Annotated in this window: 49 protein-coding genes and 2 pseudogenes; 33 read left to right on the forward strand and 18 right to left on the reverse strand. The window is 72.1% G+C overall.

What is annotated here, in order from left to right:
* Positions 1 to 149: 149 nt before the first annotated feature.
* Positions 150 to 770 carry a TetR/AcrR family transcriptional regulator gene (locus QRN89_RS20160; protein WP_290353789.1) on the forward strand — a complete coding sequence of 207 codons (621 nt, stop codon included), beginning with the start codon at positions 150 to 152 and terminating at the stop codon, positions 768 to 770.
* On the opposite strand, the gene QRN89_RS20165 is transcribed toward QRN89_RS20160, so the two are convergent.
* Positions 733 to 1809 (reverse strand): MaoC/PaaZ C-terminal domain-containing protein, encoded by a 1077-nt coding sequence (locus QRN89_RS20165; protein WP_290350805.1) that lies wholly within the window; start codon positions 1807 to 1809, stop codon positions 733 to 735. The genes QRN89_RS20160 and QRN89_RS20165 overlap by 38 nt on opposite strands.
* A gap of 26 nt (positions 1810 to 1835) precedes the next feature.
* On the reverse strand, positions 1836 to 3155 hold the full coding sequence (locus tag QRN89_RS20170) for a 3-oxoacyl-ACP reductase (protein WP_290350806.1): 1320 nt from the start codon (positions 3153 to 3155) through the stop codon (positions 1836 to 1838).
* A gap of 104 nt (positions 3156 to 3259) precedes the next feature.
* Here QRN89_RS20170 and QRN89_RS20175 point away from each other — a divergent pair.
* Positions 3260 to 4486, forward strand: a pseudogene (locus QRN89_RS20175) (acetyl-CoA C-acyltransferase).
* Positions 4487 to 4746: 260 nt separating this feature from the next.
* Here the strand turns inward: QRN89_RS20175 and QRN89_RS20180 are convergent.
* Entirely contained in the window at positions 4747 to 5145 is a 399-nt protein-coding gene (locus tag QRN89_RS20180) for a DnaJ family domain-containing protein (RefSeq protein ID WP_290350807.1), read from the reverse strand.
* Positions 5146 to 5202: 57 nt separating this feature from the next.
* On the opposite strand from QRN89_RS20180, the gene QRN89_RS20185 reads away from it, so the two are divergent.
* Positions 5203 to 5685 carry a GNAT family N-acetyltransferase gene (locus QRN89_RS20185; protein ID WP_290350808.1) on the forward strand — a complete coding sequence of 161 codons (483 nt, stop codon included), beginning with the start codon at positions 5203 to 5205 and terminating at the stop codon, positions 5683 to 5685.
* Between the two features lie 230 nt (positions 5686 to 5915).
* On the opposite strand, the gene QRN89_RS20190 is transcribed toward QRN89_RS20185, so the two are convergent.
* Positions 5916 to 6119 (reverse strand): cold-shock protein, encoded by a 204-nt coding sequence (locus QRN89_RS20190; protein WP_017948713.1) that lies wholly within the window; start codon positions 6117 to 6119, stop codon positions 5916 to 5918.
* A 270-nt stretch (positions 6120 to 6389) separates the two neighbouring features.
* Between QRN89_RS20190 and QRN89_RS20195 the strand changes: the two genes are divergently transcribed.
* Entirely contained in the window at positions 6390 to 7295 is a 906-nt protein-coding gene (locus tag QRN89_RS20195; protein WP_384068293.1) for a menaquinone biosynthetic enzyme MqnA/MqnD family protein, read from the forward strand.
* A gap of 129 nt (positions 7296 to 7424) precedes the next feature.
* Here the strand turns inward: QRN89_RS20195 and QRN89_RS20200 are convergent, their stop codons facing one another.
* The gene (locus QRN89_RS20200) at positions 7425 to 8468 is read right to left on the reverse strand and encodes an alpha/beta hydrolase (RefSeq protein ID WP_290350809.1); all 1044 of its coding nucleotides are present in this window, start codon (positions 8466 to 8468) and stop codon (positions 7425 to 7427) included.
* A gap of 205 nt (positions 8469 to 8673) precedes the next feature.
* Between QRN89_RS20200 and QRN89_RS20205 the strand changes: the two genes are divergently transcribed.
* The 6 genes from QRN89_RS20205 to QRN89_RS20230 all read left to right on the forward strand — a co-directional run bounded on the left by QRN89_RS20205 (position 8674) and on the right by QRN89_RS20230 (position 15227).
* Positions 8674 to 10314, forward strand: coding sequence for a serine/threonine-protein kinase (locus tag QRN89_RS20205; protein ID WP_290350810.1), 1641 nt, complete (start codon positions 8674 to 8676; stop codon positions 10312 to 10314).
* A gap of 149 nt (positions 10315 to 10463) precedes the next feature.
* Positions 10464 to 11663 carry a cyclic dehypoxanthinyl futalosine synthase gene (gene mqnC / locus QRN89_RS20210; RefSeq protein ID WP_290350811.1) on the forward strand — a complete coding sequence of 400 codons (1200 nt, stop codon included), beginning with the start codon at positions 10464 to 10466 and terminating at the stop codon, positions 11661 to 11663.
* 7 nt (positions 11664 to 11670) lie between these two features.
* On the forward strand, positions 11671 to 12324 hold the full coding sequence (locus QRN89_RS20215; RefSeq protein WP_290350812.1) for an imidazolonepropionase-like domain-containing protein: 654 nt from the start codon (positions 11671 to 11673) through the stop codon (positions 12322 to 12324).
* 238 nt (positions 12325 to 12562) lie between these two features.
* The gene (locus QRN89_RS20220; RefSeq protein ID WP_290350813.1) at positions 12563 to 13258 is read left to right on the forward strand and encodes a demethylmenaquinone methyltransferase; all 696 of its coding nucleotides are present in this window, start codon (positions 12563 to 12565) and stop codon (positions 13256 to 13258) included.
* Between the two features lie 21 nt (positions 13259 to 13279).
* The gene (locus QRN89_RS20225; RefSeq protein WP_290350814.1) at positions 13280 to 14191 is read left to right on the forward strand and encodes a glutaminase; all 912 of its coding nucleotides are present in this window, start codon (positions 13280 to 13282) and stop codon (positions 14189 to 14191) included.
* Positions 14192 to 14312: 121 nt separating this feature from the next.
* Positions 14313 to 15227 (forward strand): zinc ribbon domain-containing protein, encoded by a 915-nt coding sequence (locus tag QRN89_RS20230; RefSeq protein ID WP_290350815.1) that lies wholly within the window; start codon positions 14313 to 14315, stop codon positions 15225 to 15227.
* Here QRN89_RS20230 and QRN89_RS20235 read toward each other — a convergent pair.
* A complete protein-coding gene (locus QRN89_RS20235) occupies positions 15217 to 15729 on the reverse strand; it encodes a GNAT family N-acetyltransferase (RefSeq protein WP_290350816.1) in 513 nt (170 codons plus the stop codon). The genes QRN89_RS20230 and QRN89_RS20235 overlap by 11 nt on opposite strands.
* 99 nt (positions 15730 to 15828) lie before the next feature.
* Between QRN89_RS20235 and QRN89_RS20240 the strand changes: the two genes are divergently transcribed.
* The gene (locus QRN89_RS20240; protein ID WP_290350817.1) at positions 15829 to 17118 is read left to right on the forward strand and encodes a geranylgeranyl reductase family protein; all 1290 of its coding nucleotides are present in this window, start codon (positions 15829 to 15831) and stop codon (positions 17116 to 17118) included.
* 228 nt (positions 17119 to 17346) lie between these two features.
* On the opposite strand, the gene QRN89_RS20245 is transcribed toward QRN89_RS20240, so the two are convergent.
* A complete protein-coding gene (locus tag QRN89_RS20245; RefSeq protein ID WP_290350818.1) occupies positions 17347 to 18144 on the reverse strand; it encodes a C40 family peptidase in 798 nt (265 codons plus the stop codon).
* Positions 18145 to 18837: 693 nt separating this feature from the next.
* Here QRN89_RS20245 and QRN89_RS20250 point away from each other — a divergent pair.
* From QRN89_RS20250 to QRN89_RS20325, 16 genes are all read left to right on the forward strand, one after another.
* The gene (locus QRN89_RS20250) at positions 18838 to 19197 is read left to right on the forward strand and encodes an NADH-quinone oxidoreductase subunit A (RefSeq protein ID WP_093661633.1); all 360 of its coding nucleotides are present in this window, start codon (positions 18838 to 18840) and stop codon (positions 19195 to 19197) included.
* Positions 19198 to 19211: 14 nt separating this feature from the next.
* The gene (locus tag QRN89_RS20255) at positions 19212 to 19766 is read left to right on the forward strand and encodes a NuoB/complex I 20 kDa subunit family protein (RefSeq protein WP_290350819.1); all 555 of its coding nucleotides are present in this window, start codon (positions 19212 to 19214) and stop codon (positions 19764 to 19766) included.
* Between the two features lie 91 nt (positions 19767 to 19857).
* Complete coding sequence (locus QRN89_RS20260; protein WP_290350820.1) at positions 19858 to 20586, forward strand: NADH-quinone oxidoreductase subunit C; 729 nt, start codon at positions 19858 to 19860, stop codon at positions 20584 to 20586.
* Positions 20583 to 21905, forward strand: a complete 1323-nt coding sequence (locus QRN89_RS20265; RefSeq protein WP_290350821.1) for an NADH-quinone oxidoreductase subunit D — start codon at positions 20583 to 20585, stop codon at positions 21903 to 21905. Before QRN89_RS20260 ends, QRN89_RS20265 begins: the two co-directional genes overlap by 4 nt.
* A 17-nt stretch (positions 21906 to 21922) precedes the next feature.
* Positions 21923 to 22729 carry an NADH-quinone oxidoreductase subunit NuoE gene (nuoE, locus tag QRN89_RS20270; protein WP_290353791.1) on the forward strand — a complete coding sequence of 269 codons (807 nt, stop codon included), beginning with the start codon at positions 21923 to 21925 and terminating at the stop codon, positions 22727 to 22729.
* Positions 22729 to 24093 (forward strand): NADH-quinone oxidoreductase subunit NuoF, encoded by a 1365-nt coding sequence (gene nuoF, locus QRN89_RS20275; RefSeq protein ID WP_290350822.1) that lies wholly within the window; start codon positions 22729 to 22731, stop codon positions 24091 to 24093. The genes nuoE and nuoF overlap by 1 nt, the downstream gene beginning before the upstream one ends.
* Entirely contained in the window at positions 24090 to 26618 is a 2529-nt protein-coding gene (locus QRN89_RS20280) for an NADH-quinone oxidoreductase subunit G (RefSeq protein WP_290350823.1), read from the forward strand. The genes nuoF and QRN89_RS20280 overlap by 4 nt, the downstream gene beginning before the upstream one ends.
* The gene (gene nuoH, locus QRN89_RS20285; RefSeq protein WP_290350824.1) at positions 26615 to 28024 is read left to right on the forward strand and encodes an NADH-quinone oxidoreductase subunit NuoH; all 1410 of its coding nucleotides are present in this window, start codon (positions 26615 to 26617) and stop codon (positions 28022 to 28024) included. Before QRN89_RS20280 ends, nuoH begins: the two co-directional genes overlap by 4 nt.
* Positions 28017 to 28658 (forward strand): NADH-quinone oxidoreductase subunit NuoI, encoded by a 642-nt coding sequence (gene nuoI / locus QRN89_RS20290; RefSeq protein WP_290350825.1) that lies wholly within the window; start codon positions 28017 to 28019, stop codon positions 28656 to 28658. The genes nuoH and nuoI overlap by 8 nt, the downstream gene beginning before the upstream one ends.
* Positions 28655 to 29503: an NADH-quinone oxidoreductase subunit J gene (locus QRN89_RS20295; RefSeq protein WP_290350826.1), complete on the forward strand. Its 849-nt coding sequence runs from the start codon at positions 28655 to 28657 to the stop codon at positions 29501 to 29503. The genes nuoI and QRN89_RS20295 overlap by 4 nt, the downstream gene beginning before the upstream one ends.
* Complete coding sequence (gene nuoK / locus QRN89_RS20300; RefSeq protein WP_093661653.1) at positions 29500 to 29799, forward strand: NADH-quinone oxidoreductase subunit NuoK; 300 nt, start codon at positions 29500 to 29502, stop codon at positions 29797 to 29799. The genes QRN89_RS20295 and nuoK overlap by 4 nt, the downstream gene beginning before the upstream one ends.
* Before the next feature lie 14 nt (positions 29800 to 29813).
* Complete coding sequence (gene nuoL / locus QRN89_RS20305; protein ID WP_290350827.1) at positions 29814 to 31718, forward strand: NADH-quinone oxidoreductase subunit L; 1905 nt, start codon at positions 29814 to 29816, stop codon at positions 31716 to 31718.
* 5 nt (positions 31719 to 31723) lie between these two features.
* Entirely contained in the window at positions 31724 to 33322 is a 1599-nt protein-coding gene (locus tag QRN89_RS20310; RefSeq protein ID WP_290350828.1) for an NADH-quinone oxidoreductase subunit M, read from the forward strand.
* Positions 33319 to 34968, forward strand: coding sequence for an NADH-quinone oxidoreductase subunit NuoN (gene nuoN, locus QRN89_RS20315; RefSeq protein ID WP_290350829.1), 1650 nt, complete (start codon positions 33319 to 33321; stop codon positions 34966 to 34968). The genes QRN89_RS20310 and nuoN overlap by 4 nt, the downstream gene beginning before the upstream one ends.
* Positions 34969 to 35129: 161 nt before the next feature.
* The gene (locus QRN89_RS20320; RefSeq protein WP_290350830.1) at positions 35130 to 35279 is read left to right on the forward strand and encodes a hypothetical protein; all 150 of its coding nucleotides are present in this window, start codon (positions 35130 to 35132) and stop codon (positions 35277 to 35279) included.
* 895 nt (positions 35280 to 36174) lie between these two features.
* Entirely contained in the window at positions 36175 to 36537 is a 363-nt protein-coding gene (locus QRN89_RS20325; protein WP_290350831.1) for a hypothetical protein, read from the forward strand.
* Between the two features lie 221 nt (positions 36538 to 36758).
* Here the strand turns inward: QRN89_RS20325 and fahA are convergent, their stop codons facing one another.
* On the reverse strand, positions 36759 to 37985 hold the full coding sequence (gene fahA, locus QRN89_RS20330; protein ID WP_290350832.1) for a fumarylacetoacetase: 1227 nt from the start codon (positions 37983 to 37985) through the stop codon (positions 36759 to 36761).
* 232 nt (positions 37986 to 38217) lie between these two features.
* The gene (locus tag QRN89_RS20335) at positions 38218 to 40287 is read right to left on the reverse strand and encodes a CocE/NonD family hydrolase (RefSeq protein ID WP_290350833.1); all 2070 of its coding nucleotides are present in this window, start codon (positions 40285 to 40287) and stop codon (positions 38218 to 38220) included.
* 275 nt (positions 40288 to 40562) lie between these two features.
* On the opposite strand from QRN89_RS20335, the gene QRN89_RS20340 reads away from it, so the two are divergent.
* The 4 genes from QRN89_RS20340 (at position 40563) to QRN89_RS20355 (ending at position 45081) form a co-directional block, all read left to right on the forward strand.
* Positions 40563 to 41573, forward strand: coding sequence for a polyprenyl synthetase family protein (locus QRN89_RS20340; protein ID WP_290350834.1), 1011 nt, complete (start codon positions 40563 to 40565; stop codon positions 41571 to 41573).
* 229 nt (positions 41574 to 41802) lie between these two features.
* A complete protein-coding gene (locus tag QRN89_RS20345; RefSeq protein ID WP_290350835.1) occupies positions 41803 to 43056 on the forward strand; it encodes a LolA family protein in 1254 nt (417 codons plus the stop codon).
* An 89-nt stretch (positions 43057 to 43145) separates the two neighbouring features.
* Positions 43146 to 44087 (forward strand): ABC transporter ATP-binding protein, encoded by a 942-nt coding sequence (locus QRN89_RS20350; protein ID WP_290350836.1) that lies wholly within the window; start codon positions 43146 to 43148, stop codon positions 44085 to 44087.
* A complete protein-coding gene (locus QRN89_RS20355; protein ID WP_290350837.1) occupies positions 44074 to 45081 on the forward strand; it encodes an ABC transporter permease in 1008 nt (335 codons plus the stop codon). The genes QRN89_RS20350 and QRN89_RS20355 overlap by 14 nt, the downstream gene beginning before the upstream one ends.
* Before the next feature lie 103 nt (positions 45082 to 45184).
* On the opposite strand, the gene QRN89_RS20360 is transcribed toward QRN89_RS20355, so the two are convergent.
* Positions 45185 to 46540: a M28 family metallopeptidase gene (locus QRN89_RS20360; protein WP_290350838.1), complete on the reverse strand. Its 1356-nt coding sequence runs from the start codon at positions 46538 to 46540 to the stop codon at positions 45185 to 45187.
* A 326-nt stretch (positions 46541 to 46866) separates the two neighbouring features.
* On the opposite strand from QRN89_RS20360, the gene QRN89_RS20365 reads away from it, so the two are divergent.
* Positions 46867 to 47037 carry a hypothetical protein gene (locus QRN89_RS20365; protein WP_290350839.1) on the forward strand — a complete coding sequence of 57 codons (171 nt, stop codon included), beginning with the start codon at positions 46867 to 46869 and terminating at the stop codon, positions 47035 to 47037.
* Between the two features lie 308 nt (positions 47038 to 47345).
* Here the strand turns inward: QRN89_RS20365 and QRN89_RS20370 are convergent.
* The 3 genes and pseudogenes from QRN89_RS20370 to QRN89_RS20380 form a co-directional block, all read right to left on the reverse strand.
* Positions 47346 to 47697: pseudogene (locus tag QRN89_RS20370) on the reverse strand (VOC family protein); the annotation flags it as partial.
* 142 nt (positions 47698 to 47839) lie between these two features.
* Positions 47840 to 48844: an EamA family transporter RarD gene (rarD, locus tag QRN89_RS20375; RefSeq protein WP_290350840.1), complete on the reverse strand. Its 1005-nt coding sequence runs from the start codon at positions 48842 to 48844 to the stop codon at positions 47840 to 47842.
* A gap of 100 nt (positions 48845 to 48944) precedes the next feature.
* Positions 48945 to 49808, reverse strand: coding sequence for an NAD(P)H-binding protein (locus QRN89_RS20380; RefSeq protein ID WP_290350841.1), 864 nt, complete (start codon positions 49806 to 49808; stop codon positions 48945 to 48947).
* Positions 49809 to 49898: 90 nt separating this feature from the next.
* Here QRN89_RS20380 and QRN89_RS20385 point away from each other — a divergent pair, with 90 nt between their 5' ends.
* Positions 49899 to 50297 carry a winged helix-turn-helix transcriptional regulator gene (locus tag QRN89_RS20385; protein ID WP_290350842.1) on the forward strand — a complete coding sequence of 133 codons (399 nt, stop codon included), beginning with the start codon at positions 49899 to 49901 and terminating at the stop codon, positions 50295 to 50297.
* Between the two features lie 39 nt (positions 50298 to 50336).
* On the opposite strand, the gene QRN89_RS20390 is transcribed toward QRN89_RS20385, so the two are convergent.
* From QRN89_RS20390 to QRN89_RS20410, 5 genes are all read right to left on the reverse strand, one after another.
* Entirely contained in the window at positions 50337 to 51398 is a 1062-nt protein-coding gene (locus QRN89_RS20390; RefSeq protein ID WP_290350843.1) for a 2-oxoacid:ferredoxin oxidoreductase subunit beta, read from the reverse strand.
* A complete protein-coding gene (locus QRN89_RS20395) occupies positions 51391 to 53337 on the reverse strand; it encodes a 2-oxoacid:acceptor oxidoreductase subunit alpha (protein ID WP_290350844.1) in 1947 nt (648 codons plus the stop codon). The genes QRN89_RS20390 and QRN89_RS20395 overlap by 8 nt, the downstream gene beginning before the upstream one ends.
* Before the next feature lie 224 nt (positions 53338 to 53561).
* Entirely contained in the window at positions 53562 to 54209 is a 648-nt protein-coding gene (locus QRN89_RS20400; RefSeq protein ID WP_290353792.1) for a response regulator transcription factor, read from the reverse strand.
* A gap of 682 nt (positions 54210 to 54891) precedes the next feature.
* Positions 54892 to 56199 carry a sensor histidine kinase gene (locus tag QRN89_RS20405; RefSeq protein WP_290350845.1) on the reverse strand — a complete coding sequence of 436 codons (1308 nt, stop codon included), beginning with the start codon at positions 56197 to 56199 and terminating at the stop codon, positions 54892 to 54894.
* Between the two features lie 193 nt (positions 56200 to 56392).
* Complete coding sequence (locus QRN89_RS20410) at positions 56393 to 57640, reverse strand: sensor histidine kinase (RefSeq protein ID WP_290350846.1); 1248 nt, start codon at positions 57638 to 57640, stop codon at positions 56393 to 56395.
* Positions 57641 to 57671: the final 31 nt, after the last annotated feature.

Genomic DNA, 57671 nt, shown 5'->3' on the forward strand with positions numbered 1-57671 from the left:
GCAGCCCACCCGAGGACCGGTCCGCGGAACCGTGCGGACCGGTCCTCGGCGTTTCCGCCCCGCGGCGGGCCTTAGGCTTACCGAACAGTAGATCGGTGGCCAGGGCCGGGAGGACGTCTGACGTGGAAGGTGCCGGTAGGACCAAGCGGATGCCGCGTGCCGTGCGGGAGCAGCAGATGCTCGACGCCGCAGTGCAGACGTTCGGGCAACGGGGGTACCGCGCTGCGTCGATGGACGAGATCGCGGAGCTCGCCGGCGTGTCCAAGCCGCTGGTCTACCTCTACCTGAACTCCAAGGAGGACCTCTTCACCGCCTGCATCCGGCGGGAGTCCGCGGCGCTGGTCGCGGCCGTGCGGGCGGCGGTGGACCCGGGGCTGCCGGCGGACCGTCAGCTGTGGGAGGGCCTCACCGCGTTCTTCGGGCACACGACGGAGCACCCGGACGCGTGGGCCGTGCTGCACCGGCAGGCCCGTACGCACGGGGAGCCGTTCGCCGCCGAGGTGTCCGTGATGCGGAACGAGATCGTGGCGTTCGTGACGGGGCTGATCGGGGTGGCGGCGCGCGAGTCCCTCGGGGACGGCGAACTCGCCGACAAGGACGTGGCGGGTCTCGCCCAGGCGCTCGTCGGCGCGGCGGAGTCGCTGGCCGGATGGGCCAACGACACACCGGGCGTCTCCGCGCGGGAGGCGGCCGCGACGCTCATGAACTTCGCGTGGGAGGGCCTGGGGAACCTCATGAAGGGCGAGCGCTGGTCACCGTCCTCCCGGTGAGGTGCACCCGGCCTTCGCCGTCGGCGCCGCGCAGCTCGAAGACCCCGTCGGCCCGGTCCGTGCGGACGCCGGCGTAGACGACGGTGCCGGGAAGCAGCACGGGCGCCTTGAACACCGCTTCCGCACGGCGGAGTTCCCGGGGGTCCCGCTCGGCCAGGCAGCGGGCGAAGGTCCACATGCCGTGGGCGATCGCGCGGGGGAAGCCGAAGGCGCGTGCGGTCGCCGCGTACAGGTGGATGGGGTTGCGGTCCCCGGACGCGGCGCCGTAGCGGCGTCCGAGGTCGGCATCGAGCCGCCATCGCGCGCGCTCCTCCGGCGCCGGGGTCCGTTCCGCGGGGCCGTCGTCCTCCCGAACGGCCCGCGGAGGACCGTCGCCCGCTGGGCTGTCGGCCGGAGGGCCGTCGTCGGGCGGCGGTGTGCCCGCCGCGGGGCCGTCGTCGGGTGCGGGCCCGGCGGTGACCCCCCGGCCGCCCGCGTCGCGCATCGCGGACGGCCCGCACGCGGGCGTGTCCCCCGTACCCGCTCCGGACGGCCCGGCCGCTCCCGGGTGCCGTGCGTGCCGGGAGAGGTACGTGCTGTCCGACTCCCACACGAGTTCGCCGTCGAGCCGGGCCTCGGTCACCAACGTCACTTCCGTGCCGCGCCGGTGCGGCCGCAGCCAGGCCGCGTGGACGGAGATCTCCGGCCGGTCGTCCGGCCCGATGTCCCGGTGCCGGGTGATCGCGATGCGGGTGTGGACGAGCCCCGGCAACGGCAGGGGGAAGCCGCGGTCGGCCATCAGCCGCATGGCGAGCGGGAAGCCGAGGACGTGCGGGTACGTGATCGGCAGCGGCCCGGCGGCCTCGAAGCCGCACACGCGGGCGTACGCGGCCAGACGCGACGGCTCGACGGCCGCTCCCGGCAGCACGAGCCGGGTCCGCGGGAGCCGGTCGCCCACCGCGGCGCCGGGGAGGGCCCGCCGGCGGAACGGCGAGGCGAGGACGCCGCGCAGCAGGGCGGGCCAGAGGGCGGGCGGTGCGGACAGGGTCCGGGTCTCCATGGCGGGTCTCCTTCCGTGCGGGGGCGTCACGCGCCGAGGAGCGACTGCCCGCAGACACGTACGACCTGGCCGTTCACGGGCCCCGACGCCGGGTGGGCCAGCCAGGCCGTCGTCTCCGCGACGTCCTCCGGGAGGCCGCCCTGGGCCAGTGAGTTCATCCGGCGGCCCGCCTCGCGGATCAGCAGCGGCACGGCCGCGGTCATCCTCGTCTCGATGAAGCCGGGCGCGACGGCGTTGACCGTGACGCCGTGCTCGGCGGCGGCGCGGGGGGCGAGCGAACGCACCAGGCCGATGATCCCGGCCTTGCTCGCGGCGTAGTTCGTCTGACCGGCGTTGCCGGCGATGCCCGCGATGGAGGCCGTCGCGACGATCCGGCCGCCGTTCGCCAGCACTCCGGCCTTCAGCAGCGTGTCCGTGATGTCGAGCACCGACGACAGGTTCACGTCCACCACGGAACTCCAGCGCTCCGAGGGCATGTTGGCGAGCCTGCGGTCGCGAGTGACGCCCGCGTTGTGGACGAGGACGCCCAGCCCGTCGGGAAAGGCGTCGGCGATGCGCTCCGCCGCGTCGTCCGCCGTGATGTCCAGCGGGAGCGCCGCCGCGCCGAGCCGTTCGGCGGTGCGGCCGAGTTCGTCCCGGGCCCGGGGTGTGTCGAGGCAGACGACGCCGGCGCCGTCGCGCACGAGGGTGGCGGCGACGGCCGCGCCGATCCCGCGTGCAGCGCCGGTGACGAGCGCGGTGCGGCCGGCGAGCGGACGGGACCAGTCGTCGGGAGCCGCCTGGGCGGAGTCGCCCACCTCGACCGTCTGCCCGCTGATGTAGGCCGACTTGGGGGAGAGGAGGAACCGCAGCGTCGACTCGGCGGCGCGGGCGCCGCCGGCGATCCGCACCAGGTTCACGGTCCTGCCCCGGCCGATCTCCTTGCCGAGGGAGCGCACGAACCCGTCCAGCGCCTGCTGGGCGGCGGCCTGGTGGTGGTCCGTCGCGGAGAGCGGGGCGCCGAGGACCACGATCCGGCCGCTCGCCGCGACGGACCGCACGACGGGGTGGAGCAGGGCGTGCACTCCGGCGAGCCCTCGCGCGGACGCGACGCCCGTCGCGTCGAGCACGACCGCTGCGGGGTCGGCGGCCGCGGCGGCCACCGGCAGACCCGTCGAGGCGAGGACCGCGGCGAGGTCCGCTCCTGCGACCGTGGACGAACCCACCGTCAGATGCGCCAGCTCGCCGTCGAGCGTGGGGTGTTCGGGTGTCCAGCGGTGCAGCGCGGCCGGTTCCGGGAGTCCGAGGCGGCGCGTGAGGAAGCGGCCGGGCGCGGTGTGGGTGAAACGCAGATAGCGGTCGGCCATGGTCGTCCGGACTCCCTGCTGGGTCGTGGATTTACTCCAGAGTAAGGTTACTCAGAGGTCAGGAGTTGGTCGAGGTGTAACTCGGAGAGGTCCGCAGGGTCGCGATCGTCGGGGCAGCCGTACTCCGTTCGCCGGTTCCGACGGCCCCTGCGCACCACCGCCTCCGACCAGGAGGTGCCCGCCGCACGGGACGGGATCGTCGAGCGGTACGGCTGCGGGAACCGGGCGCGGTGGGCGTTCGTGGCCGGCGCGGTCCTCGAGCGCATTCGGGACCCAACCTCGCCCGCGAGACCGTCCTCGGCTCGGGCCTGGATCCGCGCACCCCGGCCTACGACATCCAGCAGGCCTGCGGCACGGGCGTCTCGGCGGTCGTCGCAGCCGACACGATCGCGCTCGGCGCCGCCCACTCCGCCGTCGCGGGCGGCGCCGACACGGCAAGCGACGCGCCCCTCGCCGTCGAGGACGACCTGCGCGGGGCAACGGTTCGCCGCCCGGCGCGCGAAGGGACTCGGTGGCCGCCTGAAAAGACGCTGTCCGGTGTGCGCCCCTCCCCACGCGTGCCCGACATCCCGCGCAACGCCGAACCCCGCACGGGCCTCTCCATGGGCGAGCACGCCGCGATCACCGCCCGGAAGCGGGGGACCACCCGCGAGGACCAGGACGCACTCGCCGCCGGGAGCCGCCGGCGTCTGGCCGGCCGCCTACGAGCGGGGGTTCCTGCGCGATCGCCGCGCCGTTCCGGGGAGTCGCCCGGGACCAGAACCTGCGCCCCGGTTCGACGGCCGCGAAACTCGCCGCGCTCAAGCCGGTGTTCGGCACGGACCACGACAACCCGACGACGACCGCGCGCAATTCGACGCCGCTCACCGACGGGGCGGCGGTCGTGCTGCTCGCCATTGAGGGGTGGGCGGAGGCCCGCGGGCGTGAGGTCCTGGCCCGTCTCACGGCGTACGAGACGGCAGCGGTGGACCGCGTGGACGGGACGCGGGGCTGCTGACGGCGCCGGCCCGCGCGGTCCCCGCGGATGCTGGAGCGCACCGGTCCGGGGACGGAGGACTTCGACCTCGTCGAGATCCACGAGGCCGTCGCCCCGCAGGTCCTCGCCACGCTCGCGGCCCGGGAGGACCAGGGACTCGCCCCGGTGGACCGCGCGAGGCTCGATGTCGCGGGGCCTCGCCGGCGACCGGCCACCCGTTCGCGGCCACCGGCGCCCGGATCGTCGCGACCCCTCGCCACGCTCCTCGCGGAGCGGGAGGGGCCCGGCCCGCGGGCTGATCTCGCTCTGCGCGGCGGGCGGGCAGGGCGTGACGGCGATCCTGGAACGGCCGTAGCACCTCGGGGCCGGGTGCTCCGAGGGTCCTCCGGTGTCCTGGGCTCGGGTCAGTGCCCGGCGGGTCGTCCCGGGCCGGGGGCTCGGTGGGTCCTCCGGCGCCCGGATCGGCCGGGGCCCGGGGCCTCACTGGTCCTCCGGTTTCCGGGATCCGGGGTGGGGCCTCCCGGGTCGTCCGGGGCCCGGGATCCGGGGTGGGGCCTCCCGGGGCCCGGGATCCGGGGTGGGTCCCCCGTCGTCCGGGACCCGGCGGACGTGCGGTCAGCCCCGCCGGAGCCGCCACTCCCGGAGGACCTCGTCCACGTCGTACGGCCTGCGTCCGAGCGGCGGACCCGGCGGCGGCATCATCAGCATCCGGGTGATCCTCTCGTTGATCTCCGTGACGATCCGGCGCACCGCGGCCTCCGACGGGGCTCGGTACGCCTTCTCCAGCGCGTCCTCGGCCTCCTTGCGCAGGGCGAGAGCGGGCGGCAGGACGGCGATGCCTTCCTTGTGCATCTTGCCCTTGACCCACCACAGCTCGTCGTACGGCGCCAGGTCGTCGGGCAGGGGCTTGCCGAGGCCCGGCAGCTCCTCGAACTCCCCGCGTTCCCTCGCGTCGCGGATCTGCTTGTCGACCCACGACTCGAAACTGACGCCCGGGGGCTTGCGCTCGGTCATGCCTTCCAGGGTACGGATGTGCGAGGGCGCCGGTGAGGGCTCTGGGACACTTGAACCGTGCTGATCAGAGAGGCGACCGCGCAGGACTGGGACCGCATCTGGCCCTTCTGGAGAAGGATCGTGTCCGCCGGCGACACCTACGCATGGGATCCGGACACCGACGAGCCCGCCGCACGCGCGCTGTGGATGGCGCCCTCCCACCGGGTGTTCGTGGTCGAGGACGAGGACGGCACGCTGGTCGCGTCGGCGTACGTGCGGCCCAACTACGGCGGCCCCGCCGCGCACATCGCCAACGCGGGCTTCATGGTCGACCCGGAGCAGACGGGACGGGGCATCGGGCGGCGTCTGGCCGAGCACGTCATCGACCGGGCACGGCGGGACGGCTACACCGGGATGGTCTTCAACGCCGTAGTGGAGACGAATCCCGCGACGCGGCTGTGGGAGGCGCTGGGTTTCCGTGTGCTGGGCACGGTCCCGGGGGCTTTCCGGCATCCGGAGCACGGCACCGTGGGGTTGAACATCATGTTCCGCGAGTTGTGAGCCGTCCGGGGGACTTTTCCCTTTCTTTCCCCGCTCGCGGTCTCCCGTTCACTGCCCTTTCGTATTCCGGCGTCCGGATTCCCGGATTCGGGGCCGGCGGGCGGGACCGGACGGCTGCTCGGCCTTCCGGAGGGGATACGGAAAAGGGCAGGAGCCCCGTCCCGTACACGAGGTACGGGCGAGGCTCCTTGGGTACTGCTAAGTCGTGCGCGATCGCCGACCCGGTCGCATCAGGCCGGGGTGACGTTCTCCGCCTGCGGGCCCTTCGGACCCTGCGTGACGTCGAAGTTCACGACCTGGTTCTCCTCGAGGGAGCGGAAGCCGGTCGCGTTGATCGCGGAGTAGTGGACGAAGACATCCGGGCCGCCGCCGTCCTGGGCGATGAAGCCGAAGCCCTTTTCAGCGTTGAACCACTTCACGGTTCCGGTAGCCATAAGCCCTCCTTGGGCCAAAGGGTTGCCCTGCTCCAGAACCTGCAAACAAGTCTGAAAACTACAAAAGCCTGCGGGTCACATGCTCCGCAGGCTCTGCACTGCAAGGGAAACCAAACTGCAACTTGCGTCGAGCCTAGCACGCACGGTGTTCAGATGGGTAGAGGGAAAGATCACGTCACCCGGATGTTTGATGCCGCCTTGACATGCTGACGCTCTCGGGCGGGGTGCCCCGGCCATTCGAAGGCGTGTCCCCCGGTCTAGCCTCACGATGTGGACAGTCACGCAGAACCCGCGGAGCACGCGGAACACGCCGAGAACGCCGCCCCCGGCCACGACCGTCGCAGCCGGCCGCGCGTCGGTCACATCCAGTTCCTGAACTGCCTGCCCCTGTACTGGGGCCTCGCCCGCACGGGGACGCTCCTGGATCTCGAGCTCACCAAGGACACGCCGGAGAAGCTCTCCGAGGGGCTGGTCGCCGGTGATCTCGATATCGGCCCGATCACCCTCGTGGAATATCTGCGCAATGCCGACGATCTCGTCGCTTTCCCCGATATCGCGGTCGGCTGCGACGGGCCGGTCATGTCCTGTGTGATCGTCTCCCAGCTGCCGCTGGAGCAGCTGGGCGGCGCCCGGGTCGCCCTGGGGTCCACCTCCCGCACCTCGGTGCGCCTGGCGCAGCTGCTGCTCGCCGAGCAGTACGGAGTGGCGCCCGACTACTACACCTGCCCGCCGGACCTGGGCGTGATGATGCAGGAGGCGGACGCGGCCGTGCTGATCGGCGACGCCGCACTGCGCGCCTCGCTGCACGACGCGCCGAGGCTGGGGCTGCGGGTCCACGACCTCGGCCGGATGTGGAAGGACTGGACCGGCCTGCCGTTCGTCTTCGCGGTGTGGGCGGCCCGCAAGGACTATCTGCGGCGGGAGCCCCGGCTCGTACGGAAGGTCCACGAGGCGTTCCTGGACTCCCGCGACCTCTCCCTGCAGGAGGTCACGAAGGTCGCCGAGCAGGCGGCGCGCTGGGAGGCGTTCGACGCGGAGCTGCTCGAGCGCTACTTCACGACGCTGGACTTCCGCTTCGGCCCCGAGCAGTTGGCCGGGGTCAGGGAGTTCGCCCGCAGGACCGGGCCGACGACGGGCTTCCCGGCGGACGTGGCGGTCGAGCTGCTCGGCGTCTGAGCGGCACGGCGGTGCCGGTGTCGCCGAGCTCCACGCCGGAGCCGGCGTCCGGCGCGTCCGCCGCAGGCCGGACGGGGGCGGAGCGCCCCGCACCCGCCCGGCGGGCCATGCGGCGGGCCGGGACGCGGGTCAGGGCGTGGCGACGGGCGCCTGCATATGGCGGCTGATCCACTCGATGGACCCGTCCTCCATGCCCTGCACATAGGTCCTGGCGTTGTGCTCGCCGTCCTGGATCACCTGCAGCCGGGTCTTCACCGGGCCCTTGGTGTGGTCCCTGATGAAGGCCCTGACCTTGCGGAGCGCCGACTCCTTGGTGCCCGCCTGGAACGCCAGATAGACGTCCGTGTCCTTGCCGCTCGGGCGGGCCCCGAGCGCCCGGGCGAGCTTCTCGGGGTCGTTCGCCGCCTGCTCCGCGGGGTGCCCCGCCCACAGCGGTGAGTCCGGCACGATGTCGGGGCCGGAGGCGATGACGGCCTTGAACCGGTCCGGGTGCTTCAGTACCGACTTCAGTCCGACGAAGGCACCGGACGACGATCCCATGAACGCCCATCCGTCACGGGACGTGAAGGTGCGGAAATTGGCGCGGACGAAGTCGGGGACGTCCTCGGTCATCCAGGTGCCCATTTTCGGCTGCCCGGGTATGTCACTGCCGTCGTAGTAATACTTGTCATCCGGATTGAGCACCGGCATCACCACGACGAACGGAAGGCTCTTGCCCTCCTTCGACCACCGGCTGATGCTGCTCTGCAGCTTCAGATCGGTGCCCATCCAGTAATTGTTCGGGTAGCCGTTGCCGCCCGGCAGCGCGATCAGGACCGGGAAGCCGCTCTTCGCGTACTTCGGGTCGAAATACTGCGGGGGCGCCCACACCCAGACCTTCCCGGTGAAGCCGGACTTTCTGCCGTGCAGCGTGGTCACGCCGATCCTGGTTCCGTCGTCGACGGTGTTCTGGGTGGTGAACTCGGCCTTCGGGCCCGTCGGCATCAGGGTCTTCGCGGCGGCCTCCCCGCCGGCCTCCCCGGCGGCCGGGCCGTCCGAGCCGCCGTCCCGGCCGGCGGGGGCGGCGGACGGCCCGTCGAAGGTGACGGGCTCCCCTTCTGCCGAACAGCCGGACGCGAGCGCGACAGAGCAGAGGGCGACGGTGGCGATGAGCGCCTTGGACAGCCGTTTCATGGCGTACTCCGTTGGTGCGGTGATTCGCGCGCTTCGCGGGGGTTACCGGCGCGGTGAGCGGTTTACGACCAGGGAGATGCGGGCCCGGCGCGATCGGTTGGCCCCAGACCGGGCCCGATCCCGGTGATCCGGACCACGCGTGGGCCTACGCTGCTGGACGGATCGGACGGGCCAGCGGGCCGCCGCGACAGGGGGAGAGACGCGCATGCAGCCGTTGGAAGCCGGCGAACCGCGGACCATCGGCACCTACCGGCTGCTGGGCAGGCTCGGTGCGGGCGGCATGGGCCGGGTGTACCTCGCCCGCAGCGAGGGCGGCCGTACGGTCGCGGTGAAGGTCGTCCATCCCCATTTCGCGCTCGACGAGCAGTTCCGGGCGCGGTTCCGGCGGGAGGTGGAGGCGGCCAGGCGGGTGGGCGGGGCCTGGACGGCCCCCGTCCTCGACGCCGACCCCGACGCGCCCGTGCCCTGGGTGGCCACCGGCTTCGTCGCGGGCCCCGCGCTCGGCGCGGCGGTGGCCGAGCACGGGCCACTGCCCGAGCACACGGTCCGGACCCTGGGCGCGGGGCTGGCCGAGGCGCTGGCCGCGGTCCACGCGCTGGGGCTCGTCCACCGGGATGTGAAACCGTCCAACGTGCTGCTGACCCTGGACGGTCCCCGGCTCATCGACTTCGGGATCGCGCGGGCCACCGACGGCACGGCCTCACTCACCACGACCGGCGTCTCCGTCGGCTCCCCCGGCTACATGGCTCCGGAGCAGATCGTCGGCTCGGGCGAGGTGACCGGTGCCGCCGACGTCTTCTCGCTCGGCGCGGTCCTCGCCTACGCCGCGACCGGCACCGCGCCCTTCCCCGGCGACTCGTCGGCCGCCCTGCTCTACAAGGTGGTCCACGAGGAGCCCGAACTGGGAGCCCTGACGGGTGAACTGCGGGAGCTCGTCGCCGGCTGCCTCGCCAAGGACCCGGCCGCCCGCCCGGCCCCCGCCGGGCTGGTCCGCCGGCTCGCGCCGGCCGGCGCCGGGGCACTGGTGGCCGCCGGCTGGCTGCCCGGCCCGTTGGTGGAGCAGGTCAGCAGGACCGCGGTACGGCTGCTCGACCTGGAGCCGGCGTCCGGCGAGGACCCGGTGGCGTCCGGGCCCGTGCCGTTCACCAGCCAGGCCCTGGGGGTGTTCGGCCCGCCGATCGACCCCGTCCCCCCGGCGCCCGTGCCGGCGCCCCCTCCCGAGCCGACGACCGCGCCCACGGACCGCAAGCCCGGGGGCCGGCTCTCCCTCTCGGTCACGACCCGCGGAGAACACGACCGCCCGGGCGGCTCCCGCAAGGCCAGCTGCACCGTGGCCCTCGCCGTGGCCGGGGCACTCGCCGCGGTGACCGTGGGCGCGGGGGTCCTGCTGGACCTCTTCCCGCGCGGTGGCGGCGGCCACGGCGACACGGCGGCCCAGCCGCCCGCGTCCTCGGAGACCAGCGCACCCGCCGACGGCGGAACGGGCCCGGAAGAGGTGCCGAAGACCTTCGCGGGCGTCTGGGAGGGCAGCATCACGGCGGCCGGACTGCCCGCGGGCACGATGAAGGTCACCATCGAGCCGGGCGGCCGCACCGGCGAGCGGGTCGGCAAGGCCGAACAGACCGACATCCTGGGCAACTTCATCTGCGAGGACCTGCTGACCGCCACGAGCGCCGACGCCCGCACCCTCGTCGTCGACGCCAGGCGCGGGCCGCGCAGCAAGGGCATGTGCAGCGAGAGCACCAAGGGCCTGCGCCTCGAACTGAGCGGCGGCACGCTGCGGTACGTGTCGGCCGACGCCCGGGCGGGCAACCCGGTCGGCGACCTCAGCCGCAGCGGCCGTTGAGAGCCGGCCGCGCACCGGCCCGCGCGAGGGTCGGGGCGGGCCCCTGCAGGGCGTGCCGCCGAGGTGCCGCCGAGGGGCGGGCACAGGGCCTGTCGTAGGCTGGCACGGTCCGGTAACGCCCTGCTCCACCGCCGAAAGGTGACACCCCGGTGACCCAGAAGGCCGACCTCCAGTCCGTCCTGGACCGTGCCGCCGAGGGCGGGCGGATCACCCCCGAAGAGGCACTCGACCTGTACCGCTCCGCGCCGCTGCACGCGCTGGGCGCCGCCGCGGACGCCGTGCGCCGCCGCCGCTACGCGGGCACCGAGCACATCGCGACGTACATCATCGAGCGCAACATCAACTACACCAACGTGTGCGTCACGGCCTGCAGGTTCTGCGCCTTCTACGCGGCGCCCAAGGACACCGCCAAGGGCTGGACCCGCGACCTCGACGACATCCTGCGGCGCTGCGCCGAGACGGTCGAGCTGGGCGGCACCCAGATCATGTTCCAGGGCGGTCACCACCCGGACTACGGCGTCGAGTACTACGAGAAGCACTTCGCCGCCATCAAGAAGGAGTTCCCGCAGCTGGTCATCCACTCCCTCGGCGCGTCCGAGGTGGAGCACATGGCCCGCATCTCGGGAGTGTCCGTGGAGGAGGCCATCCGGCGCATCAACGCGGCGGGTCTGGACTCCTTCGCGGGCGCCGGCGCCGAGCTGCTGCCGGAGCGGCCGCGCAAGGCGATCGCCCCGCTGAAGGAGTCCGGTGAGCGCTGGCTGGAGATCATGGAGGCGGCGCACCGGCTCGGCGTGGAGTCGACGTCCACGATGCTGATGGGCACCGGCGAGACGAACGCCGAGCGCATCGAGCACCTGCGGATGATTCGCGACGTACAGGACCGGACGGGCGGCTTCCGGGCCTTCATCCCGTACACGTACCAGCCCGAGAACAACCACCTCAAGGGCCGGACCCAGGCGACGATCTTCGAGTACCTGCGGATGATCGCGATCGCCCGGCTCTTCTTCGACAACGTCGCCCACATCCAGGGCTCCTGGCTGACCACGGGCAAGGAGATCGGCCAGCTCTCCCTGCACTACGGCGCGGACGACCTGGGGTCGATCATGCTGGAGGAGAACGTCGTCTCCTCGGCGGGCGCCAGGCACCGCTCCAACCGCCAGGAGATCATCGACCTGATCCGCCGCGCGGACCGTGTGCCCGCGCAGCGGACGACCACGTACGAACACGTCGTCGTGCACGACGACCCGGCGAACGACCCGGTCGACGACCGCGTCGTCTCGCACATCTCCTCGACCGCGATCGAGGGCGGCACGGCGCACCCCGAGCTGAAGCTGCTGAACGCCAACTGACGACGCCGTGCTGACGATTCACGCGGCCGACCTGCTGCTGCCCGGTGGCCGGGGGGCGCCGGTGCCGGGCGGCGCGGTCGCCGTCCGGGGAAGCCTGATCGCCGCCGTCGGCCCTTACGAGGCGGTGGCTGCCGCCCACCCGCAGGCGCGGGTGCGGCGCTGGCCCGGCGTGCTGACTCCGGGCCTGTGCAATCCGTACGGGCCCGAACTCCTGGAGCGGGCCTACCACCCCGACCCGCGCGAGGCGGACGAGCTGGGCACGGAACCGCTCACCGGCGACGCACTCGCCGCGCTGGGGATGACGGACGCCCGGTGGGGTGCGAGCGCACGGCGCGGTGCCCAGCGGATGCTGGCGCACGGCACGGTGGCGGTGGCCGGGGACCTCCGGCGCGGTGCCGTCCGGGACGCGGTGACCCGCGTGGGCCTCGGCTGCGAGGAGCGCTTCTCGGAGCCGCAGGGGCCGCCATCCCTGGACCCGTTCGCGGGACGCCCCGTCACGGAGGCCTTCCTGCTGCCGCTGGGTCCCGAGGGCGCGGACGCGGACTTCGCCGTCTTCGACGTACCGGTCGGCGGCGACCCGTACACCGCCCTGCGCGAGCACGGCGCCCGTACCTGCGTCGCCACCGTCCTCGGTGGCCGGCTGGTGTACCGGCGGCGCTAGGTGTTCTGTCCGAGGAGGTTGTGGACGGGTGAGCCAGGTCTCGGCTGAGGGAGCTTGAACGGGTGCGGGCCTTCCGGGTCCGGCACCGGGCGTCGGAGCCCGGAGCGCGCCGGGCGGCATCCTCCGGTGACCGGGCCGGGTCAGGAACCCACGGCACGCCCCCGCCGGGCCCGCCGCGGTGTGCCTGAGACAATGGGCGGCGTACCGTCCGCACCCGACACTGCGAGGCCGAACGCCAGTGACCCGCGCTTCCCTGGACAAGCAGCCGCACGAAGTCGCCTCGATGTTCGACGATGTCGCGGCGAACTACGACCTCACCAACGATGTGCTCTCGCTCGGCCAGGACCGGCGCTGGCGCAAGGAGGTCGCCAAGGCCGTCGACGCGCGGCCCGCCGAGAGGGTGCTCGACCTGGCGGCCGGGACCGGCACGTCCTCGCTGCCCTTCACCCGCACCGGCGCCTACGTCGTGCCCTGCGACTTCTCGCTCGGCATGCTGCGCGAGGGCAAGAAGCGGCAGCCGTGGCTGCCGCTGACCGCCGGCGACGCGACGAAGCTCCCTTTCCGCGACGACTCCTTCGACGCCGTGACGATCAGCTTCGGGCTGCGCAACGTCCAGGACACCGACCAGGCGCTGCGGGAACTGCACCGCGTGACGAAGCCGGGCGGCCGCGTGGTCATCTGCGAGTTCTCCCACCCCACGTGGGCGCCGTTCCGGACCGTGTACGAGGAGTACCTGATGCGGGCGCTGCCGCCCGTCGCCCGCGCGGTCTCGTCCAACCCGGCCGCGTACGTCTACCTCGCCGAGTCGATCCAGTCCTGGCCCGAGCAGGCGGACCTCGCCGCGATGCTCCAGAAGGCCGGCTGGTCGAAGGTGGCCTGGCGCAATCTGAGCGGCGGGATCGTCGCGCTGCACCGCGGCACCAAGTCCCAGTAGATCCACCGGGGACCGCGCACCATGGACTACCAGGCGATCCTCGAACGCATCGCGCAGGACGTCGCGCCGCTGGTCGGCAGCGGCACCCCGGCCGAGTACATCCCGGCCCTGGCCGCCGTCGACCCGCGGCACTTCGGCATGGCCATCGCCGACCTCGACGGCAGGGTCCACGGCGTCGGCGACTGGGAGCGGCCCTTCTCCACCCAGTCGGTGACCAAGGTCTTCGCCCTGGCCCTGGCGCTCTCCCTGGGCGGCGACAGCCTGTGGGAGCACGTGGGCCGGGAGCCCTCCGGCAATCCGTTCAACTCGCTGGTGCAGCTGGAGTACGAGAACGGGATCCCGCGCAATCCGTTCATCAACGCGGGGGCCCTCGTCGTCACCGACCGGCTGCTGACCCTGACCGGGGACGCGAGCAGCGAGGTGCTGGAGTTCCTGCGGCAGGAGAGCGGCAACCCGGAGCTCGCCTTCGACCCGGAGGTCGCCGGGTCCGAGTCCGCGCACGGTGACCGCAATGCCGCGCTGGCCCACTTCATGGCCTCGTACGGCAACATCGCCAATCCCGTCCCGGCGCTGCTCGACCACTACTTCTGGCAGTGCTCGATCGAGATGAACTGCGCCGACCTGGCCCGCGCGGCCCGGTTCCTGGCCCGTCACGGACTGCGCGCCGACGGCAGCCGGCTGCTGACCCGCAGCGAGGCCAAGCAGATCAACGCGGTGATGCTCACCTGCGGTACGTACGACGCGGCGGGTGAGTTCGCGTACCGGGTCGGGCTGCCGGGAAAGAGCGGCGTCGGCGGCGGGATCGTGGCGGTCGTGCCGGGGCGGTGCACGCTCTGCGTGTGGAGCCCGGGGCTCGACGGACAGGGCAACTCGGTGGCGGGCGTGGCGGCGCTGGACCGGTTCACGACGCTGACCGGGCTGTCGGTGTTCTGACCGGACGGGGAGTGCGCGCACGGCGGTCGCGAGCGGCAACCGCAGTGTGGTGAAAGCGAGTTGACGGGAACCGGCGGGCGGGCAAGATGGGTCGTTCACACCGGACGCATCCGATTTCCCCATGGAGCTCCCCTTGGCGTCGAACTGCCCGTACTGCGGCAACACCTCCCCGGCCGGGGCGCGCTTCTGCATGACGTGCGGCCGGGAGCGCCCGCAGCCTGCCGCGGCGGCCTCGTACAGCCCCACGTGGGTGGGCGCCGGCGCTCCGGCCCCGGCCGTGCCGCCCGCCGCCGGGCCGGGGCGCAGCCGCGCGCTCGTGTGGGGCGGGACCCTCGCGGCGGCTCTCGTGCTCGGCGCGGGCACCACCGCGGGCGTGATGCTGCTGAAGGACGACGGGGCCGGGCCGGGTCCGTCGGAACGGCCCACGGCGGCCGCCCCGGCCCAGCCGCCCCCGGCGGTCACGAGCCCCACGGGGGCGCCCCTCGCGAGCCCCGGGCCCGCCGGGACGCCCGCGCCCGCACCGTCCCCGCCGGGGGCGGCCCGCACCGTCGCGCCGGGCGGCGGCGACGCCGGGGTGCCCGAAGGCTTCAGGCGCGTGAACGACCCGGCCGGCTTCTCCTTCGCGATCCCGTCCGTCTGGTACCGCCAGAAGGAGGTGAACGGGCAGATCACCTACGCCGGTTCCACGGGGATGTCCCACATCCTCGTCGGCGTGGTGCGGTCCGCCCCGTACACCTCCCTGGAGAACCTCACCGCCATCGAGGCCAAGTCCCGTTCGAGGAACGCCGACTACCGGCGGCTGCGGCTGGAGGAGAACGCCTTCCACGGCCGCCCGGGGGCCGTCTGGGAGTACACCTACACGCACGCCGCGTCGGGCGAGACGATCCACGGCATCGACCAGTCGTACATCGCCGAGGACGGCACCGAGTACGCGATCTACTTCACGGAGCGCGACCTGTACTGGGCGGACACCGAGCACGTCTTCGAGACGGCCCTGTCCACCTGGACCGCGAACCGGGCGTTCGCTACAGGGTGAGCCGGAAGCAGAGCCCCTTGCGCTCGGAGCCCGGGACGGCGTACGTCTCCGCCAGTTCCATGCCCAGGCGCCGGGTCACCGCGATCGACCGCTCGTTGCGGGAGTCGACCATCGCGACCACGGAGGGGACACCGGCCGCGCGGAGCCGGTCCAGGGTCGTGCGCGCGGCGGCGGTCGCGTAGCCGCGGCCCCAGTGGGGCCGCGCGAGACGCCAGCCGATCTCGATCTCGCCGACCGGCCCGAACGACTCGTGCGGCCAGGGCTGCGCGCCCGTGAAGCCGAACACCCGGCCTGCCTCGTCGAGCAGCGTCCACAGGCAGAACCCCCGTTCCGCGTCGTGTCGCCGCTGCCGCGCGGTGAGCTCCTCGTACACCGACACCTCGGCCGACCTGCCCCCGTGGAACTCCATCACCTCGGGGTCGTCGAAGACGCGGTGCCAGGCGAACGCGTCCTCCTCGGTGGGCACACGGAGCTGTACGACGGGGAGAGACGCTGCGGTCATCGTGGGGGAGCCCTTCGGTCGCCGGTCGGTACGCCCCCATAGACTGCACATGACCTGTGCCGCACGGCACGCGAATTCGAGTCTTCGGGAGAACCCGCCGTGACCGAGACGACCCCCTCCGAGCACACCGCAGATGTGATCGTCGTCGGGGCAGGCCCGGCCGGTGCGACGACCGCCTACTACCTGGCCAAGTCCGGCCTGGACGTGCTCCTGCTGGAGAAGACGGCGTTCCCCCGTGAGAAGGTCTGCGGCGACGGGCTCACGCCCCGTGCCACCAAGCAGCTGGTCGCCATGGGCATCGACGTCTCCGAGGAGGCCGGCTGGCTGCGCAACAAGGGCCTGCGGATCATCGGCGGCGGTGTCCGGCTGCAGCTGGACTGGCCGGAGCTGGCCAGCTACCCGGACTACGGACTCGTCCGCAAGCGGGACGACTTCGACGAGCAACTGGCGCGACAGGCGCAGAAGGCCGGCGCGCGGCTGTACGAGCGCTGCAACGTCGGCGCGCCCGTCATCGACGACCGGACGGGCCGGATCACCGGCGTCCACGCCAAGCTCGGCGAGGACAAGCGCGAGGTCACCTTCCACGCCCCGCTCGTCGTCGCGGCCGACGGCAACTCCTCCCGGATCTCCCTCGCCATGGGCCTGCACCGGCGCGAGGACCGTCCGATGGGTGTCGCGGTCCGCACGTACTTCACCAGCCCGCGGCACGACGACGACTACCTGGAGTCCTGGCTGGAGCTGTGGGACCGCCGCGGCCCGGGGGAGGACCGGCTGCTGCCCGGCTACGGCTGGATCTTCGGCATGGGCGACGGCACCTCCAACGTCGGCCTCGGGGTCCTGAACACCTCGGCGTCCTTCAAGGAGCTCGACTGGCGCGAGGTCCTCAAGGCCTGGTGCGCCTCGATGCCGGAGGACTGGGGCTACGTGCCCGACAACATGACCGGCCCGATCCGCGGCGCCGCGCTCCCCATGGCCTTCAACCGGCAGCCGCACTACACCAGGGGCCTGCTGCTCGTCGGCGACGCGGGAGGTCTGGTCAACCCGTTCAACGGCGAGGGCATCGCCTACGCGATGGAGTCCGGGCAGATCGCCGCCGACGTCATCGTCCAGGCGCACGCCCGGGCCACGCCCGCCCAGCGGGAGCTGGCGCTGCACAACTACCCGAAGGTCCTGAAGGACACCTACGGCGGCTACTACACGCTCGGGCGCGCCTTCGTGAAGCTCATCGGCAACCCGAAGGTCATGAAGATCGCGACCCAGCGGGGCCTGACGCACCCGCTGCTGATGAAGTTCACGCTGAAGATGCTGGCCAACCTCACCGACCCGTCCGGCGGCGACGCGATGGACCGGATCATCAACGGCCTCTCCAAGGTGGCCCCGAAGGCCTGACACCCGTGCCGCGGAGGGCGGGCGCCGGGCCTCGGGGCCGGTGCCCGCCCTCCGGGTCGTCCACGGCAGGCCGCACTCCGAGGGGCGACGCGGGGCCGGTGGGAGGGACGCCGAAAAGGCCACCGCCCCCGCACGGGGGGACGGTGGCCTTCTTCGACCGACTGCCCGGGGCGAACCGGGTGTTTCCGGAAAACCGCTACGAGTCCGGAGAACTGCTGTGAGATCCGCTCAGAGGACGCGAACGGCGCCGCTCGCCGGGTAGCCCGACAGCTCCTGGATCACGACACCCTTGCTCGGGTTGGCGGCGTCGAGGTACTTGCCGTCGCCGATGTAGACACCGGTGTGGTACGCGGATCCGGCGCCGCCCCAGTAGAGGATGTCGCCGACCTGGAGGTTGTCCAGGGACACCTGGGTGCCGGCCAGCGACTGGTCCTGGGAGACGCGCGGCAGGTCGATGCCGACCTGGCGGAAGGCGGCCTGGACCAGGCTGGAGCAGTCCCACGAGTTGGGGCCGGTGGCGCCCATGACGTAGGCGTCGCCGAGCTGGGCCTTGAGGAAGGCGACGACGGTCGCGGCGGAGCCGGACGCGTTGGAGACGCTCTGCGAGGCGCCGGAGAGGGTCGTGCGCTCGGAGGAACGGGAGGAGCGCTCCTCGACTGCGGCGCGGGCGGCCTCCTCGGCCTTCCGCTCGGCCTCCGCCTTGCGCTCGGCCTCGGCCTTGGCCTTCTTGGCGGCCTTCGCGGCCTTGGCCGCGGCGGCGTTCTCCTGGGTCTGCAGATCGAGGTCCAGGGCCGCCTGCTGGGTCGCCTCGGCGGAGAGGGCGACCGCGCCGGCGAGCTCCGGGGTGTCGAAGGTGAGCGCGGGCATCTCGATGGTCTCGGTCACCGGCTCGGCGTTCGCCGGCCCGGCGCTTCCGGCCACCGCGATGGTGCTGAGGACGCCACCGGCAACTCCGGCACGCAGCGCGAGCTTCGAGGAGCTGCGTCGGGGCTTCCGGTGGCTACGTATGTGAGCGGTGTGGGACATGGGTACAACCGCTATCAGGGCTCCACGGTTCCCTTCAAGAAACGTGGTTTCCACCACAGTTGCCGCCGCGGGCTCCCGAATCCGCCTGCGTGCCACCTTTATTGACGCCGTAACGGGCAAAACGGGCAGGCGTGATCAGGGCTGTGATCATGGGCTTTCGTAAAAAGGTCCGGATTGCCCGTCGCTTACCACCCCTTCACACCGATGGCCAAGCCCCCGGTTTCCGGGCCGGGGCCCGAGTGGCGCAGGTCACAGAAGGGTCACCGCCGGCGACCCCTCGGAGTGCTCGTGAACGTGCGCACGCGTCCACTTCCGTCCGGCCCGCCCCTCGCGTGAGTGACGGCCGGCTTCTATCACCCGGTCCGGTCCATCGCCAATTTGCCTGGACGCCGTCGCCCCTGCTAGTGAACCGAGCCTCTGACCAGCGGTAACGACGGAAATGGTCACCTTTTGTAGTTGCTCGTGCGCTTCCCGTATGAAGATCACCGCTCATCCGACTTCATGATCCTTCGTCAGGTGGTGGAGATCACAAAGTCGTTGCCGTACCCCGTGTCGCAGATCACAGACCGGCGGGCATAGGATGCGGAGCAGTCGGGCTTGTGAACTGCCTCACATGAGCATGATCTTCGCGGGGCGGCGAGGCGAGTCCCGGTGCGGTCCAACGGTCAAGGACGACTGGAAGGAGCGAGGAGCGTGAATGCCTACGCGCCCATCCTCGTGCTCGGCGCCCTAGGGGCAGGCTTTGCGATCTTCTCCGTGGTCATGGCCACGCTCGTCGGCCCGAAGCGGTACAACCGCGCGAAGCTCGAGGCCTACGAGTGCGGTATCGAGCCGACGCCGACACCGGCCGGAGGGGGCCGCTTCCCGATCAAGTACTACCTGACGGCGATGCTCTTCATCATCTTCGATATCGAGATCGTCTTCCTCTATCCATGGGCCGTCACCTTCGACGCCCTGGGGATCTTCGGGCTCGTGGAGATGCTGCTCTTCGTGCTCACCGTGTTCGTCGCCTACGCCTACGTCTGGCGGCGCGGCGGCCTGGAATGGGACTGAGGGGCTGAGGAGCAATGGGACTCGAAGAGAAGCTGCCGAGCGGTTTCCTGCTGACCACCGTCGAGCAGGCCGCGGGCTGGGTGCGCAAGGCGTCCGTCTTCCCCGCGACCTTCGGCCTCGCCTGCTGTGCCATCGAGATGATGACGACCGGCGCCGGCCGCTACGACCTGGCCCGCTTCGGTATGGAGGTCTTCCGCGGCTCGCCCCGGCAGGCCGACCTGATGATCGTCGCCGGGCGGGTGAGCCAGAAGATGGCGCCCGTCCTGCGGCAGGTCTACGACCAGATGCCCAATCCCAAGTGGGTGATTTCCATGGGGGTTTGCGCATCTTCGGGCGGTATGTTCAACAATTACGCGATTGTGCAGGGTGTTGACCACATTGTTCCCGTTGACATCTATCTGCCCGGCTGTCCCCCTCGGCCGGAGATGCTGATGGACGCCATCCTCAAGCTCCACCAGAAGATCCAGCACTCCAAGCTCGGGGTGAACGCGGAGGAAGCGGCCCGCGAGGCGGAGGAAGCGGCACTCAAGGCGCTCCCGACCATCGAGATGAAGGGGCTGCTCCGGTGAGCGACGCGCGCACGGCCGCCGGGCCGCAGACGACGACGGAACCCGCACCCCTGCGCCGTGCGGGCGGAGAAGCGATCAAGGGGGTGTTCCGGTGACCGACCAGCCGAACCCGGAGAAGGAGCTCTCCGAGCAGAACCTGCCGGGGCAGCGCGGTGAGCACGGTGAGGAGATCCGCGTCCAGCGCGGGATGTTCGGCGCCAACGACGGCGGCGACACCTCCGGCTACGGCGGACTCGTCCGCTCCGTACGGCTGCCCGGAGCCGCCACCCGCCCCTACGGCGGCTGGTTCGACGAGGTCGCCGACGAACTCGAGGGCGCCCTGGAGGAGCAGGACCTCCTCCCGGAGAACGCGATCGAGAAGACCGTCGTCGACCGAGACGAGCTCACCTTCCACATCGCCCGCGAGCACCTCCTCCGCGTCGCCAGGACGCTGCGCGACGACCCGGCGCTCCGCTTCGAGCTGTGCACGGGGGTGAGCGGCGTCCACTACCCCGGGGACAAGGGGCGCGAGCTGCACGCCGTCTACCACCTGCGCTCGCTCACCCACGGCCGGCTGATCCGCCTCGAGGTCAGCGCCCCGGACGCGGACCCCCACATCCCCTCGCTCGTCGAGGTCTATCCGACCAACGACTGGCACGAGCGCGAGACCTACGACTTCTTCGGTCTGGTCTTCGACGGCCACCCCGCCCTCACCCGGATCATGATGCCGGACGACTGGCAGGGCTTCCCGCAGCGCAAGGACTACCCCCTCGGCGGCATCCCCGTCGAGTACAAGGGCGCCCAGATCCCGGCTCCGGACCAGCGGAGGTCGTACTCGTGACCACCCCATCTGCATCCGCACGCGAGACCACCGAAGGCACCGTCTACACGGTCACCGGCGGTGACTGGGACGAGGTCGCCCAGACCGCGGCCAAGGCGGACGACGAGCGGATCGTCGTCAACATGGGCCCCCAGCACCCGTCCACCCACGGGGTGCTCCGGCTGATCCTGGAGATCGACGGCGAGACCGTGACCGAGGCCCGCTGCGGCATCGGCTACCTGCACACCGGCATCGAGAAGAACCTCGAGTACCGCACGTGGACGCAGGGCACCACGTTCGTCACGCGCATGGACTACCTCACGCCGTTCTTCAACGAGACGGCGTACTGCCTCGCGGTGGAGAAGCTCCTCGGCATCGAGGACCAGATCCCGGACCGCGCGTCGGTCATCCGCGTGCTCCTGATGGAGCTGAACCGGCTCTCCTCCCACCTGGTGTGCATCGCCACCGGCGGCATGGAGCTGGGCGCGACCACGATCATGATCTACGGATTCCGTGATCGTGAACTCATTCTCGACATCTACGAACTGATCACCGGCCTGCGGATGAACCACGCGTACATCCGCCCCGGGGGCCTTGCCCAGGACCTGCCCCCGGGCGCGGTGGACCAGATCCGCGAGTTCGTGAAGACGATGAAGAAGAACCTTCCCGAGTACGACAAGCTCGCCACCGGGAACCCCATCTTCAAGGCCCGGATGCAGGACATCGGCTACCTCGACCTCTCCGGCTGCATGGCCCTCGGCGCGACCGGCCCGATCCTGCGCTCCACCGGCCTCCCGCACGACCTGCGCAAGACCGACCCGTACTGCGGCTACGAGAACTACGAGTTCGACGTCCCGACCGCGGACACCTGCGACGCCTACGGCCGCTTCCTCATCCGGCTGGAGGAGATGCGGCAGTCGCTGCGCATCGTCGAGCAGTGCCTGGACCGGCTCGCCCCCGGCCCGGTGATGGTCGAGGACAAGAAGATCGCCTGGCCCGCGCAGCTCGCGCTGGGCCCGGACGGTCTCGGCAACTCCCTCGACCACATCAAGAAGATCATGGGCACCTCCATGGAGGCCCTGATCCACCACTTCAAGCTGGTGACGGAGGGCTTCCGCGTCCCCGCAGGACAGGCGTACGCGGCCGTCGAGTCCCCCAAGGGCGAGCTCGGCGTCCACGTCGTCTCCGACGGCGGCACCCGCCCCTTCCGGGTCCACTTCCGCGACCCGTCCTTCACCAATCTGCAGGCCATGGCGGCGATGTGCGAGGGCGGCCAGGTCGCCGACGTCATCGTCGCCGTCGCGTCCATCGACCCCGTGATGGGAGGCGTCGACCGGTGACAGACGTATCGCTCGGGATGCCCCAGCTCCCCGCCCCCGACTATCCGGCGGAGGTGCGCACGCGGCTGGAGACGGACGCCCGGCAGATCATCGGCCGCTACCCGGACAGCCGGTCCGCGCTGCTGCCGCTGCTGCACCTCGTGCAGTCGGAGGAGGGGCACGTCACCCGCACGGGCATGCGGTTCTGCGCCGAGGTGCTGGACCTGACGACGGCGGAGGTCACCGCGGTCGCGACCTTCTACTCGATGTACCGCCGCAAGCCGTCCGGCGACTACCAGGTCGGCGTCTGCACCAACACCCTCTGCGCGGTGATGGGCGGCGACGCGATCTTCGACGGTCTCAAGGAGCACCTGGGCGTCGGCAACGGCGAGACCACCGAGGACGGCAAGGTCACCCTCGAGCACATCGAGTGCAACGCGGCCTGCGACTTCGCCCCGGTCGTGATGGTCAACTGGGAGTTCTTCGACAACCAGACCCCCGAGTCGGCCCGCCGGCTCGTCGACGACCTGAGGGCCGGACGGCCCGTCGAGCCCACCCGCGGTGCCCCGCTCTGCACGTTCAAGGAGACCGCCCGCATCCTGGCCGGCTTCCCCGACGAGCGCCCCGGCGCCGTCGAGGCCACCGGCGGGGCCGGCCCCGCCTCCCTCGTCGGACTCCGGCTGGCCAGGGGCGAGGCCCCCCAGCCGCGGGTCGTCCACCCGCGGGGCGCCGCCCCGCAGGACGAACCGCCGAGTGAGCACCTCAGCTCGCACGACGCACCGCAGGACACGTCGGCGTCCGACCCGGCCCACCCGGCCGGCCCGGTTTCCGAGGAGGGGGAGTGATGACCGTGTCCACCGAGTACGGGCCGGAGGCCGGCGGCGAGACCAGCCCCGAGAAGCTGCTCGTGCCCGTCCTTTCCGCCTTCTGGGACCAGCCCGAGTCCTGGACCCTGGACACCTACCGCGACCACGAGGGCTACGAGGGACTGCGCAAGGCCCTCGCCATGGCGCCCGACGACCTGATCGCCTACGTCAAGGACTCCGGGCTGCGCGGCCGCGGCGGCGCCGGCTTCCCCACCGGGATGAAGTGGCAGTTCATCCCGCAGGGCGACGGCAAGCCGCACTACCTCGTCGTCAACGCCGACGAGTCGGAGCCGGGCACCTGCAAGGACATCCCGCTCCTCTTCGCGAACCCCCACTCCCTCATCGAGGGCATCGTGATCGCCTGCTACGCGATCCGGTCCGGCCACGCCTTCATCTATCTGCGCGGCGAGGTCGTCCCCGTGCTGCGCAGGCTGCACGAGGCGGTCCGGGAGGCGTACGACGCCGGCTACCTCGGCAAGAACATCCTCGGCAGCGGACTCGACGTCGAACTCACCGTGCACGCCGGCGCCGGCGCGTACATCTGCGGCGAGGAGACCGCCCTGCTGGACTCCCTGGAGGGCCGGCGCGGACAGCCCCGGCTGCGGCCGCCCTTCCCCGCCGTCGCCGGTCTGTACGCCTGCCCCACCGTGGTGAACAACGTCGAGTCCATCGCGTCCGTTCCCGCGATCCTCAACAGGGGCAAGGAATGGTTCCGCTCGATGGGCAGCGAGAAGTCCCCCGGCTTCACGCTGTACTCGCTGAGCGGCCATGTCGCCCGCCCCGGCCAGTACGAGGCCCCGCTCGGCATCACCCTGCGCCAGCTGCTCGACATGGGCGGCGGCATGCGCCCGGGTCACCGGCTGAAGTTCTGGACCCCCGGCGGCTCCTCCACCCCGATGTTCACCGACGAGCACCTCGACGTGCCCCTGGACTACGAGGGCGTGGGCGCCGCCGGTTCGATGCTCGGCACCAAGGCGCTCCAGTGCTTCGACGAGACGACCTGCGTCGTCCGGGCCGTGACCCGCTGGACCGAGTTCTACGCCCACGAGTCCTGCGGCAAGTGCACGCCCTGCCGCGAGGGCACCTACTGGCTGGTCCAGTTGCTGCACGACATCGAGGCCGGGAAGGGCTCGACGGAGGACCTCGACAAGCTGAACGACATCGCCGACAACATCAACGGCAAGTCGTTCTGCGCCCTCGGTGACGGTGCCGCGGCGCCGATCTTCTCCTCCCTGAAGTACTTCCGCGACGAGTACGAGCAGCACATCAGCGGCCGGGGCTGCCCCTTCGACCCCGCGAAGTCCACGGCCTGGGCCGTGTCGAACCTGGAGGTGGACGCATGACCGTCACCACGTCCGCCGCGTCCGCCGGCGGCGGGAGCGCCCCGGTCCCGCCGGAGGACCTGGTCACGCTGACCATCGACGGTGTCGAGATCTCCGTGCCGAAGGGCACCCTGGTCATCCGGGCCGCCGAACAGCTCGGCATCGAGATCCCCCGGTTCTGCGACCACCCGCTCCTCGACCCGGCCGGCGCCTGCCGGCAGTGCATCGTCGAGGTCGAGGGCCAGCGCAAGCCGATGGCCTCCTGCACCATCACCTGCACCGACGGCATGGTCGTCAGGTCCCAGCTCACCTCGCCCGTCGCCGAGAAGGCGCAGAAGGGCGTGATGGAGCTGCTGCTCATCAACCACCCGCTCGACTGCCCCGTCTGCGACAAGGGCGGCGAGTGCCCGCTGCAGAACCAGGCCGTCTCGCACGGCCAGGCCGAGTCCCGCTTCGAGGGCAGGAAGCGGACGTACGAGAAGCCGGTCAACATCTCCACCCAGGTGCTGCTCGACCGCGAGCGGTGCGTGCTGTGCGCACGCTGCACCCGCTTCTCCAACCAGATCGCCGGCGACCCGATGATCGAGCTCCTGGAACGCGGAGCGCTCCAGCAGGTCGGTACGGGCGAGGGCGACCCGTTCGCGTCCTACTTCTCCGGGAACACCATCCAGATCTGCCCGGTCGGCGCGCTGACCTCGGCGGCCTACCGCTTCCGCTCCCGGCCCTTCGACCTCGTCTCCTCGCCCTCCGTCTGCGAGCACTGCGCGGGCGGCTGCGCGACCCGCACCGACCACCGGCGCGGGAAGGTCATGCGGCGGCTCGCCGCCGAGGACCCCGAGGTCAACGAGGAGTGGATCTGCGACAAGGGGCGGTTCGCCTTCCGCTACGCCCAGCAGCGCGACCGGCTCACCACTCCGCTGGTCCGCAGCAAGGAGACCGGTGAGCTGGAGCCCGCGAGCTGGCCGGAGGCCCTGGAGGCGGCGGCCACCGGACTCGCGGCGGCACGCGGCCGGGCCGCGGTGCTCACCGGCGGGCGGCTGACCGTCGAGGACGCCTACGCCTACGCCAAGTTCGCCCGGATCGCCCTCGACACCAACGACATCGACTTCCGCGCGCGGGTCCACTCCTCGGAGGAGGCCGACTTCCTGGCCGCCCGCGTCGCCGGCCACGGCCGGGACCTGGACGGCGAGGGCGTCACGTACACCGCCCTGGAGAAGGCCCCGGCGGTCCTGCTCGCGGGCTTCGAGTCGGAGGAGGAGGCCCCCGGCGTCTTCCTCCGGCTGCGCAAGGCCGCGCGCAAGCACGGCCAGCAGACGTTCGCCCTCGCGACGCACGCCACCCGCGGGCTGGCGAAGGCCGGGGGCGTGCTGCTGCCCGCGGCGCCCGGCACCGAGGCCGAGTGGCTGGACGCGCTCGCGTCCGGCACCGGGCTCGAGGGGGACGGCGCCACGGCCGCCGAGGCGCTGCGGGCCGCAGGGGCCGTGATCGTCGTCGGTGAGCGGCTGGCCGGAGTGCCGGGCGCTCTGAGCGCGGTCACGCGCGCCGCGGCGGCGACCGGCGCCGCACTGGTCTGGATCCCGCGCCGCGCGGGTGAGCGCGGTGCGATCGAGGCGGGTGCCCTGCCGTCGCTGCTGCCCGGCGGCCGCCCCGCCACCGACCCGCAGGCCCGTGCGGAGACCGCGGAGGCCTGGGGAGTACGCGAACTGCCGCACCGCTACGGCCGGGACACCGGACAGATCGTGGAGGCCGCCGCCAACGGCGAACTGGCCGCCCTGGTCGTCGCCGGCGTCGAGGTCGCCGACCTGCCGCACCCCGCACGCGCCCGGGAGGCGCTCGACTCGGTCGGCTTCCTGGTCTCGCTGGAGCTGCGGCCCTCCGAGGTCACCTCGCGGGCCGACGTGGTCTTCCCGGTCGCGGCCGTGGCCGAGAAGCCCGGCACCTTCCTCAACTGGGAGGGCAGGGCACGCCTCTTCGAGGCCGCGCTCAAGCCGGACCAGATGACCCGCCCGCTGCCGCCGGCGGACGCGCGGGTACTGCACATGCTCGCCGACGCGCTCGACGTGCACCTCGCCCTGCCCGACCTCCGGTCCGTGCGCCGCGAGATGGACCGGCTGGGCGGCTGGACCGGCGCCCGGGCGGCCGAGCCCGCCGAGTCCGCCCGGCCGGTGCCCCGCCCCGGTGAGGGCGAGGCGGTCCTGGCCGGCCACCGGCTCCTGCTCGACCAGGGGCTCCTCCAGGAGGGCGACGAGGCGCTGGCCGGCACCCGGCACGCGGCCGTCGCCCGGCTCTCCGCCGCCACGGCGGCCGAGACCGGGGTCAAGGACGGCGATCTCCTCGCCGTCAGCGGCCCCTCCGGTTCCGTACAACTCCCGCTCCAGGTGACCGAGATGCCCGACCACGTGGTGTGGCTCCCGCTCAACTCGGCCGGCGGCGGCGTGCTGAGCGACACGGGCGTGACGCCCGGCCGGCTCGTCCGCGTCGGCCCGGCGGCAACGGCCGGCCACGGGAGCGCCGGCCCCGACGACGTACCGGAGGTGCGCGCGTGAACCCGGCACTCCTCGACCGGACCCTGCTCGCGGCGGAGGACCTCTCGCTGTTCGGGCGGGACCCCTGGTGGCTGGTCGTCGTCAAGGCGGTCTTCTGCTTCGCCTTCCTGATGGTGACCGTGCTGTTCTCCATCGTGTGGGAGCGCAAGGTCGTCGCCTGGATGCAGCTGCGCATCGGCCCCAACCGGCACGGTCCGTGGGGCCTCCTCCAGTCCCTCGCGGACGGCGTCAAGCTGATGCTCAAGGAGGACGTGATCGTCAAGCGCGCGGACAAGGTGGTCTACGTCCTCGCGCCGATCGTCGCGGCCATCCCGGCCTTCATGGCGATCGCCGTCATCCCGTTCGGCCCGGCCGGCAACGAGATCTCGATCTTCGGCCAGCGGACCACGATGCAGCTCACCGACCTGCCGATCGCGATGCTGTACATCCTCGCGGTCGCCTCCGTCGGCATCTACGGCATCGTGCTCGCCGGCTGGTCGTCCGGCTCGACGTACCCGCTGCTCGGCGGACTGCGCTCCTGCGCGCAGATGATCTCCTACGAGATCGCCATGGGCGCCGCGTTCGCCTCGGTCTTCCTCTACTCCGGCTCGATGTCGACCTCGACGATCGTCGAGGCGCAGGCGGACCGCTGGTACGTCCTGCTGCTGCCGGTCTCGTTCCTCATCTACATCGTGACGATGATCGGTGAGACCAACCGGGCCCCGTTCGACATGCCGGAGTCCGAGGGCGACCTCGTCGGCGGCTTCAACACCGAGTACTCGTCGATCAAGTTCGCGATGTTCATGCTCGCCGAGTACGTCAACATGGTCACCGTCTCGGCGGTCTCGGTCACCCTCTTCCTGGGCGGCTGGCGGGCCCCGTGGCCCATCAGCACCTTCTGGGAGGGCGCGAACCACGGCTGGTGGCCGATGCTCTGGTTCGTCCTCAAGGTGCAGCTGCTCCTCTTCTTCTTCATCTGGCTGCGCGGCACGCTTCCGCGTGTCCGCTACGACCAGCTGATGAAGCTCGGCTGGAAGGTGCTCATCCCGGTCTCGGTCGTCTGGCTGATGCTCGTCGCGACCGTGCGGGCGCTGCGCAACGACGGCCGCGACTTCTCGCAGATCGTGCTGTACGTCGGCGGCGCCGTCCTCGCCGTCCTGCTGCTGTCCTTCGTCGCGGACCTCTTCCGCGGCCGGAAGGAGCGGGCCGACGCGGAGGCGGCGGAGGCCGCCCGGGCCGAACAGGGCGGGGTGCCCGGCGCGTTCGACCCGATGGCCGGAGGCTTCCCGGTGCCACCGCTGCCCGGACAGGTGCTGCCGCAGGCTCCGCGCAGGCGGCCCCGCCGCGACCGCGAGCTGATTGTCAGTGGTGGCACGAATACTGACAGTGACGGTCCTCGTGACGGAAAGGAGGCTGACGGTGTCTGAGCGATCCGAGGATTCCGAGAGCGCGTTCCAGAACCCGGTCGCCGGCTTCGGCGTGACCTTCAAGGCCATGTTCAAGAAGCGGCTGACCGAGCAGTACCCGGAGCAGCAGAAGACGACGGCGCCGCGCTTCCACGGCCGGCACCAGCTCAACCGGCACCCGGACGGGCTGGAGAAGTGCGTGGGCTGCGAGTTGTGCGCCTGGGCCTGTCCGGCGGACGCCATCTACGTGGAGGGTGCGGACAACACCGAGGAGGAGCGGTACTCCCCGGGCGAGCGGTACGGCCGCGTCTACCAGATCAACTACGCCCGCTGCATCCTCTGCGGGCTGTGCATCGAGGCGTGCCCGACCCGGGCGCTCACGATGACCAACGAGTTCGAGCTCGCCGACAGCTCCCGCGAGAACCTGATCTACACCAAGGAGCAGCTGCTGGCGGGCCTGGAGCCCGGCATGGTCGACACCCCGCACGCGATCCACCCCGGCACGGACGAGCAGGACTACTACCGGGGGCTGGTCACCGGAGCCGCACCGGGCACCGAGCGCCAGACCGCCGTGTCCAAGGGGGAGAAGCCGCAGGACGCCGCCTCCACCTACGGGCCGGAGGAGCCGGCGGCGAAGAAGGAGGTCGACGCATGAGCGCGCTGGCCGCCGCGACCTCCACCGGCGAGGCCGTGCAGTTCTGGGTGCTCGGCACCGTCGCCGTCGTCGGGGCGCTGTGCACCATCCTGATGAGGAAGGCCGTGCACAGCGCGCTGTGCCTCGCCGGGACCATGATCATCCTGGCGGTCTTCTACCTCGCCAACGGCGCGTACTTCCTGGGCGTCGTCCAGATCGTCGTCTACACCGGCGCGATCATGATGCTCTTCCTCTTCGTCGTCATGCTCGTCGGTGTCACGGCCGCGGACTCCCTCAAGGAGACCCTGAAGGGCCAGCGCTGGTGGGCCGCCCTCTGCGGCATCGGCTTCGGCGTCCTGCTGATCGCGGGCATCGGCCACGCCTCGCTGGGCCCCGGGTCCTTCATCGGGCTCGGCGAGGCCAACGCGGCGGGCAACGTCGAGGGCCTGGCGGCACTGATCTTCACCAAGTACGTCTTCGCCTTCGAGATCACCGGTGCCCTGCTCATCACGGCGGCGGTCGGCGCGATGGTGCTCACCCACCGGGAGCGCACCGAGCGCGCGAAGACCCAGCGCGAACTGGCCGAGCAGCGGGTGCGGGAGGGCAAGCACCTGCCGCCGCTCCCCGCCCCGGGTGTGTACGCCCGGCACAACGCGGTGGACATCGCGGGTCTGCTCCCCGACGGCACCCCGTCGGAGCTGACCGTCAACAAGACGCTGCGCGCCCGCGGACAGATCCGCGACGTGTCCCGTGAGGCGCTGAACGACCTCAAGGCGCTGGAGCGGCGCTCCGAGGAGCGCCTCGGCCGGGACCGGGACGAGCTCGACCGGGACGGCCGGCGCGACGGACAGGAGGCCAAGCGGTGAATCCCGTCAACTATCTCTATCTCGCCGCCCTGTTGTTCACCATCGGCGCGGCAGGCGTGCTGATCAGGCGGAACGCGATCGTGGTCTTCATGTGCATCGAGCTGATGCTCAACGCCTGCAACCTCGCGCTCGTCGCCTTCTCCCGGATGCACGGCAATCTCGACGGCCAGATCATCGCCTTCTTCACGATGGTCGTCGCCGCCGCCGAGGTCGTGGTCGGGCTCGCGATCATCGTGTCGCTGTTCCGTTCCCGCCACTCGGCCTCGGTCGACGACGCCAGTCTGATGAAGCTGTAAGGGGTCGCAGACTCGTGGACAACGCAGAGAACCTGATCGCGCTGCTGGTCGCGGCGCCCCTGCTCGGAGCGGCCCTGCTGCTGCTCGGCGGGCGCCGGCTCGACCGCACGGGCCACTGGATCGGCACCGCGCTCGCCGCCGCCTCCTTCGTCGTCGCCGTCGTGCTGTTCGCCGACATGCTCGGCCGGCCCGGTGACGACCGGACCCTGTACCAGCACCTGTTCAGCTGGATCCCGGTCGGCGGCTTCCAGGCGGACGTCGCCTTCCAGCTGGACCAGCTGTCGATGACCTTCGTCCTGCTGATCACCGGCGTCGGCTCGCTCATCCATCTGTACTCCGTGGGGTACATGGAGCACGACGAGCGCCGCCGCCGCTTCTTCGGCTATCTCAACCTCTTCCTCGCGGCGATGCTCCTGCTCGTGCTCGCCGACAACTACCTGCTGCTGTACGTCGGGTGGGAGGGCGTCGGCCTCGCCTCGTACCTGCTCATCGGCTTCTGGCAGCACAAGCCCAGCGCGGCGACGGCGGCGAAGAAGGCATTCCTGGTCAACCGGGTCGGCGACATGGGCCTGTCCATCGCCATCATGCTGATGTTCACCACCTTCGGCACCTTCGCCTTCGGTCCGGTGCTGGACTCCACGGGCAGGACGTCCGAGGGCACGCTCACCGCCCTGGGGCTGCTCCTGCTGCTCGCCGCCTGCGGCAAGTCCGCGCAGGTGCCGCTGCAGTCCTGGCTCGGGGACGCGATGGAGGGTCCGACCCCGGTCTCGGCCCTGATCCACGCGGCCACGATGGTCACCGCCGGCGTCTACCTGATCACCCGCTCCGGAGCGATCTTCAACGCCGCCCCGGACGCCCAGCTCGCGGTCGTCACGGTCGGCGCGGTCACGCTGCTCTTCGGTGCGATCGTCGGTTGCGCGAAGGACGACATCAAGAAGGCGCTGGCCGGTTCGACGATGTCCCAGATCGGCTACATGATCCTGGCGGCGGGCCTCGGCCCGATCGGATACGCCTTCGCGATCATGCACCTGGTCACCCACGGCTTCTTCAAGGCCGGGCTCTTCCTCGGCGCCGGTTCGGTCATGCACGGCATGAACGACGAGGTGGACATGAGGAAGTACGGCGGTCTGCGGAAGTACATGCCGATCACCTTCGTGACCTTCGGCCTCGGCTACCTCGCCATCATCGGCTTCCCGGGCCTGTCCGGCTTCTTCTCCAAGGACAAGATCATCGAGGCGGCCTTCGCCAAGGGCGGCACCGAGGGCTGGATCCTCGGCGGCGCGGCCCTGCTGGGCGCCGCCATCACCGCCTTCTACATGACGCGCGTGATGCTGATGACCTTCTTCGGCGAGAAGCGCTGGCAGCCCGACGACAAGGGCGAACTGCCGCACCCGCACGAGTCGCCGAGGACGATGACGATCCCGATGATCGTGCTGGCCTTCGGCTCGGTCTTCGCCGGCGGGCTGTTCTCCTGGCACGAGTCGTTCGTGAAGTGGCTGGAGCCGGTCACCAGCTTCGAGCACGGCCACTCGCCGCTCAGCGCCGCCACGGTCACGACCGCGACGGTCGCCGTGATGGTCCTCGGTGTCGCGCTCGCCTATCTCCAGTACGGCCGGCGCCCGGTGCCGGTCACCCCGCCGCGCGGCTCGCTGCTCACCCGGGCCGCCCGCCGCGACCTCCTCCAGGACGACTTCAACCACGTGGTCCTGGTGCGGGGCGGCGAGCACCTGACCCGCTCGCTCGTGTACGTGGACCACAGCCTGGTCGACGGGGTCGTCAACGGCACGGCGGCCTCCTTCGGCGGCCTCTCCGGCCGGCTCCGCAAGCTGCAGAACGGCTACGCCCGCACCTACGCGGTCACGATGTTCGGAGGTACGGCGGTGCTGATCGCCGCGACCCTGCTGATGAGGGCGGTGTAACCGACATGTCCTTCCCGCTCCTCACCGCGACGGCGGCACTCCCGGCGCTCGGCGCGATCGCCACCGCCGCCGTCCCGGCCGGCCGCCGCACCGCCGCCAAGTGGCTGGCGCTGCTGGTCTCCCTGGGCACGCTCGTGCTCGCTGCGGTGATCGCCGTGCGGTTCGAGCCCGGCGGCGACCGCTACCAGCTCACCGAGTCCCACGCCTGGATCAAGGACTTCGGGGTCCGCTACGAACTGGGCGTGGACGGGATCGGGGTGGCGCTGATCGCGCTGACCGCCGTGCTGATCCCGTTCGTCATCCTGGCCGGCTGGCACGACGCCGACCCTTCCCCCGCCTCCGGCGGGGAGACCCCCAAGGAGACGAAGAACTACCGCTGGCGGCCGACCCAGGGCTTCTTCGCCCTGATCCTGTCCGTCGAGGCGATGGTGATCCTCTCCTTCGAGGCCACCGACGTCTTCCTCTTCTACATCCTCTTCGAGGCCATGCTCATCCCGATGTACTTCCTCATCGGCGGCTTCGGGGACCGTGCCCACGCGGGCACCGACGAGAACGCGGCGGCGCAGCGCTCCTACGCCGCGGTGAAATTCCTCCTCTACAACCTGGTCGGCGGCCTGATCATGCTGGCCGCGGTGATCGGGCTCTACGTGGTCGCCGGCAACTTCTCGCTGACGGAGATCGCCGAGGCCCGTGCCAACGGCACGTTGGAGATGGCGACCAACACCGAACGGCTGCTGTTCCTCGGCTTCTTCTTCGCCTTCGCGGTGAAGGCGCCGCTGTGGCCGCTGCACACCTGGCTGCCGAACGCGATGGGCGAGTCGACGGCCCCGGTCGCCGTGCTGATCACGGCCGTGGTCGACAAGGTCGGCACGTTCGCGATGCTGCGCTTCTGCCTCGGACTGTTCCCGGAGGCGTCCGAGTGGGCGACTCCGGTGATCCTGGCCCTGGCCCTGATCAGCATCGTCTACGGGGCGCTGCTCGCCGTCGGCCAGCGCGACATCAAGCGCCTGGTCGCCTACGCGTCGATCTCCCACTTCGGCTTCATCATCATGGGCATCTTCGCGATGACGACCCAGGGCCAGTCCGGGGCCACGCTCTACATGGTCAACCACGGGATCTCGACCGCCGCGCTGATGCTGGTGGCCGGCTTCCTGATCTCGCGGCGCGGGTCCCGGCTCATCGCCGACTACGGCGGGGTGCAGAAGGTCGCGCCGATCCTCGCCGGCACCTTCCTCATCGGCGGCCTGGCGACCCTGTCGCTGCCGGGACTCGCGCCGTTCGTCAGTGAGTTCCTGGTCCTCGTCGGGACGTTCGCGCGCTATCCGGTGGTCGGCATCATCGCCACCTTCGGCATCGTGCTCGCCGCGCTCTACACCCTGGTCCTGTACCAGCGGACGATGACCGGGCCGGTGAAGGAGGAGGTGCGGACCCTGCCTGACCTGCGGCTGCGCGAGCTGGTGGTGGTCACCCCGCTCATCGCACTGCTGATCTTCCTCGGCGTCTATCCGAAGCCGCTGACGGACATCGTGAACCCGGCCGTCGAGCACACCATGTCCGACGTCCAGAAGAAGGACCCCCAGCCCGAGGTGGAGGCGGCCAAGTGAGCACGACAGCTGTCCACAGCCTGTGGACAACGGCAGCCGAGCCGCTGGACAAGATCCCGGCGCCGCACATCGAGTACGCACAGCTCGCGCCCACGCTCATCGTGGTCGGCGCGGCGATCCTCGGTGTGCTGGTCGAGGCCTTCGTCCCGCGCAGGAGCCGCCACTACACCCAGGTGTTCCTCGCCGTCGTCGCGCTGACCGCCGCGTTGGCCGCGGTCGTCGGTCTGGCCGCCGGCGGCTACGGCACGACCAAGGCGCACATCGCGGCGATGGGCGCGATCGCGGTCGACGGACCCGCCCTGTTCCTGCAGGGCACGATCCTGCTGGCCTCACTGGTCGCCGTCTTCACGTTCGCCGAGCGCCGGCTCGACCCCGCGGCGCACGGCAACCGTGTCGACTCCTTCGCCGCACAGGCCGGCTCCGTACCGGGGAGCGACAGCGAGAAGGCCGCGGTCAAGGCCGGGTTCACCACGACCGAGGTCTTCCCGCTGGCCCTCTTCGCCGTCGCCGGGATGCTGGTCTTCCCCGCGGCGAACGACCTGCTGACGCTGTTCATCGCCCTGGAGGTCTTCTCCCTCCCGCTGTACCTGATGTGCGCGCTGGCCCGCCGCAAGCGGCTCATGTCGCAGGAGTCCGCGGTGAAGTACTTCCTCCTCGGCGCCTTCTCCTCCGCGTTCCTGCTCTTCGGTATCGCCCTGGTCTACGGCTACGCGGGCTCGGTCGCGTACGCGCGCATCGCCGACGTCGTCGACGGCACCGTCCAGACCATCGACCCGGCGCTCGCCGGCACGATGGGCAACGACGCCCTGCTGCTCATCGGCGGGGCGATGATCCTGACGGGGCTGCTGTTCAAGGTCGGCGCGGTGCCGTTCCACATGTGGACCCCGGACGTCTACCAGGGCGCGCCGACCCCCGTCACCGGATTCATGGCGGCGGCCACCAAGGTCGCGGCCTTCGGCGCGCTGCTCCGGCTGCTGTACGTGGTGCTGCCCGGACTGCGCTGGGACTGGCGGCCGATCATGTGGGCGATCGCTATCGTGACCATGCTGGGCGGCGCGATCGTCGCCATCACCCAGACCGACATCAAGCGGCTCCTGGCGTACTCCTCGATCGCGCACGCCGGCTTCATCCTCGCCGGTGTCATCGCGGTGACCCCGGACGGCGTCTCGTCGGTGCTCTTCTACCTGCTCGCGTACTCCTTCGTCACCATCGGCGCGTTCGCGGTGGTCACGCTGGTGCGCGACGCGGGCGGCGAGGCGACGCACCTGTCCAAGTGGGCCGGTCTCGGCAGGCGGTCCCCGCTGGTCGCGGCGGTCTTCGCGGTGTTCCTGCTGGCCTTCGCCGGCATCCCGCTGACGTCGGGCTTCTCCGGGAAGTTCGCCGTCTTCCGCGCGGCTGCCGAGGGAGGTGCCGGGGCGCTGGTGGTCGTCGGTGTGATCTCCTCCGCGATCGCCGCGTTCTTCTACATCCGCGTCATCGTGCTGATGTTCTTCAGCGAGCCGAAGGCGGAGGGCCCCACGGTCGCCGTCCCGTCTCCGCTGACGATGACGACGATCGCGGTCGGCGTCGCCGTCACGCTGGTGCTCGGTGTGGCGCCGCAGTACTTCCTGGACCTGGCGGGCCAGGCGAGCGTGTTCGTGCGGTAGGTGGTGGCCCGCGGGGGTCTCCCCGCGAACGGTCCGCGCGCGGGCCCGGCACTTCTCGGAGGGGTGCCGGGCCTCGCGCTGCCCGCGCACGCCCGGCCGGGCCGCCCGTGAGCGACTACGCTCGATCACGGGGCGAGGCTGTCGGGTCAAGGAGGATCGTCATGATCGACCAGTACCAGGAGCCCGAGTACACCACCCCCTCCCAGGCCGAGGGAGAGGACCGGGAGTCGACCGAGGAGCAGCACCCCGACGTCGACCGGACCACACCGTCACAGGCCGAGGGCGAGCGCGTCGCGGACGACAGGACCTGAGCCGCCCGCACCGGGGACGGGACGCTCGGGGCTGCTCCCGCGCGGTCCGCTCGGCCTGTACGGTCCCGCCGGGGTTCCGTGCGCTCATGCTCGGGTTCCGTCCGGCGGGGTGTGGGTCCCATCGGGCTTCCGTCCCGGCTGACGCCCGGCCGCGTGTGGCTGCCGTGCTGCTCCTGTGCGGCTGACGCCCGGCCGCGTGTGGCTGCCGTGCTGCTCCTGTGCGGCTGACGCCCGGCCGCGTGTGGCTGCCGTGCTGCTCCTGTGCGGCTGACGCCCGGCCGCGTGTGGCTGCCGTGCTGCTCCTGTGCGGCTGACGCCCGGCCGCGTGTGGCTGCCGTGCTGCTCCTGTGCGGCTGACGCCCGGCCGCGTGTGGCTGCCGTGCTGCTCCTGTGCGGCTGACGCCCGGCCGCGTGTGGCTGCCGTGCTGCTCCTGTGCGGCTGACGCCCGGCCGCGTGTGGCTGCCGCCGGGGTTCCGTGCGCTCATGCTGGGCTTCCGTCCGGCGGGGTGCGGCTGCGACCGGGCTCCCGTCCGGACTCTCGCCCGACTTCCGCCCAGGGCTCCGCCCGTTCCTGTCCGGTTCCGCTCGGCCGCGTCCCTCTCCGGCTCGGCTCCCGCCCGGCCGCGTGCGGCTGACGCCCGGCCCGCCGGCCCCTGCCCGGGCCGCTGCCGACTGCCGCCGGGCCCCGCCCGAACCGCTGCCGACTGCCGCTGGGCCCCTACGGTTCCCCGGGCCTGCGCCGGGCTGCCGCCGGGCTCGCGCATGGCTTTCGCCCGGCCGTTTAGCTCCCGCACCCGGTCCGCCCTCGGCACGTTTCCGTCCGTCCCGGGCAACCCGCGATCAAGGTCCGGCGTCCTCAAGAGCGGTCGGACCTTGATCGTGCACACGGGGGACATGGGGGACACGGTGGACGCCTCAGCGGAGCAGTCGCAGCGGACCGGGGAGCAGGAGCGTCCGGACCGGCCGCGGGAACCCGGGCGGCCGGAGAAGCCGAACGGGCCGAGCAGCGCCGACACCTGGCCGGCCGTGGTGCTGCTCCCCGCCCTCCTGCTGCTCAGGTTCTTCGGGGAGCAGGGCTGGGCCTACTGGACGGGGGCCGTCATCGGTGTGCTGGGCACGGCCTGCGCCGCCGTCGAGTGCACGGCGGCGGTACGGCATCTGCTGCACCGCCGCAGGCCATGGGTCGCCGCCTGGGTCCTGCTGGTCCTGGTGTCGGCGTCGCTGGTCCTGGCGCTCAGACTGGCCGAGCACTGGTGACGCGGGCCGCACAGGCCCGCACGTAGGCGTCCACGGGGCTCCCCGGGGCCGCCGCTCCGCTCGCGACCCGCGACGTCCCGAGCGGCGGACCACGGAAGGTCGACGATGCCCGGTTCCCGATCCGCGCGTTGCTCGACGCGTGGCGCCGGCGAGGGCCGGACCGGGCGGTCAGAGGCCCGGGAGGGGCCTCTGACCCGATGCCATGGGGCGGGGATCCTCCGTTACGCGGCGGGCGCGATACGGCCCGTGACCTCGCCCAGGCCGACCCTGACGCCGTCGGGGCCCGGTGCCCAGGCGGTGAGCGTGACCTCGTCGCCGTCCTCCAGGAAGGTCCGCTTCCCGAAGGGCAGTTCGAGCGGGTCGCGGCCGTTCCACGTGAGTTCCAGGAGCGAGCCGCGCTGGTGCACCTCGGGGCCGCTGACCGTGCCGGAGCCGTAGAGGTCGCCGGTGCGCAGGGAGGCGCCGTTGACCGTCATGTGAGCCAGCTGCTGGGCAGCGGTCCAGTACATGGTGGCGAACGGCGGCTCGGACACGACCTCCCCGTTGATGGCGACGGAGATACGCAGGTCGAAGCCGCCGGGCTCCTCCTCGCCCGAGTCGTCGAGGTACGGGAGCAGGCCGAGGTCCCGAGCGGGCGGGGCGGTCCGGGCCGCGTCCAGCGCCTCCAGCGGCGTGACCCAGGCGGACACGGACGTGGCGAACGACTTGCCGAGGAACGGGCCGAGCGGCACGTACTCCCAGGCCTGGATGTCGCGCGCCGACCAGTCGTTGAGCAGCTGGAGTCCGAAGACATGGTCGCGGAAGCCGTTCAGCGGGACGGGCCGGCCGAGCTCCGACGGGGTGCCGACGACGAAGCCGACCTCCGCCTCGATGTCCAGCTTGACCGACGGGCCGAAGACGGGGGCCTGGTCGGTGGGGGCCTTGCGCTGCCCGGAGGGACGGACGACATCCGTGCCGGAGACGACGACGGACCCGGAGCGGCCGTGGTAACCGATCGGCAGGTGCTTCCAGTTGGGCGTCAGCGGCTCGCCGTCGGGGCGGAAGATGCGGCCGACGTTGGTGGCGTGGTGCTCGCTGGCGTAGAAGTCCACGTAGTCCGCGACGTCGTACGGGAGGTGGAGGGTCACCGAGCCGAGCGGATGGAGCAGCGGCTCGATGTCCCGGCGGTGGGCCGGCACCGTCACCCATGCGGTGAGCGCGCGGCGCACGTCGCGCCAGGCGGTGCGGCCGGCCGCGAGCAGCGGGCCGAGGCCCGGCTGGGCGAGCAGCGCCGCGTACGGGGAGCCGAGGGTGTGCGCCGCGGCTCCGGCGTCGAGCACATGGCCACCGATCCGGACTCCGAGCCGGCGCCGGTCGGGCTCGTCCGCCGTGGTGAAGACGCCGTACGGGAGGTTGTGCGGGCCGAAGGGATCGCCCTCGGCCAGATCGAGCGGGCTCTGCTCGGGCATCGGTGCTTGCCTCGCTTTCCACGTGTGTGGAGGACACGTTACGTGGAGGGTGCAGCCGGCGTCAGGGGCCACTCGGACGCCCGGCGGGGCAGCCCGGATGCGGGCGGCCTGCTGCCGGAGATCGCCCTCGCCGGAGGGGCGGCGCGCTTGCCGGGCGCCGTGCGGTGCCCGGAACGCGCCGCCGCAGGGCGGGCTCCGGCGCCCGACCGGCGTGGTGGCCCGGCGCTCCCCCTCAGCCCGCCGTCCTCGGGATCCGCTTCTGCCAGGTGCGGTGGAACACCACCTCCCGGCCGTGCCGGCACACCACCTCGTCGGTCGTGATGAAGTGCTCCGCGTCGCAGCCGATCTCGGAGCGGGTCTCGACCGTGGTGTCCCAGCCCTGCTCCGGGCGGTGGAGTCGGATCGTCCACGCGGACCGGGCCGTCGCGGACAGCGGGTCCCGCTCCTGGATCGCGTACGACTCCGTGCTCCGCTCGGTGTGTTCGAGGCCGTCCGGATGGACGCGGGTGCCGGCGTCGTCGGAGAGCTCCAGCCGCCATTCGCCCTTGGCGACGTCACGGACGACCAGCCGTGCGGGACGCGGCGGGTCGAGTGTGACGGGGGTGACGACGCCGAGCGGTGCGGCGTGCTCCGGCTCCTCGAAGGCGACCGTCCCGGGTGCCCCCGGACCCTCGGGCGCGGAGCGTACGGGAAGTTCGAGGAGGGAGCCGTCCGGGTCGAGGGTGAAGCCCGCGGAGTCCGCCCGCGGCCAGATCCAGGGCCAGTAGGCGGAGGACACGGCCAGTCGGATGCGGTGGCCGGGGGCGAAGGCATGGCCGGCGGCGCCGAGCTCGAACGAGACGTCCTCGGTGGCGCCGGCCGGCCAGTCGTCCGCGCGGTCCCGCCCGGCCCGGCAGGAGAGGTCGAGCGCGCCCCGCGTGACGAGTGTCGACGAGCCGTCGGGCGCCACGTCGCACAGCCGGGCGACGGCCTGCCCGTGGCCCGCGTCGAGGCGGAGCCGCAGGGTCACGCGCGGCCGTCCCAGGATCTCCGTCCGCTCCGCGACCGGAAACTCGAAGCTCGCGGACTTCGCGTCCTCGTCCCGCTGGTCGGGCGGCAGATCGGCGTCCTCGCCGAAGGGGACGAAGCTCCCGGCGTCGAGCCCGGTGTGCTGCGGCGAGTCGACGACCAGCGGCGGACCCTGGAGCGCGTACGCCACCGGGGTGATCCGCTGGGACGGCCACGCGGGCTCGCCGTCCCAGCGGCCGGGTAGTTCGTCGTACGCCGTGGCGGGCGGGTGGGACTCGGTGATCCAGAAGCGGAGCAGCGGTTCCGCCATCACACCGGTGGCCGTGCCGGGCGCGTCCCGCCGCTCCGCGCCATCGCCGTGCCCTGCCCGTTCCGGGGCGTCGTCCCGCAGCCAGTGGTCCCACCAGCGGAGCGTCTCCTGGAGGAAGCCGATCGCCGGACCGGGCCGCAGCCCCTGGTCCGGGTACTCGTGGGGCCAGGGCCCGATGATCCCCCGGGTCCGGGTCGGGTCCAGCGCCCCGACCAGCCGCAGGACGGTGTCCCGGCAGGGGTCCTGCCAGCCGCCGACGGCCAGCACCGCGGCCCGGATCGCGCCGTAGTCCTGGCACACGCTGCCGTGCTCCCAGTACGCGTCCCTGGTGAGGTGGGCCAGCCAGGTGTGGTGGAGGGGTTCGAGCGCGTCCAGCCGGACCTGCCACAGCCGTTCCCAGTCGTCACCGGTGTGGAGCGGGTCGGGCGGCCGGGCGCTGAAGGCCAGCAGCGTGGCGGCCCGGGAAGCGGTCCCGGCGGCCGCCACCGCGCCGCCGACGCGGTGCACGTCGTTGTCGTACCGGTCGTCGGTGGAGCAGACCGTGACGACGGCCTTCAGCGGCTCCGGTGCGAGCGCCGCGGTCTGCAGGGCGCTGGTGCCGCCCCAGGAGACGCCGAACATGCCCACGCGGCCCGTGCACCACGGCTGCCGGGCGAGCCATTCGACGACGGCGGCCCCGTCCGCCTGCGCGGCCGCCGTGTACTCGTCGCCGGGCACGCCCTCGCTGTTGCCGTGGCCGCGGACGTCGACACGTACGGAGGCGTAGCCGTGTCCCGCGTACCAGGGGTGGCGCTGCTGGTCCGAGGCCGCGGTCCCGTCGCTCAGCCGGTAGGGCAGGTATTCGAGCAGGGCCGGGACGGGCTCCTCGGTGACCGGCCGCCAGACGCGCCCGTACAGCAGGGTCGTGCCGCCGGAGACGCCGGGCACGGGGATGCGGATGTCGTCCCGGCGGGTCGCGTACGGGTACTCGGTGCGGATCTTCACGACGCCGGCCCGGGCACGCTCCGCCGGGAGTCCGTCCCCGCCCGGCGGAACCGGGCGCTGCGGCCTTCCGCGGGCCGGTGTGCACCCGTCCCGACGTGCACGATCGAGATTTCTGACAAAGCTCTCACATCCCGTCGTATGAGCTGATCACGAACATACCGGGGGAGGCGGGAAGGCGCCCATGGTGATCGAAAGGCGACCGGATACGCTGACTTGAGTGGTGACAGCGACACATCGACAATCCGTGTGATCGTCAGCAGACAGGAGTACCTCTCGTGACCGTCGTCGGGCCGTTCGGGCTGAGCGTGCGGGACCAGGCTCTTGAGGCCGATGTCCAGACCGGATTGGCGGCCGTCGAGTCGGGGCTGCTCGATGCCACCAAGAGCGAGGTGCCCTTCATCACAGAGGCCGCGCAGCACCTCGTGCGGGCCGGCGGGAAGCGGTTCCGGCCGCTCCTGGTGATGCTGGCGGCCCAGTTCGGCGACCCCGACGCCCCGGGCATCGTGCCCTCGGCCGTCGTCGTCGAGCTGACCCACCTGGCGACGCTGTACCACGACGACGTGATGGACGAGGCCGAGGTGCGCCGCGGGGTGCCCAGCGCCAACGCCCGCTGGGGGAACTCCCTCGCCGTCCTCACCGGCGACTTCCTCTTCGCCCGCGCCTCGCACATCCTGGCCGACCTCGGCCCCGAGGCCGTCCGCATCCAGGCCGAGGCCTTCGAACGCCTCGTGACCGGCCAGATCCTGGAGACGGCGGGCCCGCGCGACGGCCGCGACCCGGTCGAGCACTACCTGGACGTCCTCCGGGGCAAGACGGGGTCGCTGGTCGCCGTCTCCTGCCGCTTCGGCGCGATGATGTCGGGCGCGGACGAGCGGATCACCGACGTCCTCACCCAGTACGGCGAGCGCCTCGGCGTCGCCTTCCAGCTCGCCGACGACGTCCTCGACATCGCGTCCGACTCCCACGAGTCGGGCAAGACCCCCGGCACCGATCTGCGCGAGGGCATCGCGACCCTCCCGGTGCTCCGGCTGCAGGAGCAGGCGGCCGCGCACGGCCGGCCGGAGGACCTCGAGCTGGTCGAGCTGCTCGCCGGTGATCTGACGGACGACGCCCGGCACGCCGAGGCGCTGGCCAGGCTGCGGGTCCACGCCGCTCTGGAGCAGGCCAGACGGGACACCGTGCGCTACGCGCAGGAGGCCCGCGCGATGCTGGCGGCGCTCCCCGAGTGCACCGCCAGGGCCGCGCTCGAGGAGCTGTGCGACGCGGTGGTCCACCGCGCCGGCTGACGCCCCGCCTCCCCCGACCCCTACTGGACGGGTGACGGAACCGGCCCCCGGGTCATACCGCAGCAGTAGGCGGAGTTGATCCCGGGGGCTGACGCGTGTGACGGCCCGATTTGGTCAGATGGAGACAACCACTCCTCACCGAACGGACCGATACGGGTGAGAATGGCGGCGCGGGGTGGACTCGTGCACTGGACGGACGACGCCGCCGATCACGGAGGTAGGGCACACCATGGCACCGAACGACACCGCACGGACCACCGATGAGGCCGGGGAGGGCAGCGTCGTCCGCCGCAAGGCGGCGCGTTACGCGGTCCCGGTCGCGGTGGCGGGGGTTGCCGCGGCGACCATCGGGCTCGTCCCGGCGCTCGCCGCGTCCGGCGACCCCGATCTGCCGGACATCACGGCACAGGAACTCATCGCGAAGATCGCGGCGTCGGACACCGAACAGCTGTCCGGCACGGTCAAGATCAGCACCGATCTGGGGCTCCCGTCGCTCGGCGGGCTGGCCGGGGACGCCGCCGGAGGCTTCGCCCCCGGGGGCGGCGAGGGCGGCTCGTCCGCCTCGCCCGACGCCAAGCTGATGGAGCTGGCGTCCGGCACGCACACGCTGCGGATCGCGGCCGACGGCCCCGACCGGCAGAAGCTGTCGATCCTGGGCGACGCCGCGGAGTACAGCGTCATCCACAACGGCGCCGACGTCTGGGCGTACGACAGCAAGTCCAACGAGGTCTTCCACGGCAAGGACGCCGAGGCGGGTGCCGAGCGGGAGCACCCGGCCCCGAAGGAGCTGCCCACCACCCCGAAGGCCCTCGCGGACGAGGTGCTGAAGGCCGCCGGCGAGACCACTTCGGTGACCGTCGACGGCACGGCCCGGATCGCCGGCCGCGACGCCTACCAGCTGCTCGTGAAGCCCAGGCAGAGCGGCTCCACCGTCGACTCCGTCAGGATCGCGGTGGACGCGGAGAACGGCGTACCGCTGAAGTTCACCCTGCTGCCCAGCGGCGGCGGCAAGGCCGTCGTCGACGCCGGCTTCACCAAGGTCGACTTCTCCCGGCCCGCCGCGTCGACGTTCGACTTCAGCCCGCCGAAGGGCGCGAAGGTCACCGAGGCGGACGAGCTCAACAGCCGGGACAAGGGAGAGCCCAAGCACGCGGAGGGCCTGAAGGGCCTCGAGGGCCTCGGACTGGACGGCATGGCCGGCCAGGAGGGCCGGGGGGTGAACGTCATCGGCGAGGGCTGGACCGCCATCGCCGAGATCACCGCACCCGCCGGCAAGGGCGCCACCGCGCCGAAGCCGGGCGACGCACCGCCGGAGGCCCAGAAGTTCCTGGACGCCCTCGGCGAACCGGTCAAGGGTGACTTCGGCACCGGCACGGTCTTCAAGACCCGCCTGGTCAACGCCCTGATGACGGACGACGGCAAGGTGTACGTCGGCGCGGTCACGCAGGACGCCCTCGTCAAGGCCGCGAACGCGGCGAAGTAGAACGGCCGGGTGCGGGGCGTTCCACGGGCGTCCCGCACCCTGTGCGTGCCCGGCCCGCGCAGTGGCCGGCGGCTCACGAAGGGGGACGGATGACCGGCGTCGCCGTCATCGAGACGCGCGGGCTCACCAAGCGGTACCGGAGCGGGCCGCCCGCCGTCGACCGGCTCGACCTCGACGTGCCCGCCGGGAGCGTCTTCGGTTTCCTCGGGCCGAACGGGTCGGGCAAGACCACCACCATCCGGCTGCTGCTCGGGCTGGTCGCGCCGAGCGCGGGCACCGTGACCGTCCTCGGCGCGCCGATGCCCCGCGCCGCCCGGACCGTACTGCCCGGGGTGGGCGCGCTGATCGAGGGCCCGGCGCTCTACGGGCACCTGAGCGGCCGGGACAACCTCGTGCGCTACGACTCGGCGGACCCGTCCGCCGATCCCCGCACCCGCCGGGCCCGGGTCGCGGCGGCGCTCGACCGCGTCGGGCTCTCCGCGGCCGCCTCGCGCAGGGCCAGGACGTACTCGCTCGGCATGAAGCAGCGTCTGGGGCTCGCCGCCGCCCTGCTCCAGCCGCGCAGCCTGCTCGTCCTGGACGAGCCCACGAACGGTCTCGACCCGCAGGGCATGCGGGAGATCCGGGCCCTCGTCAGGGAACTCGCGGCGGACGGCACCACCGTGTTCCTCTCCTCGCATCTCCTCGACGAGATCGAGCAGGTCTGCACCCACGCCGCGGTGATGAACCGCGGCACCCTGATCGCGCAGGGCTCCGTCGCCGAACTCGCCGCGCACACCCGCGGGCGGCTGTCCGTCACCGGACCCGACCCCGCGGACGCCGTACGCGTACTGAAGGAGCTGGGCGTCACCGGTCTGACCGTGGCCGGGGACCGGGTGACCGGCGACCCGCCCGCAGGCACCGAACCTTCCGACATCAACGCGTCCCTGGTGCGGGCCGGAGTACGGGTACGCGCCTTCGGTCCGGAACGGGCCTCCCTGGAGGACGCGTTCGTGGCCTTGACGGGGGAGGGTTTCGATGTCGCGGGCTGAGCCACCCGCCGGGGCGGCGGACGGCACGGGCGCCGGACGGGACGCCGGTGCGCCGGGCGCCGTCGGGCGGGAAGGGACGGCAACGGCGGGTACGCCGGACGCCGTCGCGCCCGAAGGGACCGCAGCGCCGGGCGACGCCGTCGCGCGGGCCGGGCGGCCGCGGTGGGCCCTGGGCCTCTTCCGCTCCGAACTGGTCACGACATTCCGCCGCTGGCGCACCCTCGCACTGCTGGGCGTCCTCGCCGCCGTGCCCGTGCTGATCGGCGTCGCCATCAGGATCGAGACCGCCGACGGCGGCACCGTCGGCGACGGCGGCGGTCAAGGACCCGCGTTCTTCACCCAGATCACCAACAACGGGCTCTTCCTCGTCTTCGCCGCGCTCGCCGCCACCCTGCCGGTGTTCCTGCCCATGGCGGTCGGTGTCGTGGCGGGGGACGCGATCGCCGGCGAGGCGAACAGCGGAACGCTGCGCTATCTGCTCGTGGCCCCCGCGGGCCGGACCAGGCTGCTGCTCGCCAAGTACACGGCCGCGCTGGCCTTCTGCCTCGCCGCGACGCTCGCCGTGGCCGTCTCGGCACTCGCGGCCGGAGCCGTGCTCTTCCCCCTCGGGGACGTCACCACCATCTCCGGGACCCGGATCTCCTTCGGGGAGGGGCTGCTCCGGGCGCTGCTGATCGCCGTGCTGGTCGCCGCGTCGTTCACCGGGCTCGCGGCGCTCGGCCTGTTCGTCTCCACGCTCACCGGAAGCGGTGTCGCGGCGATGGCGACGACCGTCGGGCTGGTCGTCACCGCTCAGATCCTGAACACCATCCCCCAGCTGGACGCGCTGCACCCCTACCTGTTCCCGCACTACTGGCTGTCGTTCGCGGACGTGCTGCGCGAACCGGTCCTCTGGGACGACGTCCTGCGCAACCTCGGTCTCCAGGGCGCGTACACGGCGGTGTTCGGCTCGGCGGCGTGGGCGCGGTTCACCACGAAGGACATCACCGCCTGAGCCGCGGCACGGCCGAGCGTGTCCGGCCCCGGGAACGACCGCATGCGCACACGGTGCCCGCGCGCGCATGCGGCCTGTGGGGGGTGGGTCCGGAGCCGCCGGCTCAGAAGGTGAGCCGCCAGCTGTCGATGTATCCGGTGTCCTGCGAGGCCACGTCCTGCACCCTGAGCTTCCAGGTGCCGTTCGCGGTCTCACTGGAGGCGTTCACGGTGTACGTCGTGATCACGTTGTCGGCGGAGTCGCTGCCGCTGGAGTTCTTCAGTCGGTACGCGGTGCCGTCGGGCGCCAGCAGGTCGACGACGAGGTCACCCCGCCAGGTGTGCTTGATGTCCACGCCCACCTTGAGGGTGGCCGGTGCGTTGCCCGTGCGGCCGGACACGGTGACGGAGGAGGTCACCGCGGCGCCGTTGTCCGGGATGGCGACGTCCCCGGTGGTCTCGTAGACCTCGCCGGGCGGGACGGTGGATCCGGCGGAGAGCGTCCAGACGGCGTGGGCGATGGCGTCGCTGTTGCGGTCGAGCGCCGTGTCGTTGATGTTCGACGTGGTGTCGCAGGACGAGTGGTAGCAGCGGTCGAAGGCCTGGCCGGCCGTCCCGCCCCACTTCTGGGCCTGCGCGCTCGACTTGGTACGGCTGGCGCCGGTGAACAGGCCGCCCACCGCTATCCCGACGTTTTTGAACGAGGCGTGGTCCGAGCGGCCGTCGCCCTCGGTCTCGATCTCGGTCGGCACGCCGAGTCCGGCGTAGAAGTCCTTGAAGGTCTGCTCGATCGTCGGGTCGTCGTCGTAGACGAAGTAGCCCGGGTTCGGCGACCCGATCATGTCGAAGTTGAGATAGCCGGAGATCTTCGAACGCTCAGCGGCGGGCAGGTTGTTGACGTGGTACCGGGAGCCGACGAGCCCCAGCTCCTCGGCGCCCCACCAGGCGAAGCGCAGGTGCTTCGCGGGCTGCAACTGGGCCCGTGAGACGGCCAGGGCGGTCTCCAGCACACCGGCGGAGCCGGAACCGTTGTCGTTCATGCCCGGCCCGGAGCTCACGGAGTCGAGATGGGCGCCGGCCATCAGCACCTGGTTGGGGTCGCCGCCCGGCCAGTCGGCGATCAGGTTGTAGCCGGTGGCGCCCGAGGAGGTGAACTGCTGGACGGTGGTGGTGAAGCCGGCCGCGTCCAGCTTGGCCTTCACGTAGTCGATCGACGCCTTGTAGCCGGGGCGGCCGTGGGCGCGGTTGCCGCCGTTGGCGCCGGCGATGGACTGGAGCTCGGACAGATGGGCCTTGACGTTGGCCAGGGGTATGTCCGGCGCGGCGAGCGCCGCCGGGGAAGTGGCGGCGCTCGCCCGGGAGTCCGGCGCGGAGGCGGGTGGTCCGCCGGGGGCCGCGGTCGCCGGTACGGCCGCGGTGAGCAGCCCGGCGAGAGTCAGTGCCGCGACGGCGGCGGTACGTCTGTGCGCGGAGTGATTCATGTGGGGGCTCCGGTATTCCGTACGGGGACAGGACGGAACGTGCGAGACTCCCTGCGACGACGGCGTCGCAGGGTGCTGGAGCTGTGCGCGGTGCGGGTGTGCGGTGCGGCTGTGTGCTGAATGTTCAGTGAGATGGTGACGGACCGTCAAGGGCGGAAACCGGTCAGTCAGGTCCGATAAGCGGACATCTCGGAACGGTCAACTCCGCAACGCTTCTTGACCAGGCTCCGACTGCCGCCGCCCCGGCGGGGCACCATTCCCCCCATGTTTGCGTGCGGGTGCATGGACCTCGGCACGATGGCCTGGGTGCTGCTCGAGCTGGGCGTGTGGGGGTGGTGCTCCTCGTCGCGGGGGCACTTCTGGCGGTGTGTCCGACGCTGGGTGCCCTCCCGCTCCTGGTGCGCGCCGTCCAGCGCCGGCGGGGCGTCGTCGCGCCGGCCGTGGAACCGGTGTGGCTCCCGGACTTCCGCTGGGAGGGGGAGCGGCACGAGCCGTAGCGCCGGAGGGGAGGGGCCGCGGTGCCGTCCGCGGTCCTCGCGCCGCCCACGGGCCCGTCCGCCGTTCCGGGAGCGTCGTACCGTCCGCGGGTCCTCGTGCCGTTCCGGGGATGTTTGCCCGTTCCCGCCGGTGGCCCCGTCGCCGTCTCGTCCCCGTGCGCGACCGTCCCCGCCCGTGACCCCGGAGCACGGACCGAAGTTCCCGCCGGAGCCGCCTCGCCCGCCGCCCGCCTGCCGCCCGCCGCCCGCCTGCCGCCCGCCGCCCGCCGAGCGCGTCGCCTGCCTGCCGTACGCCGACTGGTGGACGACTAGTGGACGCAGAACTCATTGCCCTCCGGGTCCTGCATCACGCACCACTCGCCGCCCTGTTCCCTCACCCCGTCGCAGCACGCTCGCGCCGAGCCTTCGAGCCGGGTCACCTCCTCGTCGCGCCGGCCGGGGCCGGGATGAAGGTCGAGGTGGAGACGGTTCTTGGCCGTCTTGGTCTCCGGCACCCGCTGGAAGAGCAGCCGTCGCCCGAGCCCCCTGCCGGTCGCCCCCTCGTACGGGTCGTCCGGATGCCGGACGGCGGCCAGATCCCGCCATTGCGCGGCGGCCGTGCCACTCGGTGGTCAGGGCCTCGGGGACTATGCCCTGCTCCAGCAGACCCTCGACGGGTGCGCGGCCCGGTTGCCGCCGCGCCCTGCGTCCGCCGTCGGGCCGTGCGCCCCCGGCCTCCGTGGGGCGGTGCGTCCTCCGCCCATGGCCGGTCTGCGGCCCGTGCCCGCCGTCGGGCCGTGCGCCCATCGCCCATCGCCCGTCGTCAGGCGGCGGGCTCCGGACGCCGCGCGGTGGACGACCCCGGGACCGCCGGTGCCTCGGGTGCCGTGCCCGCGGCGGCGGCCGCGCGGGCCTCGGCCGCGAGACGTGCCGCCTCCGCCCGGGTGCGCCGTGCGTAACGGAGCGCGTCCCAGGTGAGGATCGTCAGCGCCAGCCACACCAGCGAGAACCCGGCCCACCGCTCGGCGGGCATGGCCTCGTGGAAGTACAGGACGCCCAGCAGGAACTGGAACATCGGCGCCAGGTACTGCAGCAGCCCCAGCGTCGACAGCGGCACCCGGATCGCGGCCGCGCCGAAGCAGATCAGCGGTACGGCGGTGACGATCCCGGTGGCGGCGAGCAGCGCGGCGTGCCCGGCGCCGTGCGCGCCGAAGTCGGCGGCGCCCCGGGAGCCCAGCCAGAGCAGATAGCCGAGGGCCGGCAGGAACTGGACCGCCGTCTCGGCCGCCAGCGACTCGAGACCGCCGATGTTGGTCTTCTTCTTCAACAGCCCGTAGACGGCGAACGAGAAGGCCAGGACCAGCGAGATCCACGGCGGCCGGCCGTACCCGACCGTGAGCACCAGCACCGCGCCGAGGCCGATGCCGACGGCCGCCCACTGCGCGGGCCGCAGCCGCTCCTTGAGCAGCAGCACTCCCATCGCGATGGTGACCAGGGGGTTGATGAAGTAGCCCAGTGAGGCCTCCACCACCTGGCCGGCGTTGACGGCCCAGATGTAGACACCCCAGTTCACCGTGATCACGGTGGCGGCGAGGGTGATCAGGCCGAGCTTGCGCGGGTCGCGCAGCAGGGGGCGCAGCCATCCCCAACGGCGCAGCACCAGCAGGGCGATGCCGACGACCGCCAGCGACCAGACCATGCGATGGGCCAGGATCTCGACGGCGCTCGCCGGCTTCAGCAGCGGCCAGAAGAGCGGGACGAGGCCCCACATCCCGTAGGCACCCATCCCGTAGAGCAGGCCCATGCGCTGCTCGTTGTCCGCCTTCACTGGCCCTCCTGCCGCCCTGCCCCGCGTTGTCCTGGTCGAAGGTAGCGCCGAGCAGGGCGGACTGTCATGTCCGTATTGCTATACGGTCATGACGACCCGGTCAGCGGTGCGCGAGGGCGGCCGCGACGGTCTCCGCGAGCGGGGTGGTCGGCCGGCCGATGAGGCGGGCCAGATCCCCGTCGCCGCGGGCCAGCAGGCCGCGCTCGATCGCGCGGTCCACGTCGACGAGGATCGCGGCGAAGGGGGCGGGGACGCCGGCGCCGGTCAGGATCTCCAGGTGCGTCTCGGCGGGGACGTTCCGGTGGACGATGTCCTTGCCCGAGTGCTTCGCGACCTCGGCCGCGTACTCGGCCAGGGACCAGGCCGTGTCGCCGCTGAGCTCGTAGGCCCGGCCGAGATGGCCGTCCCCGGTGAGGACGGCGGCCGCTGCGGCGGCGTAGTCGGCGCGGGAGGCGGAGGCGATCCGGCCCTCACCCGCGCTGGCGACGACCGCGCCGTGCTCCAGGACCGGGCCGAGCTGCTCCGTGTAGTTCTCGGTGTACCAGCCGTTGCGCAGGAAGGTGTGGGGCAGGCCGGAGTCGAGGATCGCCCGCTCGGTCGCCTTGTGCTCCTCGGCGAGCTCGAAGTCCGCCTCGGGGCCGCCGAGGACGCCCGTGTACGCGAGCTGCGCGACACCCGCGGCCCGGGCGGCGGCGATGACGGCCGTGTGCTGCGGGACCCGCCGTCCCACCTCGTTCCCGGAGACCAGCAGGACCCGGTCGCCGGCGCGGAAGACGCCGGTGAGCGTCGCGGGGTCGTCGTAGTCGGCGAGGCGCAGCTCGACCCCACGTGCCGCGAGGTCCGCGGCCTTTTCCTTGTCGCGTACCACCGCGGCGATGCCGGCGGCGGGCACACCCGTCTCGAGGAGGCGCTCGACGACGAGGCGGCCGAGACGTCCGGTGGCTCCGGTGACGACGATGCTCATGAGGGTTCTCCGTTCCCTGGGGGCTTCGGCATCGACGCTACGGTGAGCGCTAACCATTCGAAAGTACCCACTTTGAAGTAAGGTACTGGTATGAGCGTGAGCCCGCAGGTCGTCGGCAGCCCCGTGCGGAGGCCCGATGTGAACGAGAAGCTGTGCCCGTCCCGGGTGGTCCTGGAGCACGTCACCAGCCGGTGGGGCGTCCTGGTGCTGGCCGCGTTGCTGGAGCGCTCGTACCGCTTCAGCGAACTGCGCCGAGCCATCGGCGGGGTGAGCGAGAAGATGCTGGCGCAGACCCTGCAGACCCTGGAGCGCGACGGCTTCGTGCACCGCGACGCCAAGCCCGTCATCCCGCCGCGGGTCGACTACTCCCTCACGGACCTCGGCCGCGAGGCCGGCGAGCAGGTGTGGGCGCTCGCGCGGTGGACCGAGCGACGGCTCGACGACGTGGAGCGGGCACGCGCCGAGTACGACGGGGCCCGGACCTCCTGAGCGGAGGTCCGGGCCCGTGTCCGGAAGCGGGGCCGTGCGTCAGCCGACGACCGTCCAGGTGTCGTTGCCCGCGAGCAGGGCACCCAGGTCACCCTTGCCGTTCTGCTCGATCGCGGCATCGAGCTGATCGGCCATCAGCGTGTCGTACACCGGGCGCTCGACGCTGCGGAACACCCCGATGGGCGTCTGGTGCAGGGTGTCCGGATCGGCCAGCCGGGACAGCGCGAACGCGGTCGTCGGGCTGGCGCTGCGGGCGTCGTGGACGAGGATCTGCGACTCGTTCTCCGCGGTGACCGAGACGACCTTGAGGTCACCGGTGGCGGGGTCCCGCACCACGCCCTTGGAACCGCCGCCGCCGAAGCGGATCGGCTGCCCGTGCTCCAGCCGGATGACGGCCTCCTCGGCCTGCTCCTTGTCCTTGAGGGCCTCGAAGGCGCCGTCGTTGAAGATGTTGCAGTTCTGGTAGATCTCCACCAGCGCCGTGCCCGGGTGGTCCGCCGCGGCGCGCAGTACCTCGGTGAGGTGCTTGCGGTCGGAGTCGATCGTGCGGGCGACGAACGACGCCTCGGCGCCGATCGCCAGCGAGACCGGGTTGAACGGCGCGTCCAGCGAGCCCATCGGCGTCGACTTGGTGATCTTGCCGAGCTCGGAGGTGGGCGAGTACTGGCCCTTCGTCAGACCGTAGATCCGGTTGTTGAACAGCAGGATCTTCAGGTTCACGTTGCGCCGCAGGGCGTGGATGAGGTGGTTGCCGCCGATGGAAAGGGCGTCGCCGTCACCCGTGACGACCCACACGCTGAGGTCGCGGCGGGAGGAGGCGAGCCCGGTCGCGATCGCCGGGGCGCGGCCGTGGATCGAGTGCATCCCGTAGGTGTTCATGTAGTACGGGAAGCGGGAGGAGCAGCCGATGCCGGAGACGAAGACGATGTTCTCCTTCGCCAGGCCCAGCTCGGGCATGAAGCCCTGAACGGCGGCGAGGATCGCGTAGTCACCGCAGCCCGGACACCAGCGGACCTCCTGGTCCGACTTGAATTCCTTCATGGACTGCTTGGCTTCGGCCTTGGGAACCAGGGACAGCAGTGTGGACGCTGTCTCAGTCATCGAGGGCCTCCTTGAGAGCCGCCGCAAGCTGCTCGGCCTTGAACGGCATTCCGTTGACCTGGTTGTACGAGTGCGCATCGACCAGGAACCTCGCCCGGATCAGGGTGGCGAGCTGGCCGAGGTTCATCTCCGGCACCACTACCTTGTCGTAACGTCCGAGAACCTCCCCGAGATTCCTCGGGAACGGGTTGAGGTGCCGCAGATGGGCCTGTGCGACGGCCCCGCCCTCCCGGCGGATGCGGCGCACCGCCGCGGTGATCGGCCCGTACGTGGAACCCCAGCCGAGGACCAGTGCCCTCGCGCCGTCCGGGTCGTCGACCTCCAGGTCCGCGACCTCGATGCCGTCGATCTTGGCCTGCCGGGTGCGGACCATGAGGTCGTGGTTCGCCGGGTCGTAGGAGATGTTCCCGCTGCCGTCCTGCTTCTCGATGCCGCCGATCCGGTGCTCCAGACCCGGCGTGCCGGGCACGGCCCACGGACGGGCCAGCGTCTGCGGGTCCCGCTTGTAGGGCCAGAACACCTCGGTGCCGTCGTCGAGCGTGTGGTTCGGGCCCGTGGCGAACTGGGTCCGCAGGTCCGGCAGCTCGTCGAGGTCCGGGATCCGCCACGGCTCGGAGCCGTTGGCGAGGTACCCGTCGGACAGCAGGAGCACCGGGGTGCGGTACGTCAGCGCGATGCGGGCGGCGTCCAGTGCCGCGTCGAAGCAGTCCGCCGGGGTGCGGGGGGCGACGACCGGCACCGGAGCCTCGCCGTTGCGGCCGTACATCGCCTGCAGCAGGTCGGCCTGCTCGGTCTTGGTCGGCAGACCGGTCGAGGGCCCGCCGCGCTGGATGTCGACGACCAGCAGCGGCAGCTCCAGCGAGACCGCCAGGCCGATGGTCTCCGACTTCAGCGCCACACCGGGACCGGACGTGGTCGTCACGGCGAGCGAGCCGCCGAACGCGGCACCGAGCGCCGCGCCGATGCCGGCGATCTCGTCCTCGGCCTGGAAGGTGCGCACGCCGAAGTTCTTGTGCCGGGACAGCTCGTGCAGGATGTCCGAGGCCGGGGTGATCGGGTACGAACCCAGGTACAGCGGCAGGTCGGCCTGCCGGGACGCGGCGATCAGCCCGTAGGACAGGGCCAGGTTCCCCGAGATGTTCCGGTACGTACCGGTCGGGAACGCGGTGTCGGCGGGGGCGACCTCGTAGGAGACGGCGAAGTCCTCGGTCGTCTCCCCGAAGTTCCAGCCGGCCCGGAACGCCGCCACGTTCGCCTCGGCGATCTCCGGCTTCTTGGCGAACTTGGCTCTCAGGAACTTCTCGGTGCCCTCGGTCGGCCGGTGGTACATCCACGACAGCAGGCCCAGCGCGAACATGTTCTTCGAGCGCTCGGCCTCCTTGCGGGAGAGACCGAACTCCTTGAGCGCCTCGATCGTGAGCGTGGTCAGGGGGACGGGATGCACGCTGTAGCCGTCCAGCGAGCCGTCCTCCAGCGGGGAGGTCTCGTAGCCGACCTTGGCCATGGCGCGCTTGGCGAATTCGTCGGTGTTGACGATGATCTCGCCGCCGCGCGGCACGTCGTCGATGTTGGCCTTCAGTGCGGCCGGGTTCATCGCGACCAGCACATGGGGGGCGTCACCGGGCGTGAGGATGTCGTGGTCGGCGAAATGCACCTGGAAGCTGGATACGCCCGGAAGGGTGCCGGCAGGCGCCCGGATCTCGGCCGGGAAGTTGGGCAGGGTCGACAGGTCGTTCCCGTACGACGCCGTCTCCGAAGTGAAACGGTCACCCGTCAGTTGCATACCGTCACCGGAATCACCCGCGAAGCGAATGATCACCCGGTCCAGTTGACGTACTTCCTTCTCGCCGGGAGGCCGTCGCTGCCCCCCCACGAGGGCCTCCCCGGTCTCGTCTGCCTCGTCCGCGTGTTCTGCTGGGCTGCTGACCTGGCTGGTCACTGAACTGGACCTCCCTCGAGGCGGCTGGGCTGCGGCCGGCGCACCGGTCGCTCCAAGGTCAACCCTACGTCCGTGAGCATCGCCTTCCCTGGACCGCTCACATGTCGGACGTCGATCTGAGATACCGCCGTGTCCTGGTTTGCCATGTTCCGTTCGCCCCCCGGTTCGTTCGGTAAGACGCTCCCCCGCGATCGATCGTTGTTACCTGACAGAGTGTCAGGTATTCAGGATTCCAGATAGGTGAGCACGGCCAGTACACGCCGATGGTCACCGTCACTGGGTGACAGTCCGAGCTTCAGGAAGATGTTGCTCACGTGCTTCTCCACGGCCCCGTCGCTCACCACGAGCTGCCGCGCGATCGCCGAGTTCGTCCGGCCTTCCGCCATCAGGCCCAGCACCTCGCGCTCCCGGGGCGTGAGCCCGGCCAGCACGTCCTGCTTCCGGCTCCGGCCCAGGAGCTGAGCCACGACCTCCGGGTCCAGCGCCGTCCCGCCGCCGGCCACCCGGACGACCGCGTCCACGAACTCCCTGACCTCGGCGACACGGTCCTTCAGCAGGTAGCCGACACCGCGGGTGTTCCCCGCGAGCAGCTCCGTGGCGTAACGCTCCTCCACGTACTGCGACAGCACCAGCACCCCCAGGCCCGGATGGTCCCTGCGCAGCCGGACGGCCGCGCGCACGCCCTCGTCCGTGTGCGTGGGGGGCATCCGCACGTCGGCGACGACGACGTCGGGGAGCTCGTCCTGCGCGGCCAGCTCCCCGACGGTCTTGATCAGCGCGTCGGCGTCCCCGACGCCCGCGACGACCTGGTGGCCGCGGTCGGTGAGCAGGCGGGTGAGGCCCTCGCGGAGCAGCACGGAGTCCTCGGCGATGACGACGCGGACGGCGGGCGCGTGGGGCGCCCCGTTCGCGGGCGGCGGCGCGGCCTGCGTCGCCTGTGCGTGGGTCTCGGGCTCCACGTGGTGCGTCCCCCTGTGGTCGTTGTGCGCGTGGTCGTCGTGCGCGGTCCCTCGGCCTGCGTCCGGCGGTCCGCGGCCGGTCGCCCCCAGCATCGCACCGTTCGCACGGCCGGGCGGGCGTTTCCCGTCCGCGGCGCCGCAGCTCGAGCGGGCGGGTGCCGGTCCTCGGGCGAGGGGCGGGGCCGGGGCGTGCGGTCGTACGGGAGCTCCGGCGCGGGGCGGGGTGCGTACGGGTCCGGTTCACCGGCCTGCCAGTCGCGGAGCCGGGGCGGGACGGGGCGAGGCGGGCGCGGGGCCGTGGCGTGTGTGCGGGCGCGGAGTGGGGCCGGGTGCGTGCTTCGGCACGGGGCGAGGGGCGTACGCACCGGCTGACGGGCCGGCCGGGGCGTCCCGGGCCCGGCCGGGCATCGTCCGCACGCTCGACGACCTGCGGGCCCGCGCGTGGCGTCCTGCGGACCGCCTCCGTGCGCGGAGCCCCGGGCCCGGCGCCTCCGTGAGCGGCGCCCGTCTCCCGCCGAGTGGCCGAGTGGTCGGCGTCCGTGCCCGGACCCGGTGGGCGCCCCGCGGGATGCGCGCCGCCGCCCGGCCGGCGGCGTCACGCGCGCCAGGGGAGCTCCGCCGTGACCACCGTCGGCCCGCCGGCGGGGGAGTCGACGACGAGCAGGCCGTCGACCGATCCCAGCCGCTCGGCCAGGCCCCCCAGACCGCTGCCCGCCGCGTCCGCCTCTCCGCGCCCGTCGTCGGTCACCTGGAGCATCAGCCGGTTCTCCGCGCGCCACACGTCGACGGAGGCCGTCCGGGCCCCGCTGTGCTTGCTGACGTTCTGCAGGAGTTCGGAGACGGTGAAGTAGGCGATGCCCTCGATGGCCGGCACGGGCCGGGCCGGCAGGTCCACCTCGACCCGGACCGGGACCGTGCAGCGGGAGGCGACGGAGGAGAGTGCGGCGTCGAGGCCGCGGTCGGTGAGGACGGCCGGGTGGATGCCGCGGGCCAGGTCGCGGAGCTCCTGGAGCGCCGTCTTCACCTCGCCGTGCGCCTCGTCCACCATGCGGGCCGCGGCCTCCGGATCCTCGGCCAGCTTCTCCTTGGCCAGACCCAGGTCCATGGCGAGGGCGACGAGCCGGGCCTGGGCGCCGTCGTGCAGGTCGCGTTCGATGCGCCTCAGGTCGGCGGCTGCCGTGTCCACGACGACACCACGGTCGGACTCCAGCTCCACGACCCGGCCCTCCAGCCGGGACGGGCCGAGCAGTCCGGCGACGAGCAGCCGGTCCACCGTGGCCAGCCCGCGGACGACCCAGGGCGTGGCCAGGGTGAACAGCAGTCCGATCAGGCTGGTCACGCCGAGCTCGAAGGGGGAGTCGAGGTAGACGTTGTGCGTGCCGTCGCCGTACAGCTGGAGCCCGTCGATCCCCGCGTGGACGGGGAAGACCCACTGCCACAGCGGATACGTGAGCAGACCCCAGCCGTAGCTCCAGAACACCAGCGAGACGGAGAACGCGAAGACCGCCCACGGCATGTGCACCAGCGCGTAGAGGAGGTGCCGCCAGGACACCCCGCTCTTCAGCACCGCGCCGACCCAGCCGAGCGCGCTGTCGCTCCGCGGCCGTACCGGCGCGGGATCGGCCACGTCGAGCCGCAGCAGCGCCCGCGCCCGGGCCCGCTCCACCGCGCCGAAGCCCCGGCACACGGCGAGCGCGCCGGCGAGGACCGGGATGCCGAGGAACGTGACCACCAGCCCGGCGCCGGCCGCGGTCAGGGACAGCGCCAGGGCGAAGAACACGACGCTGAGGGGCAGGCTCAGCAGGAGGTAGCCGAACTCGCGCCAGGTGCGGCCCTCGAACGGGGCCCGCAGCGCCGGGGGAAGGCTGTGGACCCGGGTCCCGGATCGGTGTGCCGTGGCCATCGTGTCGTCCGTTCTGCTCGTCCGGTCGGCGGTGGTGCGCCGCGGGTGCCGCGGTGCTCACGCCCAAGGCTCGCGGTGTCGCCCGGCCCGCACCATGTGGCCCTTCTCCGTGTCCTCCGGGGGTTTTCCCCACCCCGTCTCCGGGGGCGTGCCGGGCCGCCCCGTGAGCCGGGGATGTGAGGGCCCGCCCGGGTCAGCCGGACGACGTGCCGGACCGCCCCGGTCGGGTGCCGGCCCGTGCGGCCCCGGCGCCCCGCCGCGGGGTCCGGTCGCGCCACGGCAGTTCCGCAGTGACGACCGTGGGCCCGCCCGCCGGTGAGTCGACGACGAAGAGCCCGTCGACGGCCCCGAGCCGTTCCGCCAGTCCGGCCATCCCGGTGCCCCCGGACGGCGAGGCGCCACCGCGCCCGTCGTCCTGGACCTGGATCAGCAGCCGGTCCTCGCGCCGCCACACGTCGACGGAGGCCGTCCGGGCCCCGCTGTGCTTGCTGACGTTCTGGAGCAGCTCGGAGACGGTGAAGTAGGCGATGCCCTCGATCGCCTCGGCCGGCCGGGCCGCCATGTCCACCGTGACCTGCACGGGGACGGTGCAGCGGGAGGCGACGGAGGAGAGTGCGGCGTCGAGGCCGCGGTCGGTGAGGACGGCCGGGTGGATGCCGCGGGCCAGGTCGCGGAGCTCCTGCAGGGCCAGCTTCACCTCGCCGTGCGCCTCGTCGACCATGGCGGCGGCCGCGTCGGGGTCCTCCGGCAGCTTCTCCTTGGCGAGCCCGAGCCCCATGGCGAGGGCGACGAGCCGGGCCTGGGCGCCGTCGTGCAGATCGCGTTCGATGCGCCGCAGGTCGGCGGCTGCCGTGTCCACGACGACACCACGGTCCGACTCCAGCTCCGCGATGCGCCGCTCCAGCTCGTCGGACGGCGAGAGCAGCCCCCGCACCATCGCCCGGTCGACGTTCGCCAGCGCGCGCACGACGAAGGGGAGAACCGGCCAGAGCACGAACAGGCCCACCAGCGTGACGGTGAAGGACAGGACCGCCCACGGCAGCCTGATGAAGGCGTACAGCACGGTCCGCCAGCCGACCGGGTCCTTCAGCCCGTTCCACAGACTGGCGAGGAGCCCCGTCCCCGGACGGCGGGGCAGCCGGCTCGGCTCGTCCATCCGTACGTCGAGCAGTGCCCGGGCCCGGGCGCGCTCCCAGCGGCCGAGGAGGCGGGCGCCGGCCAGTCCGCCCGCGAGGAGCGGCAGCCCGACGACCGTCACCGAGAGCCCGGCGCCGACGGCGACCATGGTCACGGTGTAGACGAACCCGGCGACGGCCACCGGCAGGTCGGAGAGGAGGTGGGCGACCTCCTTCCAGGTGTGCCGGTCAAAGGCGAGGCGAGCCGGCGGCGGCCCGTCCTGCCCGGGCGCGGAGCCGTCGGGAGAACTGCTGGTCGGGGTCATGGGGGACAGCCTGCACGGTCGCATTCGCGCA

Origin of the sequence: Streptomyces sp. HUAS CB01, from assembly GCF_030406905.1 — a bacterium.
In the GTDB taxonomy this organism is placed as follows: Bacteria; Actinomycetota; Actinomycetes; order Streptomycetales; family Streptomycetaceae; genus Streptomyces; species Streptomyces chengbuensis.

Excerpts from the sequence above, each read along its gene's own strand:
- QRN89_RS20160 (WP_290353789.1), top strand. The coding sequence starts at position 150 with ATGCCGCGTGCCGTGCGGGAGCAGCAGATGCTCGACGCCGCAGTGCAG.
- QRN89_RS20165 (WP_290350805.1), bottom strand. The coding sequence starts at position 1,809 with ATGGAGACCCGGACCCTGTCCGCACCGCCCGCCCTCTGGCCCGCCCTG.
- QRN89_RS20170 (WP_290350806.1), bottom strand. The coding sequence starts at position 3,155 with ATGGCCGACCGCTATCTGCGTTTCACCCACACCGCGCCCGGCCGCTTC.
- QRN89_RS20180 (WP_290350807.1), bottom strand. The coding sequence starts at position 5,145 with ATGACCGAGCGCAAGCCCCCGGGCGTCAGTTTCGAGTCGTGGGTCGAC.
- QRN89_RS20190 (WP_017948713.1), bottom strand. The coding sequence starts at position 6,119 with ATGGCTACCGGAACCGTGAAGTGGTTCAACGCTGAAAAGGGCTTCGGC.
- QRN89_RS20200 (WP_290350809.1), bottom strand. The coding sequence starts at position 8,468 with ATGAAACGGCTGTCCAAGGCGCTCATCGCCACCGTCGCCCTCTGCTCT.
- QRN89_RS20205 (WP_290350810.1), top strand. The coding sequence starts at position 8,674 with ATGCAGCCGTTGGAAGCCGGCGAACCGCGGACCATCGGCACCTACCGG.
- QRN89_RS20225 (WP_290350814.1), top strand. The coding sequence starts at position 13,280 with ATGGACTACCAGGCGATCCTCGAACGCATCGCGCAGGACGTCGCGCCG.
- QRN89_RS20230 (WP_290350815.1), top strand. The coding sequence starts at position 14,313 with ATGGAGCTCCCCTTGGCGTCGAACTGCCCGTACTGCGGCAACACCTCC.
- QRN89_RS20235 (WP_290350816.1), bottom strand. The coding sequence starts at position 15,729 with ATGACCGCAGCGTCTCTCCCCGTCGTACAGCTCCGTGTGCCCACCGAG.
- QRN89_RS20245 (WP_290350818.1), bottom strand. The coding sequence starts at position 18,144 with ATGTCCCACACCGCTCACATACGTAGCCACCGGAAGCCCCGACGCAGC.
- QRN89_RS20255 (WP_290350819.1), top strand. The coding sequence starts at position 19,212 with ATGGGACTCGAAGAGAAGCTGCCGAGCGGTTTCCTGCTGACCACCGTC.
- nuoE (WP_290353791.1), top strand. The coding sequence starts at position 21,923 with ATGCCCCAGCTCCCCGCCCCCGACTATCCGGCGGAGGTGCGCACGCGG.
- nuoF (WP_290350822.1), top strand. The coding sequence starts at position 22,729 with ATGACCGTGTCCACCGAGTACGGGCCGGAGGCCGGCGGCGAGACCAGC.
- QRN89_RS20280 (WP_290350823.1), top strand. The coding sequence starts at position 24,090 with ATGACCGTCACCACGTCCGCCGCGTCCGCCGGCGGCGGGAGCGCCCCG.
- QRN89_RS20295 (WP_290350826.1), top strand. The coding sequence starts at position 28,655 with ATGAGCGCGCTGGCCGCCGCGACCTCCACCGGCGAGGCCGTGCAGTTC.
- QRN89_RS20310 (WP_290350828.1), top strand. The coding sequence starts at position 31,724 with ATGTCCTTCCCGCTCCTCACCGCGACGGCGGCACTCCCGGCGCTCGGC.
- QRN89_RS20320 (WP_290350830.1), top strand. The coding sequence starts at position 35,130 with ATGATCGACCAGTACCAGGAGCCCGAGTACACCACCCCCTCCCAGGCC.
- QRN89_RS20325 (WP_290350831.1), top strand. The coding sequence starts at position 36,175 with ATGGGGGACACGGTGGACGCCTCAGCGGAGCAGTCGCAGCGGACCGGG.
- fahA (WP_290350832.1), bottom strand. The coding sequence starts at position 37,985 with ATGCCCGAGCAGAGCCCGCTCGATCTGGCCGAGGGCGATCCCTTCGGC.
- QRN89_RS20345 (WP_290350835.1), top strand. The coding sequence starts at position 41,803 with ATGGCACCGAACGACACCGCACGGACCACCGATGAGGCCGGGGAGGGC.
- QRN89_RS20350 (WP_290350836.1), top strand. The coding sequence starts at position 43,146 with ATGACCGGCGTCGCCGTCATCGAGACGCGCGGGCTCACCAAGCGGTAC.
- QRN89_RS20355 (WP_290350837.1), top strand. The coding sequence starts at position 44,074 with ATGTCGCGGGCTGAGCCACCCGCCGGGGCGGCGGACGGCACGGGCGCC.
- QRN89_RS20360 (WP_290350838.1), bottom strand. The coding sequence starts at position 46,540 with ATGAATCACTCCGCGCACAGACGTACCGCCGCCGTCGCGGCACTGACT.
- QRN89_RS20380 (WP_290350841.1), bottom strand. The coding sequence starts at position 49,808 with ATGAGCATCGTCGTCACCGGAGCCACCGGACGTCTCGGCCGCCTCGTC.
- QRN89_RS20385 (WP_290350842.1), top strand. The coding sequence starts at position 49,899 with ATGAGCGTGAGCCCGCAGGTCGTCGGCAGCCCCGTGCGGAGGCCCGAT.
- QRN89_RS20390 (WP_290350843.1), bottom strand. The coding sequence starts at position 51,398 with ATGACTGAGACAGCGTCCACACTGCTGTCCCTGGTTCCCAAGGCCGAA.
- QRN89_RS20405 (WP_290350845.1), bottom strand. The coding sequence starts at position 56,199 with ATGGCCACGGCACACCGATCCGGGACCCGGGTCCACAGCCTTCCCCCG.
- QRN89_RS20410 (WP_290350846.1), bottom strand. The coding sequence starts at position 57,640 with ATGACCCCGACCAGCAGTTCTCCCGACGGCTCCGCGCCCGGGCAGGAC.